At 70.0% G+C, this 57114-nt stretch carries 55 protein-coding genes and 1 riboswitch (1 of these 56 only partly in view); of the genes, 32 read left to right on the forward strand and 23 right to left on the reverse strand.

All coding sequences use genetic code 11. The features are described from left to right. Window positions 1-151 precede the first annotated feature (151 nt). Window positions 152-1516, reverse strand: a complete 1365-nt coding sequence (locus tag AB0A74_RS22730) for an L-serine ammonia-lyase (RefSeq protein ID WP_343935783.1) — start codon at window positions 1514-1516, stop codon at window positions 152-154. Window positions 1517-1522: 6 nt separating this feature from the next. Then, window positions 1523-1903, reverse strand: a complete 381-nt coding sequence (gene gcvH, locus AB0A74_RS22735; protein WP_343935785.1) for a glycine cleavage system protein GcvH — start codon at window positions 1901-1903, stop codon at window positions 1523-1525. A gap of 147 nt (window positions 1904-2050) precedes the next feature. Further along, a riboswitch (glycine riboswitch) is annotated at window positions 2051-2142 on the reverse strand. 199 nt (window positions 2143-2341) lie between these two features. Between gcvH and ald the strand changes: the two genes are divergently transcribed. The 6 genes from ald (at window position 2342) to AB0A74_RS22765 (ending at window position 10421) form a co-directional block, all read left to right on the forward strand. Then, window positions 2342-3448 (forward strand): alanine dehydrogenase, encoded by a 1107-nt coding sequence (ald, locus tag AB0A74_RS22740; protein ID WP_358252259.1) that lies wholly within the window; start codon window positions 2342-2344, stop codon window positions 3446-3448. Between the two features lie 367 nt (window positions 3449-3815). Further along, window positions 3816-3998 carry a hypothetical protein gene (locus AB0A74_RS22745; RefSeq protein WP_041315353.1) on the forward strand — a complete coding sequence of 61 codons (183 nt, stop codon included), beginning with the start codon at window positions 3816-3818 and terminating at the stop codon, window positions 3996-3998. Window positions 3999-4003: 5 nt separating this feature from the next. Then, window positions 4004-4390, forward strand: a complete 387-nt coding sequence (locus AB0A74_RS22750) for a hypothetical protein (protein ID WP_358252261.1) — start codon at window positions 4004-4006, stop codon at window positions 4388-4390. Between the two features lie 48 nt (window positions 4391-4438). Further along, entirely contained in the window at window positions 4439-5584 is a 1146-nt protein-coding gene (locus AB0A74_RS22755) for an ABC transporter ATP-binding protein (RefSeq protein ID WP_358252263.1), read from the forward strand. Then, complete coding sequence (locus AB0A74_RS22760) at window positions 5584-6459, forward strand: hypothetical protein (RefSeq protein ID WP_358252265.1); 876 nt, start codon at window positions 5584-5586, stop codon at window positions 6457-6459. The genes AB0A74_RS22755 and AB0A74_RS22760 overlap by 1 nt, the downstream gene beginning before the upstream one ends. 221 nt (window positions 6460-6680) lie before the next feature. Next, window positions 6681-10421 carry an ABC transporter ATP-binding protein gene (locus AB0A74_RS22765; RefSeq protein WP_358252267.1) on the forward strand — a complete coding sequence of 1247 codons (3741 nt, stop codon included), beginning with the start codon at window positions 6681-6683 and terminating at the stop codon, window positions 10419-10421. Window positions 10422-10476: 55 nt separating this feature from the next. Here the strand turns inward: AB0A74_RS22765 and AB0A74_RS22770 are convergent, their stop codons facing one another. Together AB0A74_RS22770 and AB0A74_RS22775 are read right to left on the reverse strand one after the other, a co-directional pair. Then, a complete protein-coding gene (locus AB0A74_RS22770; RefSeq protein WP_358252269.1) occupies window positions 10477-10968 on the reverse strand; it encodes an SRPBCC family protein in 492 nt (163 codons plus the stop codon). Beyond that, window positions 10965-11324: a metalloregulator ArsR/SmtB family transcription factor gene (locus AB0A74_RS22775; RefSeq protein ID WP_343935792.1), complete on the reverse strand. Its 360-nt coding sequence runs from the start codon at window positions 11322-11324 to the stop codon at window positions 10965-10967. Before AB0A74_RS22775 ends, AB0A74_RS22770 begins: the two co-directional genes overlap by 4 nt. A gap of 416 nt (window positions 11325-11740) precedes the next feature. On the opposite strand from AB0A74_RS22775, the gene AB0A74_RS22780 reads away from it, so the two are divergent. From AB0A74_RS22780 to AB0A74_RS22795, 4 genes are all read left to right on the forward strand, one after another. Further along, window positions 11741-15412, forward strand: a complete 3672-nt coding sequence (locus tag AB0A74_RS22780) for a multifunctional oxoglutarate decarboxylase/oxoglutarate dehydrogenase thiamine pyrophosphate-binding subunit/dihydrolipoyllysine-residue succinyltransferase subunit (protein ID WP_358252270.1) — start codon at window positions 11741-11743, stop codon at window positions 15410-15412. Between the two features lie 6 nt (window positions 15413-15418). Continuing rightward, window positions 15419-15601, forward strand: a complete 183-nt coding sequence (locus AB0A74_RS22785) for a DUF6104 family protein (protein ID WP_358252272.1) — start codon at window positions 15419-15421, stop codon at window positions 15599-15601. A gap of 255 nt (window positions 15602-15856) precedes the next feature. Beyond that, on the forward strand, window positions 15857-17125 hold the full coding sequence (locus tag AB0A74_RS22790; RefSeq protein WP_358252274.1) for an O-antigen ligase family protein: 1269 nt from the start codon (window positions 15857-15859) through the stop codon (window positions 17123-17125). Further along, the gene (locus tag AB0A74_RS22795) at window positions 17122-17547 is read left to right on the forward strand and encodes a hypothetical protein (protein WP_358252276.1); all 426 of its coding nucleotides are present in this window, start codon (window positions 17122-17124) and stop codon (window positions 17545-17547) included. The genes AB0A74_RS22790 and AB0A74_RS22795 overlap by 4 nt, the downstream gene beginning before the upstream one ends. A gap of 28 nt (window positions 17548-17575) precedes the next feature. On the opposite strand, the gene hutI is transcribed toward AB0A74_RS22795, so the two are convergent. From hutI to AB0A74_RS22830, 7 genes are all read right to left on the reverse strand, one after another. After that, complete coding sequence (hutI, locus tag AB0A74_RS22800; protein WP_358252278.1) at window positions 17576-18721, reverse strand: imidazolonepropionase; 1146 nt, start codon at window positions 18719-18721, stop codon at window positions 17576-17578. After that, entirely contained in the window at window positions 18718-19980 is a 1263-nt protein-coding gene (locus AB0A74_RS22805; protein WP_358252280.1) for a formimidoylglutamate deiminase, read from the reverse strand. The genes hutI and AB0A74_RS22805 overlap by 4 nt, the downstream gene beginning before the upstream one ends. Beyond that, on the reverse strand, window positions 19977-21152 hold the full coding sequence (locus AB0A74_RS22810; protein WP_358252282.1) for an allantoate amidohydrolase: 1176 nt from the start codon (window positions 21150-21152) through the stop codon (window positions 19977-19979). Before AB0A74_RS22810 ends, AB0A74_RS22805 begins: the two co-directional genes overlap by 4 nt. Beyond that, on the reverse strand, window positions 21145-22788 hold the full coding sequence (gene hutU / locus AB0A74_RS22815; protein WP_358252284.1) for a urocanate hydratase: 1644 nt from the start codon (window positions 22786-22788) through the stop codon (window positions 21145-21147). Before hutU ends, AB0A74_RS22810 begins: the two co-directional genes overlap by 8 nt. Continuing rightward, window positions 22788-24293: a histidine ammonia-lyase gene (gene hutH / locus AB0A74_RS22820; protein WP_358252286.1), complete on the reverse strand. Its 1506-nt coding sequence runs from the start codon at window positions 24291-24293 to the stop codon at window positions 22788-22790. The genes hutU and hutH overlap by 1 nt, the downstream gene beginning before the upstream one ends. A 78-nt stretch (window positions 24294-24371) precedes the next feature. Beyond that, window positions 24372-25337: a hypothetical protein gene (locus AB0A74_RS22825; protein WP_358252288.1), complete on the reverse strand. Its 966-nt coding sequence runs from the start codon at window positions 25335-25337 to the stop codon at window positions 24372-24374. Beyond that, the gene (locus AB0A74_RS22830; protein WP_358252290.1) at window positions 25334-25813 is read right to left on the reverse strand and encodes a SigE family RNA polymerase sigma factor; all 480 of its coding nucleotides are present in this window, start codon (window positions 25811-25813) and stop codon (window positions 25334-25336) included. The genes AB0A74_RS22825 and AB0A74_RS22830 overlap by 4 nt, the downstream gene beginning before the upstream one ends. 44 nt (window positions 25814-25857) lie before the next feature. Between AB0A74_RS22830 and AB0A74_RS22835 the strand changes: the two genes are divergently transcribed. Next, window positions 25858-26637 (forward strand): IclR family transcriptional regulator, encoded by a 780-nt coding sequence (locus tag AB0A74_RS22835; RefSeq protein ID WP_358252292.1) that lies wholly within the window; start codon window positions 25858-25860, stop codon window positions 26635-26637. Between the two features lie 813 nt (window positions 26638-27450). Here AB0A74_RS22835 and AB0A74_RS22840 read toward each other — a convergent pair. The 4 genes from AB0A74_RS22840 to AB0A74_RS22855 are packed head-to-tail and all read right to left on the reverse strand — an operon-like array spanning window position 27451 to window position 30731. Continuing rightward, window positions 27451-28332: an ABC transporter substrate-binding protein gene (locus AB0A74_RS22840; RefSeq protein WP_358252294.1), complete on the reverse strand. Its 882-nt coding sequence runs from the start codon at window positions 28330-28332 to the stop codon at window positions 27451-27453. After that, the gene (locus AB0A74_RS22845) at window positions 28329-29042 is read right to left on the reverse strand and encodes an ABC transporter permease (RefSeq protein ID WP_358252296.1); all 714 of its coding nucleotides are present in this window, start codon (window positions 29040-29042) and stop codon (window positions 28329-28331) included. The genes AB0A74_RS22840 and AB0A74_RS22845 overlap by 4 nt, the downstream gene beginning before the upstream one ends. Next, window positions 29039-29641, reverse strand: a complete 603-nt coding sequence (locus tag AB0A74_RS22850) for an ABC transporter permease subunit (RefSeq protein ID WP_358252362.1) — start codon at window positions 29639-29641, stop codon at window positions 29039-29041. Before AB0A74_RS22850 ends, AB0A74_RS22845 begins: the two co-directional genes overlap by 4 nt. Before the next feature lie 49 nt (window positions 29642-29690). Beyond that, the gene (locus tag AB0A74_RS22855) at window positions 29691-30731 is read right to left on the reverse strand and encodes an ABC transporter ATP-binding protein (protein ID WP_358252298.1); all 1041 of its coding nucleotides are present in this window, start codon (window positions 30729-30731) and stop codon (window positions 29691-29693) included. Window positions 30732-30855: 124 nt separating this feature from the next. Between AB0A74_RS22855 and AB0A74_RS22860 the strand changes: the two genes are divergently transcribed. Together AB0A74_RS22860 and AB0A74_RS22865 are read left to right on the forward strand one after the other, a co-directional pair. Beyond that, window positions 30856-32388, forward strand: coding sequence for a bis-aminopropyl spermidine synthase family protein (locus tag AB0A74_RS22860; protein ID WP_358252300.1), 1533 nt, complete (start codon window positions 30856-30858; stop codon window positions 32386-32388). A 132-nt stretch (window positions 32389-32520) separates the two neighbouring features. Next, window positions 32521-33189 (forward strand): hypothetical protein, encoded by a 669-nt coding sequence (locus AB0A74_RS22865; protein ID WP_358252302.1) that lies wholly within the window; start codon window positions 32521-32523, stop codon window positions 33187-33189. A 13-nt stretch (window positions 33190-33202) separates the two neighbouring features. On the opposite strand, the gene AB0A74_RS22870 is transcribed toward AB0A74_RS22865, so the two are convergent. Both AB0A74_RS22870 and AB0A74_RS22875 read right to left on the reverse strand, forming a co-directional pair. After that, on the reverse strand, window positions 33203-36379 hold the full coding sequence (locus tag AB0A74_RS22870; RefSeq protein WP_358252303.1) for an EAL domain-containing protein: 3177 nt from the start codon (window positions 36377-36379) through the stop codon (window positions 33203-33205). A 226-nt stretch (window positions 36380-36605) separates the two neighbouring features. Continuing rightward, a complete protein-coding gene (locus AB0A74_RS22875; RefSeq protein ID WP_358252304.1) occupies window positions 36606-37805 on the reverse strand; it encodes an NADP-dependent malic enzyme in 1200 nt (399 codons plus the stop codon). Window positions 37806-38093: 288 nt separating this feature from the next. Here AB0A74_RS22875 and AB0A74_RS22880 point away from each other — a divergent pair, with 288 nt between their 5' ends. Beyond that, on the forward strand, window positions 38094-38687 hold the full coding sequence (locus AB0A74_RS22880; RefSeq protein ID WP_358252305.1) for a dTDP-4-dehydrorhamnose 3,5-epimerase family protein: 594 nt from the start codon (window positions 38094-38096) through the stop codon (window positions 38685-38687). 30 nt (window positions 38688-38717) lie between these two features. Here the strand turns inward: AB0A74_RS22880 and AB0A74_RS22885 are convergent, their stop codons facing one another. Next, window positions 38718-39032: a S24/S26 family peptidase gene (locus AB0A74_RS22885; protein WP_343935815.1), complete on the reverse strand. Its 315-nt coding sequence runs from the start codon at window positions 39030-39032 to the stop codon at window positions 38718-38720. A gap of 84 nt (window positions 39033-39116) precedes the next feature. Here AB0A74_RS22885 and sodN point away from each other — a divergent pair, with 84 nt between their 5' ends. Continuing rightward, complete coding sequence (gene sodN / locus AB0A74_RS22890; protein WP_211351631.1) at window positions 39117-39524, forward strand: superoxide dismutase, Ni; 408 nt, start codon at window positions 39117-39119, stop codon at window positions 39522-39524. A gap of 1417 nt (window positions 39525-40941) precedes the next feature. Next, window positions 40942-41235, forward strand: coding sequence for a hypothetical protein (locus AB0A74_RS22895; RefSeq protein WP_358252306.1), 294 nt, complete (start codon window positions 40942-40944; stop codon window positions 41233-41235). 117 nt (window positions 41236-41352) lie between these two features. Here AB0A74_RS22895 and AB0A74_RS22900 read toward each other — a convergent pair whose 3' ends face one another. From AB0A74_RS22900 to AB0A74_RS22910, 3 genes are all read right to left on the reverse strand, one after another. After that, the gene (locus tag AB0A74_RS22900; RefSeq protein ID WP_358252307.1) at window positions 41353-42120 is read right to left on the reverse strand and encodes a hypothetical protein; all 768 of its coding nucleotides are present in this window, start codon (window positions 42118-42120) and stop codon (window positions 41353-41355) included. A 420-nt stretch (window positions 42121-42540) separates the two neighbouring features. Beyond that, window positions 42541-43755, reverse strand: coding sequence for a helix-turn-helix transcriptional regulator (locus tag AB0A74_RS22905; protein ID WP_358252308.1), 1215 nt, complete (start codon window positions 43753-43755; stop codon window positions 42541-42543). A gap of 18 nt (window positions 43756-43773) precedes the next feature. After that, entirely contained in the window at window positions 43774-44274 is a 501-nt protein-coding gene (locus AB0A74_RS22910; protein ID WP_358252309.1) for an NUDIX hydrolase, read from the reverse strand. Between the two features lie 514 nt (window positions 44275-44788). Between AB0A74_RS22910 and AB0A74_RS22915 the strand changes: the two genes are divergently transcribed. The 3 genes from AB0A74_RS22915 (at window position 44789) to AB0A74_RS22925 (ending at window position 46773) form a co-directional block, all read left to right on the forward strand. Beyond that, window positions 44789-45457 (forward strand): hypothetical protein, encoded by a 669-nt coding sequence (locus AB0A74_RS22915; RefSeq protein WP_358252310.1) that lies wholly within the window; start codon window positions 44789-44791, stop codon window positions 45455-45457. After that, a complete protein-coding gene (locus AB0A74_RS22920; protein ID WP_358252311.1) occupies window positions 45405-45686 on the forward strand; it encodes an AMED_5909 family protein in 282 nt (93 codons plus the stop codon). The genes AB0A74_RS22915 and AB0A74_RS22920 overlap by 53 nt, the downstream gene beginning before the upstream one ends. Window positions 45687-45867: 181 nt before the next feature. Further along, window positions 45868-46773 (forward strand): aminoglycoside phosphotransferase family protein, encoded by a 906-nt coding sequence (locus AB0A74_RS22925; RefSeq protein WP_358252312.1) that lies wholly within the window; start codon window positions 45868-45870, stop codon window positions 46771-46773. 1 nt (window position 46774) lies between these two features. Here the strand turns inward: AB0A74_RS22925 and AB0A74_RS22930 are convergent, their stop codons facing one another. Both AB0A74_RS22930 and AB0A74_RS22935 read right to left on the reverse strand, forming a co-directional pair. Beyond that, the gene (locus tag AB0A74_RS22930) at window positions 46775-48190 is read right to left on the reverse strand and encodes a hypothetical protein (protein WP_358252313.1); all 1416 of its coding nucleotides are present in this window, start codon (window positions 48188-48190) and stop codon (window positions 46775-46777) included. A 196-nt stretch (window positions 48191-48386) separates the two neighbouring features. Next, complete coding sequence (locus tag AB0A74_RS22935) at window positions 48387-48755, reverse strand: GntR family transcriptional regulator (RefSeq protein WP_358252314.1); 369 nt, start codon at window positions 48753-48755, stop codon at window positions 48387-48389. Between the two features lie 118 nt (window positions 48756-48873). Between AB0A74_RS22935 and AB0A74_RS22940 the strand changes: the two genes are divergently transcribed. The 13 genes from AB0A74_RS22940 to AB0A74_RS23000 form a co-directional block, all read left to right on the forward strand. After that, entirely contained in the window at window positions 48874-49266 is a 393-nt protein-coding gene (locus AB0A74_RS22940; protein WP_358252315.1) for a hypothetical protein, read from the forward strand. Window positions 49267-49462: 196 nt separating this feature from the next. Beyond that, on the forward strand, window positions 49463-49654 hold the full coding sequence (locus AB0A74_RS22945; RefSeq protein ID WP_358252317.1) for a hypothetical protein: 192 nt from the start codon (window positions 49463-49465) through the stop codon (window positions 49652-49654). Window positions 49655-49716: 62 nt separating this feature from the next. Further along, window positions 49717-49914 (forward strand): hypothetical protein, encoded by a 198-nt coding sequence (locus AB0A74_RS22950; RefSeq protein WP_358252319.1) that lies wholly within the window; start codon window positions 49717-49719, stop codon window positions 49912-49914. After that, window positions 49914-50132 (forward strand): hypothetical protein, encoded by a 219-nt coding sequence (locus tag AB0A74_RS22955; RefSeq protein WP_358252321.1) that lies wholly within the window; start codon window positions 49914-49916, stop codon window positions 50130-50132. The genes AB0A74_RS22950 and AB0A74_RS22955 overlap by 1 nt, the downstream gene beginning before the upstream one ends. An 84-nt stretch (window positions 50133-50216) precedes the next feature. Beyond that, window positions 50217-51599 carry an FtsK/SpoIIIE domain-containing protein gene (locus AB0A74_RS22960; RefSeq protein ID WP_358252323.1) on the forward strand — a complete coding sequence of 461 codons (1383 nt, stop codon included), beginning with the start codon at window positions 50217-50219 and terminating at the stop codon, window positions 51597-51599. A 78-nt stretch (window positions 51600-51677) separates the two neighbouring features. Next, a complete protein-coding gene (locus AB0A74_RS22965; protein ID WP_358252325.1) occupies window positions 51678-52109 on the forward strand; it encodes a hypothetical protein in 432 nt (143 codons plus the stop codon). Continuing rightward, window positions 52106-52456 (forward strand): WhiB family transcriptional regulator, encoded by a 351-nt coding sequence (locus AB0A74_RS22970; protein ID WP_358252327.1) that lies wholly within the window; start codon window positions 52106-52108, stop codon window positions 52454-52456. The genes AB0A74_RS22965 and AB0A74_RS22970 overlap by 4 nt, the downstream gene beginning before the upstream one ends. Further along, window positions 52456-52638: a hypothetical protein gene (locus tag AB0A74_RS22975; protein WP_358252329.1), complete on the forward strand. Its 183-nt coding sequence runs from the start codon at window positions 52456-52458 to the stop codon at window positions 52636-52638. The genes AB0A74_RS22970 and AB0A74_RS22975 overlap by 1 nt, the downstream gene beginning before the upstream one ends. Window positions 52639-52737: 99 nt before the next feature. Continuing rightward, window positions 52738-53556: a hypothetical protein gene (locus tag AB0A74_RS22980; RefSeq protein ID WP_358252331.1), complete on the forward strand. Its 819-nt coding sequence runs from the start codon at window positions 52738-52740 to the stop codon at window positions 53554-53556. A 99-nt stretch (window positions 53557-53655) separates the two neighbouring features. Then, complete coding sequence (locus AB0A74_RS22985) at window positions 53656-55002, forward strand: replication initiator (protein WP_358252333.1); 1347 nt, start codon at window positions 53656-53658, stop codon at window positions 55000-55002. Continuing rightward, window positions 54999-55178, forward strand: coding sequence for a helix-turn-helix domain-containing protein (locus tag AB0A74_RS22990; protein ID WP_358252335.1), 180 nt, complete (start codon window positions 54999-55001; stop codon window positions 55176-55178). Before AB0A74_RS22985 ends, AB0A74_RS22990 begins: the two co-directional genes overlap by 4 nt. Before the next feature lie 23 nt (window positions 55179-55201). Next, window positions 55202-56440, forward strand: coding sequence for a tyrosine-type recombinase/integrase (locus tag AB0A74_RS22995; protein ID WP_358252337.1), 1239 nt, complete (start codon window positions 55202-55204; stop codon window positions 56438-56440). 317 nt (window positions 56441-56757) lie between these two features. Continuing rightward, on the forward strand, window positions 56758-57114 hold the beginning of the coding sequence (locus AB0A74_RS23000; protein ID WP_358252338.1) for an ROK family protein. 834 nt of this gene lie beyond the right edge of the window; 357 of the gene's 1191 nt are visible here — the first part of the coding sequence; its start codon is at window positions 56758-56760; its stop codon lies beyond the right edge, outside the window.

The following is a 57114-nucleotide window of genomic DNA, read 5'->3' on the forward strand; positions in this document are numbered from 1 at the left end:
AAAACTTTTGCTCGTTCCTCGCAAAACTTTTTGGCCCAACCCCGGGAAAGTGTGGTAGCCCTTCGGGCAGGCCGTACGGGGAGGACGGAAAAGCCCAAAAGCAGGCGCGCTGCGCGCGCCCGACGGGCCAGCGCGCGCTGCGCGCGTCCTGTCAGCACTCGATGACGTTGACCGCGAGTCCGCCTCGCGCCGTCTCCTTGTACTTGACCTTCATGTCCTTGCCGGTTTCGCGCATCGTCTTGATCACCTTGTCCAACGACACGAAGTGCGAGCCGTCTCCGCGCAGTGCCATCCGGGCCGCCGTGATGGCCTTGATCGACGCCAGCGCGTTGCGTTCGATGCACGGGATCTGCACCAGACCGCCGATCGGGTCGCAGGTCAGGCCCAGGTTGTGCTCCATCGCGATCTCGGCCGCGTTCTCCACCTGCTCCGGCGTCCCGCCGAGCACCTCGGCCAGTCCGCCCGCCGCCATGGAGCACGCCGAGCCGACCTCGCCCTGGCAGCCGACCTCGGCGCCGCTGATCGACGCGTTCTCCTTGAACAACACGCCGACCGCACCGGCCGTCAGCAGGAACCGCACCACGCCGTCGTCGGACGCACCCGGCACGAACCGGGTGTAGTAGTGCAGCACCGCCGGCACGATGCCGGCCGCGCCGTTGGTCGGCGCGGTGACCACCCGGCCGCCGGCCGCGTTCTCCTCGTTCACCGCCAGGGCGAACAAGGTCACCCAGTCCATCACCCGCAACGGGTCGGTGGCGTAGTGCTCGGCCGCCAGGCGCTGGCGCATCTCGGCCGCGCGCCGGCGCACCTTCAAGCCGCCCGGCAGCACGCCGGTCTCCGTGCAGCCCCGTTCGACGCACTCCTGCATGACGCCCCAGATGTGGAGCAGGCCCGAGCGGACCTCCTCCTCCGTGCGCCACGACAGCTCGTTGGCCAGCATGACCTCGGAGATGGACAGGCCCGTCTCCCGCGTCCGGGCCAGCAGTTCGTCGCCGGTCTTGAACGGGTGGGCCAGTTCGGTCTCGTCGGCCTTGATGCGGTCGGTGCCGGTGGCGTGCTCGTCCACCACGAAACCGCCGCCCACGGAGTAGTACACGGCCTCGTCCAGGACCTCGTCCCCGGAGTACGCCGTGAAGCTCATCCCGTTGGGGTGCAACGGCAGCGACTTGCGCCGGTGCATCACCAGGTCGGTGTCCTCGACGAACGGGATGTCGCGCACCCCGCCCAGGAGCAGCCGGCGGGACGCGCGGATCTCGGCCACGCGCCCTTCGGCGGCCGTCGGGTCCACTTCCTCGGGCTTGTGGCCCTCCAGGCCCAGCAGCACGGCCTTGGGGCTGCCGTGCCCGTGCCCGGTGGCGCCCAGCGAGCCGAACAGCTGGACGTGCACCCGGTCCACGGACGTCAGCCGGTGCCCCAGGCGCGCCACGAACATCGTCGCGGCGCGCATCGGGCCGACCGTGTGGGAGCTGGACGGCCCGATGCCGACGGAAAACAGGTCGAAGACGCTGATCGCCACGGCGGGTCAGTCCCCGGTCAGTTCCGCGTACTTGCCGGCGGTGAGCAGGCCCGTCGCGTCCTCGACGCGCACCTTGAACAGCCAGCCCGCGCCGTACGGGTCGTTGTTGATCAGCGACGGGTCGTCGGCGGCGGCCTGGTTGACCTCCACGACCTCGCCGCTGACCGGCGCGTACAGGTCGCTCACGGACTTGGTCGACTCCAGCTCGCCGCAGACGTCGCCGGACTTCACGCGCTCGCCGACGTTCGGCAACTGGACGAACACGATGTCGCCCAGGGACTCCGCCGCGTAGGACGTGATGCCGACCGCCACGGGGTCCTGGGTACCCGGCGCCCAGTCGACCCACTCGTGCTCGGCGGTGTAGAGCAGGTTCTCCGGAAAAGTCATGTCAGCGCTCCTGAAGCCACGGTCGGTCGGATCCCCACTCTGTCCTGGGACCTGAGAGCTTCGCTGTGCGGCGTCGCGACGGTGGAACCGTCGATCGGGCACAGCTTGCACCGTGGGTGCGCGCGTGAGCACGCTTTCCAGAGTCGCCTCGCCCGAGCGGTTCTCGTTGCCTGAGAGTGTGCGGGGTACTTGCTCCTTCGGCGCCCCGGACGTGCCGGGGACTCTCCCGCTCGGGTTCCGGCGCCGGGAGGGCGCCGCGGCCGATGTTCAGTTGGGCGGTCGCGAGCACGCTAAGTCGTCGGCGTGACGGGTGTCAACGAGCGTCCAGTCTTGTTCACTCGACACAAACCCACCCCTGCCGGTTAGTGCCGCTCGCACGATGACAGTGGATTCGGAGTACCGGACCTTTGGCGTAACAACGGCTGAAGGAGCCCCACCGTGCGGATCTCAGTACCCCGCGAGATCAAGAACCACGAGTACCGCGTCGCGCTGACCCCCGCCGGCGCCCACGAGCTGACCCTGCGCGGCCACGACGTGTTCGTCGAGGCGGGCGCGGGGCTCGGGTCCGCCATCACCGACGAGGAGTACCTCGCCGCCGGCGCGAAGGTCCTGGCCACCGCCGAGGACGTGTGGGCCGAGGGCGACCTGGTGCTCAAGGTCAAGGAGCCGATCGAGCGGGAGTACCCGCTGCTGCGCAAGGGCCAGACCCTGTTCACCTACCTGCACCTGGCGGCGGACCGGCCGTTGACCGAGGCGCTGATCGCGTCCGGCACGACCGCGATCGCCTACGAGACCGTGCAGACGGCGAACGGCGCGCTGCCGCTGCTGGCCCCGATGTCCGAGGTGGCGGGTCGGCTCGCGCCGCAGGTGGGCGCGTTCTCGCTGATGAAGCCGTCCGGCGGCCGGGGCGTGCTGCCCGGTGGCGTGCCCGGCGTGCACCCGGCGCGCGTGGTCGTCATCGGCGGCGGCGTGGCGGGCCTGAACGCGGCCACGATCGCCGTGGGCATGGGCGCGGACGTGGAGATCCTCGACACCAACGTGGACCGGCTGCGCCACATCGACGCCCTCTACCGCGGGCAGCTGCGCACCGTCACGTCCAACCGCTACTCGGTCGAGCAGGCCGTGCGCGAGGCCGACCTGGTCATCGGCGCGGTGCTGGTGCCGGGCGCGAAGGCCCCGAAGCTGGTGTCCAACGAGCTGGTGGCGCAGATGAAGCCCGGCTCGGTGCTGGTGGACATCGCGATCGACCAGGGCGGCTGCTTCGCCGACTCCCGCCCGACCACCCACGCCGACCCGACCTACCAGGTGCACGAGTCGGTCTTCTACTGCGTGGCGAACATGCCGGGCGCGGTGCCGCGGACCTCGACGTACGCGCTGACCAACGTGACCCTGCCCTACGCGGTGGCCCTGGCCGACAAGGGCTGGCAGGCGGCGCTGCGCGCGGACAAGTCCCTGGCCCTGGGCCTGAACGTCCACGACGGCCTGCTGACGAACGAGCCGGTCGCGCAGGCCCACGACCTGACCTACACGGCGTTCGAAGTCTGAGAACGCCATCCACGAAGAAGGGGCGTCCACCAGCACGGTGGGCGCCCCTTCTCGCGTCTTCGCCACGTAAAACGCGACCCGCTCAACCAGCCTGGGGGTCACTGGGAGCGGGTCGCGCAGCACCAATCTTAGCGGGGTCCGGCGGGCCGTGCCCAGCCACCCCAGCCATCTGCGCGCAATTCTTGACCCAACAGGACACGTTCTGTGTCCTCCCTCAAGCAATCGAGTGAATTCGGCGGGTAACGGGTAAGTCACGACGCCCGGTCGGCCGATGCTCACAGCGGAACCCCTTCGCCGTCACGCAGCGGGGTCGTCCGCTCGCGTGGCGTCGCCGCCGCCGCCTGCCACACCTCCGATCGGAGCGCACATGGCTGAACCACAGGGCTGGATCGACTGCCACGACCCCTTCGGCCGGGACCGGTCCATGACCGTGCTGGTCGAGGACGACCGGGTCCTGCTGGTCGCGCCGCCGGGCGAGTCGGCTGTGATGTCGGTCACCCAGACCCGCAGGCTGCACCGCCTGCTGGACCAGGCCGCCGACAGGATGTGAGCGGGGTGGACGAGACGTTGCGCGCCGCGGTGCTGCGCCGGCTGGCCCAGTTGGACGAGGTCGTCGAGCGGGGCGCCGCCGAGGCCCTGGTGCCGCTGGCGCGGGCCGAGATCAACCGGCTGGCGGACTGCTGGCGGCTGCTGCTGACCGTGCACCAGCCCGATTCCGACGGCCGCTGCCGCGCCTGCCCCGGCGTGCTGCGGCACCGGAAGTGGCCGTGCCAGGTGTGGAACATGGCCCACCAGCACCTCATCGGCGAGGGCCTGCCGCACCGCGAGCGGCGCAAACCGCTGCGCAACCCGTTCCGGCACGACACCGGTCGCCAGGACAGCGAGCCGACCACCGAGATCCCGGTCGTGGTGTCGAAACCGCGACATGCCCTCCCCGACTGACCCTCCTAAGGCAGGATGGCGCGCACAGGCGCTATCCAGGAGGGACGCGTGCACGACGGCAGTGGCCGCATCGTGGTGCAGGGCTTGACCAAGCAGTTCGGTCCGGTCGCAGCGGTGCAGAATCTCAGCTTCACGGTGGAACCGGGGTCCGTGACCGGCTTCCTCGGACCGAACGGCGCGGGCAAGACGACCACGCTGCGGATGTTGCTCGGCCTGGTGACCCCGACCGCGGGCCACGGCCTGATCAACGGCCGGCCGTTCCACCAGCTCGGCAACCCGGCGCGGGTGGTGGGCGCGGTGCTGGAGGCGCAGGGCTTCCACCCCAAGCGCACGGCCCGCAACCACCTGCGGGTGTACGCGTCGGCGATCGGCGTGCCGGACCAGCGGGCCGACCAGGTCCTGGGCCTGGTCGGCCTGGGCCAGGCGGCCGACCGCAAGGCGGGCGGCTTCTCGCTGGGCATGAAGCAGCGGCTGGCGCTGGCCACCGCGTTGCTGGGCGACCCGCAGGTGCTGGTCCTCGACGAGCCCGCGAACGGCCTGGACCCGGAGGGCATCGCGTGGCTGCGGTCCTTCCTCCAGTCCTTCGCGCGCAGCGGGCGGACCGTGCTGATCTCCAGCCACCTGCTCGCCGAGGTCGAGCAGACCGTGGACCAGGTGGTGATCATCTCGCGCGGCCAGACCATGTACTACGGGCCGCTGGCCAACCTGCGCGACTCGCAGCAGAGCCGGGTGCTGGTGCAGCCGTCCGACACGGGCGCGCTGGTCGCGGCGCTGCAAGCGGACGGCGTGACGGCGCTGGAGCAGCTGCCGGACGGCCGGATCGCGGTGACCGGCGTGGAGAGCAAGCAGGTCGCCGACCTCGCGTTGAAGGCGGGCGTGTCGATCTACGGCATCCAGGAGGAGAAGGCCGACCTGGAGCAGCTGTTCTTCCGGCTCACCAACGGCCAGTACGCGGCGTCGGGCCCGAACCAGTACGCGGGGCAGCCGCAGGGCAGCGGCTACTACGCGCCGCCGGCGGGCTACCAGCAGCCGGGCTACCAGACCCCGCCGCAGGGCTACCAGCAGCAGCTCCCACCCGGTTACCAGCAACCGCCGACACCACCGCCGGGGTACCCGCAGCAACCCAACCCGTACCAGCAGCAGAACCCCTACCAGCAGGGTCAGGGCCAGGGCGGACTCGGGGGCGGTGCGTGATGCTGGGCAACCTGATCAAGTCGGAGTTCCGCAAGACGACCACCACCAACCTGTGGTGGGGGCTGATGATCCCGACCGTGCTGATCGCCCTGGGCTGGGCGCTGGTCACGGGGCTCATCGGCAAGGGCCTGATGGACACCATCAACTCCTCCGACGCCGAGGAGCTGACCACGATCATCGGCATCGACCCGTCGCAGTGGAAGGTGTCGCTGTTCGGGATGGCCCGCAGCATCAACGTGGCGACCATCTTCCCGATGATCTTCGGCGGCCTGGCGATCGCGAACGAGATCAACCGCAAGACGATCACCACGACGTTCCTGACCGCGCCCAACCGGGTGTCGGCGCTGAGCGCGAAGCTGGTGGTCTACGTCCTGTGGGGCGCGATCTACGGCATCGCGATCGTGGCGTCGGTGAGCATCGGCATCGCGATCACCTCGGACGCGAACACGCTGCCGGACGCGGCCGGGTGGCTCGCGCTGGCGGGCGTGGGCGTGCTGTCGTCGATCCTGATGACGATGTTCGGCGTGGGCGTCGGGGCGCTGCTGACCAGCGTCGTCGGCACCACCGTGGTGCTGCTGCTCTACATGCTGATCGTCGAGAACGGCATCCAGTTCGTGCTGGGCATCCAGGGTCTGCCGGAGGTCATCGGCTTCCTGCCCAACGGCGCGGTGAACGGGTTGACCGGCTCGGTGGCGTCGTCGCTGTTCCTCTCGACGGCGGGCGTGGTGCCCGAGGACCTGGTGGACGTGATCCGGGCGTTCGCGGGCGCGTTGGGCGCGTTCGACTGGTGGCTGAGCGGGTTGATCTTCCTGGCGTGGACGGCGATCTTCTTCCTGGGCGGCTGGGCGGCTACTCAGCGCAAGGACATCACCTGATCCGGTGATCTTGAACGGCTCATGGTTGTGTTGAATTGCCGCGACTCCGTCGCGGCGGGCGAGGCCGCCTGGAAGTCGGCCCATCGCGCCGCGGCCTCGCGGGGCCGACCTCGGGTTGGTGGCGTGACAGGCCGACGCGGCCTCGCGGGGCCGACCCTGGGGGGAGAAACGCGGCGCGATGGGCCGACGCGGCCTCGCGGGGCCGACCTAGGGTTGGTGGCGTGACTACTCGCCAGGGCTGGATCCGCCGCCTCGCCACCGCCTGCTGGAAGCACCGGGCGCTCGTGGTGTGGTCGGTGCTGGCCGCCGTCGTCGGGGTGGGCCTGCAGGCCGTCGGCCCGCTGCTGATCAAGCTCGCGGTGGACGACGCGATGGCGGGCCGCACCGACCGGTTGGCGGTGCTCGCCACCGTGCTCGTCGGCCTGGAGCTGCTGACGTTCGGCACGGCGTTCGTGCGGCGGTTCCTGGGCGGGCGGCTGGCCGTGGACGTGCAGCACGACCTGCGGCAGGCCGTGTTCCACGCCGTGCAGCGGCTCGACGGGCCCAAGCAGGACGCGTTGCGCACCGGGCAGGTGGTGTCGCGGTCGATCACCGACCTCCAGCTGGTCAACAGCCTGCTGTCGATGACGCCGCTGGCGTTCGGCACGGTCGTGTTCGCCCTCGCGGCGCTGGTGGCGATGTTCTGGCTGTCACCCCTGCTCACGCTGATCGCGCTGGTCGTGGTGCCCGCCGTCGCGCTGGTGGCGGGGCGCAGCCGGCTCACGCTGTTCCCGGCCACGTGGTCGGCGCAGCAACGGGCGGCGGACGTGGCGCAGCACGTCGAGGAGACCGTCACCGGCGTGCGGGTGGTCAAGGGGTTCGGGCAGGAGGAGCGCGAGGTCGCGCGGCTGGAGGAGCGGGCGCGGGTCCTGTTCGCCGAGCGGATGCGGGCCGCGCGGCTCACGTCCCGGCCCACCGCGACGCTGACGGCGCTGCCGTTCGTGGGGCAGGTCGCGGTGCTGGCGCTGGGCGGGTGGCTGGCGCTGCGCGGTGACGTGTCGCTGGGCACGTTCCTGGCGTTCGCGACCTACGTGGCGAACCTGGTCGGGCCGACGCGGCTGCTGTCGAGCCTGATGGTCACGGCGCAGTTGGCGCGGGCGGGCGTGGAGCGGGTGTACGAGCTGATCGACTCGCAGCCCGACGTGGTGGACGGGTCGGCGGAGGTGCCGGCCGGCGCGGTGTCGGTGGAGCTGGACCAGGTGACCTTCGGGTACACGCGCCGCGAGCCGGTGCTGTCGGACGTGTCGCTCAAGGTCGCGCCGGGCGAGACGCTGGCCGTGGTGGGCACGGCGGGGTCGGGCAAGTCGACGGTGTCGCTGCTGCTGCCCCGGTTCTACGACGTGCACGCGGGCGCGATCCGGGTCGGCGGGGTGGACGTGCGGGAGCTGCGGCTGGAGTCGTTGCGGCGCGCGGTGGGGGTGGTGTTCGAGGAGGCGTTCCTGTTCTCCGACACCGTGCGGGCCAACATCGCCTACGGGCTGCCGGACGCGTCCAACGAGCAGGTGGAGGCGGCGGCGCGGGCGGCCGAGGCGCACGGGTTCATCTCGGCGCTGCCCGACGGGTACGACACGGTGGTCGGCGAGCGCGGGCTCACGCTGTCGGGCGGGCAGCGGCAGCGGGTGGCGCTGGCCCGGGCGCTGCTGTCCGACCCGCGGGTGCTGGTGCTCGACGACGCGACGTCGGCGGTGGACGCGGCCACCGAGGCGGCGATCCACCACACGTTGGCGCAGGTCACGGCGACGCGGACGACGATCGTGATCGCGCACCGGCGGTCGTCGCTGGCGCTGGCCGACCGGATCGCCGTGCTGGACGCGGGCCGGGTGGTCGACGTGGGCACCCACGACGAGCTGCACGAGCGGTGCCCGCTGTACCGGGAGCTGCTGGCGGGTCCGGGCGAGGCGATCGAGCAGGTGGACCCGCGCGCGGACGTGGCGCTGGAACCGGGCCCGGACGGGGTGACCCCGGAGCTGTGGCCGTCGTCGGACGAGGACGAGCTGGCCGTGCGGGCGGCGAACCGCGCGGCGGGCGCCGCCCGGGTGCCCAAGGGCCCGCGCGGCGGCGGCGGCACGTCCGCGCTGCTCGGCGGCACACCGCCCACCCCGGAGCTGATGGAGCGGGTGCACGCGCTGCCGCCGGCACCGGAGCGGCCGGTGCTGCACGGCGAGGACCCCCGTGCGCCCGACCCTGGGTTCCGGCTGCGCACGCTGCTGCGGCCGGTGCGCTGGGCGATGGTCGGCGTGGGCGGGTTGCTGGTGGTCGACTCGGCGCTGGCGGTCCTGCTGCCGAACCTGGTGCGGCTGGGCGTGGACCGGGGCGTGCTGGGGCACGACGCCGGGTGGCTGTGGCTCGCGGCGGGGATCGGGCTGGTGCTGGTCGCGCTGGGGTGGGTGTCGTCGGCGGCGGGCACGGTGGTCACGTCGCGGGTCGGCGAGCGGCTGCTGTACCTGCTGCGGGTGCGCAGCTACGCGCACCTCCAGCGGTTGGGGCTGGACTACTACGAGCGCGAGATGGCCGGTCGGATCATGACCCGGATGACCACGGACGTGGACGCGCTGTCGAGCTTCCTGCAGACCGGGTTGACCACGTTCGTGATCAGCGTGCTGACCGTGGTGGGCATCGCCGTGGCGCTGGTGGTGACCGACCCGTCGCTGGCGCTGGTGGCGCTGGCCGTGCTGCCGGTGCTGGCGGTGGCGACGGTGATCTTCCAGCGGCTGTCGTCGCGGGCGTACGCGCAGGCGCGGGAGCGGATCAGCGCGGTGAACGCGGACCTGCAGGAGAACGTGACCGGGCTGCGGGTGTCGCAGGCGTACACGCGGGAGGCGAGGTCGGCGGAGGCGTTCGCGGAGCGCAGCGACGCCTACCGGCGGTCCCGGATCCGGGCGCAGCGGTACATCGCGACGTACTTCCCGTTCCTGGCCCTGCTGTCGGGGGTGGCGCAGGCGGCGATCCTGGTGGTCGGCGCGTACCGGGTGGCCGAGGGGACGCTGTCGCCGGGCGTGCTGCTGGCGTTCGTGCTGTACCTGGGGTTGTTCTTCGCGCCGCTGTACCAGTTGTCGGGCGTGTTCGACGGGTACCAGCAGGCGCGGGTGGGCCTGAGCCGGATCGGCGACCTCCTCCGTACCCCGACCAGCGTGCCGCCCGCGCCGGAGCCGGTCGCGGTGCCGCGGCTGCGCGGCGAGGTCGAACTCCGCGACGTGACGTTCGCCTACCCCGGCACGTCCCGCCCGGCGCTGGACCGCGTGTCGCTGCGGGTGGCCCCCGGCGAGACGGTGGCGCTGGTGGGTGAGACGGGCGCGGGCAAGTCGACGCTGGTGAAGCTGGTGGCCCGGTTCTACGACGTGACCGACGGGCAGGTGCTGGTGGACGGCGTGGACGTCCGCCGGTACGACCTGGGCGAGTTCCGGCGGCACCTGGGCGTCGTGCCGCAGGAGGCGCACCTGTTCGGCGGGGACGTGGCGGAGAACGTGGCGTACGGCCGGCCGGGGGCGTCGCGGGCGGAGGTCGAGCGGGCGGTGCGGTCGGTCGGTGCGCTGCACACGGTCGCGTCGCTGCCTTCGGCGTTCCACCAGCAGGTGGGCGAACGCGGCCAGAACCTGTCGGCCGGGCAGCGGCAGTTGATCGCCCTGGCCAGGGCCGAGCTGGTCCAGCCGTCCCTGCTCCTGCTCGACGAGGCGACCGCGGCGCTGGACCCGTCGACGGAATCGGCGGTCCTGGCGGCCGGCGACCACCTGGCGGGCTCGCGGACGACCTTCGTGGTGGCCCACCGCCTGGCGACGGCCGCGCGGGCGGACCGGATCGTGGTGCTGTCCGAGGGCCGGATCGCCGAGGTGGGGACCCACGAGGAGCTGCTGGCCGCCGGCGGCCACTACGCCCGCCTGTGGTCCCACAGCACAGCCACGCGACAACCGGCGGCGACAGCCTGAGTCCACACGCCAACGCGCCCGGCGCGCCGTGGGCGTCCGGGCGGGTTGGTCGTGGTCACTTCCGGTCGGCGGCCAGCAGCTCGTCGAGCCGCTCGTAGCCCTCGACGACGCCGGTCTCCATGCCGCTGGACACCGCCATGTCGCGGGCCTCCGTGCTCTCGAAGACGCTCACCCCGCGCAGCCGGGTGCGGCCGTCGCCGAGGTCTTCCAGGGTCAGCGTCTCCAGGCTCACCCCGTCCGGGTAGCCCTCCCAGGTGAACGTCTGCACGATCCGCTCCCCCGGCCGGATCTCGTGGAACGACCCGTAGAACCGGTACTCGCCCTGCTGGTCGCGGTGCACGTAGCGGTACTCGCCGCCGGTGCGGGCGTCCCAGGTGACGATCTCCATCTCCAGCCCCCGCGGGCCCAGCCAGCGCTGGACCAGCTCCGGCTCGACGTGCGCCCGGAACACCGCCGCGGGCGGCGCGTCGAACTCGCGCACGATCTCGATGGTGGGCAGCTCGGGGTGGGCCGCGATGGTGGTCTCGTGGTGCGTGGTGGTGCTCATGACGCGTCTTCCTTCCGGGTCCGGGTGTCCGGCTCGTCCGCCGCCAGCTCGGCGAGGACGGCGTCGAGCCGCTGGTAGCGCTGCTCGGCCTCCCGCCGGTAGCGCTCGATCCACTTGGTCATCAGGTCGAACACCTCCGCTTCCAGGTGCACGGGCCTCCGCTGGGCCTGCCGACTCCGACTGACCAGTCCGGCGTCCTCCAGCACCTTGAGGTGCTTGGACACCGCCTGCACGGTCACGGCGTAGGGCTCGGCCAGCTCGTTCACGGTCGCGTCCGCCACCGCGAGCCGGGCGACCATGTCGCGCCGAATGGGGTCCGCCAGAGCCGCGAACACCCGCGAAAGCCGGTCCTCCACTGCCGTTCTCCTTACTCAACCTCTCGGTTGAACAAACCGTACGACCACACCACACCGTTGTCAACCATCTCGTTGAACAACCAGGTCAGACCCGTCGCGCCACCCGAACAGGACGCGAGGGTCCGGTGCCGACCAGGGAGACCGTGGCGCTCACCACGTCACCGCGCGATGCGCCGGACGGGTGGTGCATCCTCAACGCCACGGCACCTCACAAGGGCACACCGAACGAGACGGACCTGGGCTGATACATCAAGAACAGCTCAAGCACCCATAACGTGACCCACCTCGGGATCGATCCTGTGATCGAGCACTCCTTGCCCGGCCCCTCCTGTGTATGAACTGCACCAGACGGGGGACTAGCCTGACCATGAGTGAGTCATTACCAAGAGCGAGATGGATAGAGGCGAGCGCCAGCCGTGTCCAGCAGCAGTCCTGCTTCACAGTTCGGCCCCAATGAGTGGCTGGTCGAGGAGATGTACGAGCAGTTCCTCGCCGACCCGTCGTCCGTAGACCCGGCCTGGCACGACTTCTTCGCCGACTACAAGTCGACGCAGCGGTCGGGCAACGGCGCGGCCACGGCGGCGGCGTCCACGACCACCACCGCGGCCACCGACAACGGCACGGCGGCCCCCACGGCCACCGCGACCAAGCCGCAGCCCGCGAAGCCCGCAGCGAAGCCGCAGCAGGCCGCTCCCGCGAAGCCGGCGCCCGCGCAGGCCGCCAAGGCCACGCCGGTGCAGCCCTCGGCGGGCGCGGAGCAGAAGCAGCTGCGCGGCGCGGCGGCGGCGATCGCGAAGAACATGGAGCTGTCGCTCACCGTCCCGACCGCGACGAGCGTGCGCGCCGTGCCCGCGAAGCTGCTGGCCGACAACCGCATCGTGATCAACAACCACCTCAAGCGGACCCGCGGTGGGAAGGTCTCCTTCACCCACCTGATCGGCTACGCGGTGGTGCGGGCGCTCCAGGCGTACCCGAACATGAACCGGCACTACGCCGAGGTCGACGGCAAGCCGTTCGTGGTCACGCCCGAGCACGTGAACTTCGGCCTCGCGATCGACCTGCCCGGCAAGGACGGCTCCCGCTCGCTCGTGGTGGCCTCCATCAAGGGCTGCGAGAACATGACGTTCACGCAGTTCTGGCAGGCCTACGAGGACCTGATCCGCAAGGCCCGGTCCGGCTCGCTGACCACCGAGGACTTCTCCGGCACCACGATCTCGCTGACCAACCCGGGCACGATCGGCACCAACCACTCGGTGCCGCGCCTGACGGCCGGCCAGGGCGCGATCATCGGCGTCGGCGCGATGGAGTACCCCGCGCACTTCCAGGGCACCAGCGAGCAGGCCCTGGTCGAGATGGGCGTCAGCAAGATCATCACGCTGACCTCGACCTACGACCACCGCATCATCCAGGGCGCGGAGTCCGGCGAGTTCCTCAAGCGCATCCACCAGCTGCTGCTCGGCGAGGACGGCTTCTACGACGACGTCTTCACGTCGCTGCGGCTGCCCTACGAGCCGATCCGCTGGGTCGCCGACATCCCCGAGGGCGCGGTCGACAAGACCGCCCGCGTGATCGAGCTGATCGACGCGTTCCGCACCCGCGGCCACCTGATGGCCGACACGGACCCGCTGAACTACCGCCAGCGCAGCCACCAGGACCTCGACGTCCTGTCGCACGGCCTGACCCTGTGGGACCTGGACCGGGAGTTCCCGGTCGGCGGGTTCGCGGGCCAGGAGCGGATGAAGCTGCGCGACATCCTGGGCGTGCTGCGCAACTCGTACTGCCGCACCGTCGGCGTCGAGTACATGCACATCCTCGACCCGGAGGAGCGCCTCTGGATCCAGGAGCGCGTCGAGGTGCCGCACGAGAAGCCGCCGGCCACCGTGCAGAAGTACATCCTGTCCAAGCTCAACGCCGCCGAGGCGTTCGAGACCTTCCTCCAGACCAAGTACGTCGGCCAGAAGCGGTTCTCGCTGGAAGGCGGCGAGACGGTCATCCCGCTGCTGGACGCCGTCCTGGACAAGGCCGCCGAGCACGAGCTGGACGAGGTCGTCATCGGCATGCCGCACCGCGGCCGGCTGAACGTCCTGGCCAACATCGTCGGCAAGCCGATCTCGCAGATCTTCCGCGAGTTCGAGGGCAACCTCGACCCGGGCCAGGCGCACGGCTCCGGCGACGTGAAGTACCACCTGGGCGCCGAGGGCAAGTACTTCCGGATGTTCGGCGACGGCGAGACCAAGGTGTCGCTGACCGCGAACCCGTCGCACCTGGAGGCCGTGGACCCGGTGCTGGAGGGCATCGTCCGGGCCAAGCAGGACATGCTGGACAAGGGCGGCGAGGGCTTCACCGTGCTGCCGGTCGCGCTGCACGGCGACGCCGCGTTCGCGGGCCAGGGCGTCGTGGCCGAGACCCTGAACCTCGCCCTGGTGCGCGGCTACCGCACCGGCGGCACAGTGCACGTCGTGGTGAACAACCAGGTCGGCTTCACCACCGCGCCCGAGCACTCGCGCTCGTCGAAGTACTCGACCGACGTGGCGAAGATGATCGGCGCGCCGGTGTTCCACGTGAACGGCGACGACCCGGAGGCGTGCTACTGGGTCGCGAAGCTGGCGGTGGACTACCGGCAGGCGTTCAACAAGGACGTCGTGATCGACATGGTCTGCTACCGCCGCCGCGGCCACAACGAGGGTGACGACCCCTCGATGACGCAGCCGGCGATGTACGACGTGATCGACACCAAGCGCTCGGTGCGCAAGATCTACACCGAGTCGCTGATCGGCCGCGGCGACATCTCCGTGGAGGAGGCCGAGAAGGCCCTCCAGGACTTCTCCTCGCAGCTGGAGCACGTCTTCAACGAGGTGCGCGAGCTGGAGAAGCACCCGATCAAGGCGTCGCCGTCGGTGGAGGCCGAGCAGCAGGTCCCGACCAAGCTGCCGACCGGCATCCCGCGCGAGACGATCGAGCAGATCGCCGACGCGCACGTGAACCTGCCCGAGGGCTTCACCCCGCACCCGCGCGTGAAGCCGGTGCTGGAGCGGCGCGCGAAGATGGCCCGCGAGGGCGGCATCGACTGGGCGTTCGCCGAGTTGCTGGCGTTCGGCTCGCTGGTGCTGGAGGGCCGCACGGTCCGCCTGGCCGGCCAGGACTCGCGGCGCGGCACGTTCGTTCAGCGGCACGCCACGCTGGTGGACCGCAAGAAGTCCGACGAGTACACCCCGTTGCAGCACCTCGCCGAGGACCAGGGCAAGTTCATGGTCTACGACTCGGTGCTGTCGGAGTTCGCGGCGCTGGGCTTCGAGTACGGCTACTCGGTGGCCAACCCGGACGCGCTGGTGCTGTGGGAGGCGCAGTTCGGCGACTTCGTCAACGGCGCGCAGCCGATCATCGACGAGTTCATCTCGTCCGGTGAGGCGAAGTGGGGCCAGCGCTCGGACGTCGTGCTGCTGCTGCCGCACGGCCACGAGGGCCAGGGCCCGGACCACACGTCCGGCCGCATCGAGCGCTTCCTCCAGCTGTGCGCGGAGGGCTCGATGACCATCGCCGTGCCGTCGACCCCGGCGAACTACTTCCACCTGCTGCGCCGCCACGCCCTCGACGGCGTGAACCGGCCGCTGGTGGTGTTCACCCCGAAGTCGATGCTGCGCCTGAAGGCCGCGACGTCCCCGGTGGAGGACTTCGTCGAGGACCGCTTCAACTCGGTCATCGACGACGCCCGCGCGGGCGACCCGTCGGCGGTCAAGCGCGTGCTGCTGTGCAGCGGCAAGGTGTACTACGAGCTGGCCGCGGAGCAGGAGAAGCTGGGCCGCGCCGACACCGCCGTGGTCCGCCTGGAGCAGCTCTACCCGGTCCCGGCGCGGAAGCTGACGGAGGCGCTGGAGCGCTACCCGAACGCGACCGAGCTGCGCTGGGTCCAGGAGGAGCCGGCGAACCAGGGCGCGTGGCCGTTCCTGGGCCTGGCCCTGCCGGAACTGCTGCCCACGCGGTTCACCCTCAAGCGCGTGTCGCGCCGCCCGATGGCCGCGCCGTCGGCCGGTTCGTCCAAGGTGCACGAGGTGGAGCAGCGCGAGCTGATCGCGAAGGCGTTCGAGTAGGCCGGCATGTACTTCACCGATCGCGGCATCGAGGAGCTGGAGAGCCGGCGGGGCGAGGAAGAAGTGACCCTCGCCTGGCTGGCCGACCGGCTGCGCGCCTTCGTGGACGCGAACCCGGAGTTCGAGACGGCGGTCGAGCGCCTGGCCACCTACCTGGCGCGCGACGACGAGGACGACTTCGAGGACTGAGCGGTACTGAACGGGAAAGGGGCATCCGCCGCGGCGGATGCCCCTTTCCCGTTGTGTCGGCCTGGTTCCCATCGGAACAACTGCGAATGCTTCGCAACAACGTCGAGCTGACCCGGCTGGTAGCAAGTTCGTACCTTTCGGGTGATTCACCGGTTAGGATCCCCGCAACCCGCTGCTCCGGTGGCGGGTCGAGGCTGGGGAGGGCCTTGTATGGGGGGTGTTCGCGCGCGCGGCGCTGTCCGGGGTGAGGTTGCCTTGGCGCCGCCCGTTCTGCTGCTCCTCGGGGCCGTTGCCGCCGCCGTCGTCGCCCAGGGTGGGTACTACCTGCCGGGCCGGGTGTTGTCCGGGGTGTTGGCCGGGGCCGCTCTGGTGCTCGCCGTGACGACCGATCGGGACTCGCCGCGCGGGCCGGTGGTGTGGGCCGGTGGGGCGTTGGCGTTGTGGGCGCTGGTCCGGGGTGGACTGGCCGGGGACCTCGGGGCCGGGCTGCCGGTGGTCGTGGCGGTCGGGTGTCTGGTGGCCGGGGTCGTCGTGGTGCGGCAAGCGCCGGAGCGGGCTCGGGAGTCGTGCGGGGACGTCCTCGTCTGGGTCGGGGTCGCGGTTGCCCTGACCGGGTGGGTGGCCGTGGTGTGGCGCATCCCCTCGTGGTCGGTGGTTGCGGACGGGCTCGCGCGGGCGGCCTCGACGTTGACCTACCCCAACGCTGCTGCCGCGTTGCTGGCGGCGTTGGCCGTGTTCGCGATCACCACCGACAGGAACGCGCTCCTCGGGTGTCTGTTGTTGGTCGGGCTGGGTGCGACGTTGAGTCGGGCGGGCGGCATAGCGCTGGTTGTGGGGCTTGGCGTGGCCTGTGTGGTTGCCGGGCCGCGTGTAGTGCTGAGGAACCTGGCTGCGCCCCTGGTGGGTGCGCTGGTCGCGCTTGCCGCTCTGGTGCCCTCGTTCCCCGTGGCACGACCGGCGCAGGTGTTGCTCGCCGTGGCCGGGCTCGTGGTCGGGGTCGCGGGCACCTACCTGCTGGAGCAGGCCCGCGGACGGGTGCGGGTGGCCGTGTTGGCGGTCGGTGTCGTGGTCGCCGGGGCGTTTGGGGCGCTCAAGTCGGAGTCGCTGCTCGTCGGGCGGTTGACGTTGGACTCGCCGGACCGCGGGGGCGCGCTGGGCGCCGCCTGGGACCTGGTGGTCGCGCACCCCCTGATCGGGGTCGGGCCGGGGCGCGGCTGGTTCGTGTGGACGCGGGCGGACGGGGACGCGCGCGTGATGCGGTACGTCCACAACGAGTACCTGCAGGTGCTCGTGGAGTTGGGCGTGATCGGACTCGGCCTGGTGGCGTGCGTGCTGGTCGCGGTGGTCCTCACCGTGCGGCGGCGGGCGGCCGGGCCGTGGGCGGGAGCGGTCGCCGCGGTGGCGGTCCTGCTGGTGCACAGCGGGTTCGACTTCCTGTGGCACCTGCCCGTCACCCTCCTGACCGCCGGGCTGCTCGTCGGCCTGGCTGCTCCACCTCATCCGCCGAAGAAGGAGACCATGTGAAGACGTTCCCGAAGATCGCCGCCGTGGTGGCCGTGGCCGGCGCGGCCGTGTTCGCGTCCGTGCTGCCCGGCAGCGCCGACGTAGCGGCCCAGTCGCCGTCGCTGGGCGCGGTCAGAGTCGAGTCGCCGGCGACCCTGGAGGCGCGCGGCGCGGTCGTCCGCGTGTCCGTCACGGTCGTGTGCACGCCGGGCCAGCCCGCGTACGTCGGCATCGACCTGGTGCAGCGCTCGGGTGGCGACATCGCCCGCGGCGGCGACTCCCACTACATCCCGTCCTGCACCGGCAACGCCCAGACCGTCGAACTGATCGCCACCGCCTACGAGGAGCCGTTCCGCAAGGGCGTCACGTGGGCCCGGGGCAGCCTGAACACCCCGAGCTACGGGACGATCTACGACGAGCGCGAGATCCAGATCGTGCGCTGACGCACTCCGGTGGGCCCGGGGACCGGGCCTACCGGACGCGTTCTCCCTTGCGCCACACGGCGTGCGTCAACGGCACGCCGGGGCGGTAGGCCAGGTGGGTCGCGCTGGGCGCGTCGAGCACGTGGACGTCCGCCCGCGCGCCCACCGCCAGGTGCCCGATGTCGGCGCGGTCCAGGGCCAGGGCGCCGGCTCGGGTGGCCGCGTAGACGGCCTCCTCCACCGACAGGTGCATCTGCAGCACGGCCGTGGTCACGCAGTACGCCATGGACGTCGTGTACGAGCTGCCCGGGTTGCAGTTGCTCGCCAGCGCCACGGTCGCGCCGGCGTCCAGCAGTTCCCGGGCCGGCGGCAGGGACTGGCGGGTGGACAGGTCGCACGCCGGCAGCAAGGTCGCGATGGTGTTCGACCCCGCCAGCGCCTCGATGTCCGAAGTGGACAGGTAGGTGCAGTGGTCGACGCTCGCCGCGCCCAGCTCCACCGCCAGCCGCACGCCCGGACCCTCGCCGAGCTGGTTGCCGTGCACGCGCAGGCCCAGCCCGCGGGCGGCGGCGGCTTTCAGGACCGTGCGCGACTGGTCCTCGTCGAAAGCGCCGCGCTCGCAGAACACGTCCGCCCACCGCACGTGCGGCGCGACCGCGTCCAGCATCCCGCCGGCGACCAGGGCCACGTAGGAGTCCGCGTCCGCACCCGGCGGCACCAGGTGCGCGCCCAGGAACGTCACCTCGTCCGCGTGCTCCCCCGCGATGCGCGCCGACCGCACCTCGTCCTCGACGGTCAGGCCGTACCCGGTCTTGGTCTCCACGTACGTGGTGCCCTGCGCCACCGCCTCGGCCACGTGCCGCGCGATCACCGCCGCCAGCTCGGCGTCCGAGGCCGCCCGGGTCGCGTTCACCGTCGTCGCGATGCCGCCCGCCGTGTAGGGCTTCCCGGCCATCCGCGCCTCGAACTCGGCGGTGCGGTCGCCCGCGAACACCAGGTGCGTGTGGCTGTCCACCCAGCCCGGCAGCACGGCGCGCCCCTCGACGTCCACGCGGGTGTCGGCGGCCGGGGCGTTCGCGGCGGGACCCACCCAGGCGACCGCGCCGTCCGCCAGGACCAGGGCGGCGCCGGTCAGCCGCCCCAGGCCCGGGTCGTTGGTGGTCAGCTCGCCGATGTTGGTGATCAGGGTGCTCACAGCGCCTCCGTCAACAGCCTGCCCACGTCGCCGAGGGTCTCGTGGACCCCGTTCCGGGCCACGACCCGGCCACCGGACACCACGACCGACACGTCGGAGGCGGTGGCGGCCAGCACGACCTGCTCGTCCGCGCACCCGGCCGTGCGGACCGAGTCCATCCGCACCGCCACCAGGTCCGCCGGCAGCCCGACCTCGATGCGGCCGGCGTCCCAGCCGAGCGCGGCGTGGTTGGTCAGCGCCGCGACCAGTTCGGCGGGGGCGAACCGGCCGCGCTGCCCGGTGCGCAGGCGTTCGCCGTGCTCCAGGCCGCGCGCCTCCAGCAGCGGGTCCACCACCGCGTGCTGGTCGCTGCCCAGGGACAGCGGGCTGCCCGCGTCCGCCAGCTCGCGGGCCGGGCCGATGCCGTCGGCCAGGTCCGCTTCCGTGGTGGGGCAGAAGCACGCGCCCACACCGTTCGACCCCAGCGCCGCGATGTCCGGGGTGGACAGGTGGGTGGCGTGGACGGCGGTCAGCCGGGGTGACAGGGCGCCCGCCTCCGCCAGCAGCTCGGTCGGGGTCAGGCCGTAGGCGTCGAGGCACGCCCGGTTCTCCGCCGGTTGCTCCGACAGGTGGACGTGCAGCGGCCGTTCGGGGAACGCGCCCGCTACCAGCGACAACGTTTCACGTGGCACGGCGCGCACCGAGTGGATCGCCGCGCCGACCCTCGTGTTGTCGTCCTCGCGCAGGTCGGCCACCCTGGCGGCCCACTTCTCGCCGGTGCCGTCGGAGAACCGCTCCTGCACGCCGCTCACCGGTTGCCCGATGCCACCGGCCAGGTAGCAGGCGTCCAACAGGGTGATCCGCAGGCCGGCGTCCAGCGCGGCCTGCCGCAGCGCCTCGCCCATCTCGTTGCCGCCGTCGTGCAGGTAGTGGAACTCCCCCACCGCCGTCACTCCGGCCACCGCCATCTCGGCGTACACGGCCCGCGCGAGCCGCAGGTACGAGTCGGGCGTCAGCGACGACGCCAGCTCGTACATGCGGTCGCGCCACGTCCAGAACGTGCCGCCGTCGCCGTGCGTCCGGCCGCGCAGGCCGCGGTGGAACGCGTGCGAGTGGGCGTTGGCGAAACCGGGGAACACCATGCCGTACAGGCGTTCGCAGCCCAGCGGGATGGTGTCCACGGTGGACACGGACACGATCCGCCCGCGGTCCGCCCGGACCAGCACGCGGGACGCGACGCCGTCCGGCAGCCACGCCCGCTCGCACCAGAAGCTCTTCATCCCGCCAGGTGCTCCAGGGTCGAGGCGAGCGCGACCACGCCGGCCGCGCAGTCGTCGGGTTCCGCGTGCTCGGCCGGCGCGTGGCTCACGCCGGTCGGGTTGCGCACGAACAGCATCGCGGTCGGGACGTGCCCGGCGAGGATGCCCGCGTCGTGGCCCGCGCCGGTCGGCAGCGCCGGGACCCCGCCCAGCACGCCGGAGATCTCGTCCCGCAGCGCGCTGTCGAAGTGCACGGTGTCGCCGTAGGACTCCTCGGTGACCCGGACCTCGCAGCCCTCCTCGACCGACGCCGCGTAGGCCGCCTTGCTGATCGCCTCCACGACCTCGCGCGTGCGGGCGTCGTCGCCGGCGCGGGCGTCCAGCCACACGTCCACCGACGACGCGATCACGTTCGTGCCGCCCGGGTTGGGCACGATCCGGCCGACGGTCGCCCGCGCGCCACCGGTCGCCGCCCGCCGCGCCGCCAGCACGAGCTGCGAGGCCGGGAGCATCGGGTCGCGCCGGTCCTCGATGAGCGTGGCCCCGGCGTGGTTGCCCTCGCCGGTGAAGGTGAACCGCCACCGCCCGTGCGCCAGGATCGACGACGCGAGCCCGACCGGCACGTCCAGCCCGCGCCCCTGCTCGACGTGCAGCTCCACGAACTGGCCGATGTCGCGCAGGGCCTGGTCGTCCCGACCCATCCGCAACGGGTCGAACCCGGCCTTGTGCGCGGCGTCGCCGAAGCTCACGCCGTCCGGGTCGGTCAGCTTGCACGCCGCCTCCGGCGAGATCGCCCCGGTCATCAGCCGCGACCCGAGGCAGGCGACGCCGAAGCGCCCGCCTTCCTCCTCCACGAACACGACCAAAGCAATTGACTTCACCGGACTGAAATTTTTAGCGCGCAGAAGGTCTATCGCCTGGAGGGCCGACACCACGCCCAACGGGCCGTCGAACGCGCCGCCGCCGGGCACGGAGTCCAGGTGGCTGCCGGTGACGACCGCGCCCGGTCCGGGCTTGCCCCACCACGCCCACAGGTTGCCGTTGCGGTCGGGCTGGACGTCCAGCCCGCGCCGCGTGGCCTCCTCGGTGAACCACTGCCGCAGCTCGATCTCCGCGCGGTCGAAGCCGTGCCGGGAGTAGCCGCCGCGCCGCGCGTCCCGGCCGACCGACGCGATGTCCGCGAGGTCAGTCATTGTGCGCCATCGGGATGTGCACGCCCTTGTCCGCCGCCACGGCCGTGGCCTCCGGGTAGCCCGCGTCCACGTGCCGGATCACGCCCATGCCGGGGTCGTTGGTCAGCACCCGCTCGATCTTCTGCGCCGCCAACGGGGTCCCGTCCGCGACGGTCACCTGGCCCGCGTGGATGGACCGGCCGATGCCGACGCCACCGCCGTGGTGGATGGACACCCAGGTCGCGCCGGAGGCGGTGTTCACCAGGGCGTTGAGCAGCGGCCAGTCGGCGATCGCGTCCGAGCCGTCGGCCATCGCCTCGGTCTCCCGGTACGGCGAGGCGACCGACCCGCAGTCGAGGTGGTCGCGGCCGATCACGATCGGCGCGGACAGCTCGCCCGAGGCCACCATCTCGTTGAACTTCAGGCCCGCGAGGTGCCGCTCGCCGTAGCCCAGCCAGCAGATCCGCGCGGGCAGGCCCTGGAACTCGACCCGCTCGCCGGCCATCTTGATCCACCGGGCGAGCTGCTCGTTGTCCGGGAACAGCTCCAGGATGGCCTGGTCGGTCTTGGCGATGTCGGCCGGGTCGCCGGACAGCGCGGCCCAGCGGAACGGTCCCTTGCCCTCGCAGAACAGCGGCCGGATGTAGGCGGGGACGAAGCCGGGGAAGTCGAACGCCCGCTCGTAGCCGCCGAGCTTGGCCTCGCCGCGGATCGAGTTGCCGTAGTCGAACACCTCCGCGCCGCGGTCCTGGAAGCCGACCATCGCCTCGACGTGGTCGGCCATGGACTCGCGGGACCGGTCGGTGAACTCGTCCGGCTTCTTCTCGGCGTAGTCGTGCCAGTCCTCGACCGCCACGCCCTTGGGCAGGTAGGCCAGCGGGTCGTGCGCGGAGGTCTGGTCGGTGACGACGTCCACCGGCACCTCGCGGCGCAGCAGTTCGGGCAGCACCTCGGCGGCGTTGCCGATCAGGCCGACGGACAGCGCGCGGCCCTCGGCCTTCGCCTTGAGGCAGCGGGCGATCGCGTCGTCGATGTCGTCGGCGATCTCGTCCAGGTAGCGGGTCTCCACGCGGCGCTCGGCACGATGCCGATCGACCTCGACGCACAGCGCGACACCCTCGTTCATGGTGACGGCCAGCGGCTGCGCGCCACCCATGCCGCCCAGGCCCGCGGTGACGGTGAGCGTGCCGCGCAGGGTGCCGCCGAACCGCTTGCGCGCCACGGCCGCGAAGGTCTCGTAGGTGCCCTGGAGGATGCCCTGGGTGCCGATGTAGATCCACGACCCGGCCGTCATCTGGCCGTACATGGTCAGGCCCTCGGCCTCCAGGCGGCGGAACTCGGGCCAGTTCGCCCAGTCCGGCACCAGGTTCGAGTTGGCGATGAGCACGCGCGGCGCCCACTCGTGGGTCCGCATGACGCCGACGGGACGGCCGGACTGCACCAGCAGCGTCTCGTCCTCCTTGAGCGACGCCAGCTCCCGGCTGATGGCGTGGAAGCTCGGCCAGTCGCGGGCGGCCTTGCCGGTGCCGCCGTAGACCACCAGGTCCTCGGGGCGCTCCGCCACGGCCGGGTCGAGGTTGTTGTGGAACATCCGCAGCGCGGCCTCGGTCTGCCAGTTGCGGGCGGTCAGCTGCGTGCCACGGTCGGCTTGCACCATCAGAGGGCTCCACTTCGGATCAGGTCTTCGGCGGCGGCGATCTCGGGGGCCAGGTGGCGGTCCGGGCCGGGACCCGGCACGAGTTCGCGGAGCTTGGCCACGGCCGCGGCGGTCGCCGGCGCCGGCTTGAGGGGTGCGCGCAGGTCCAGCGCGCGGGCGGCGGTCAGGAGTTCGACGGCCAGCACGGTCCGCAGCCCGTCCACGGCCTTGCGCAGCTTGCGCGCGGCGGACCAGCCCATGGAGACGTGGTCCTCCTGCATCGCGCTGCTCGGGATCGAGTCGACGGACGCGGGCACGGCCAGGCGCTTGAGCTCGGACACGATCGCGGCCTGCGTGTACTGGGCGATCATGTGGCCGGAGTCGACGCCCGGGTCGTCGGCCAGGAACGGCGGCAGGCCGTGCGAGCGGTTGACGTCGAGCATCCGGTCGGTGCGGCGCTCGGCGATGCTCGCCACGTCCGCGACCGGGATCGCGAGGAAGTCCAGCACGTACGCGACGGGCGCGCCGTGGAAGTTGCCGTTGGACTCGACCCGGCCGTCCGGCAGCACCACGGGGTTGTCCACGGACGAGGCCAGTTCGCGGTCGGCCACGGTCTCGGCGTAGGCGACGGTGTCCCGGGCCGCGCCGTGCACCTGCGGCGAGCAGCGCAGCGAGTAGGCGTCCTGGACGCGGGTGCAGTCCGGGCCGCGGTGGGACTCCATGATCTCGGAGCCGGCGAGCAGCTCGGCCATGCGCCGGGCGCTGCGGCCCTGGCCGGGGTGCGGGCGCAGGGCGTGCAGGTCGGCGGCGAAGACGCGGTCGGTGCCGAGCAGGGCCTCGACGCTCATGGCGGCGGTCAGGTCGGCCACGTCGAGCAGGTGGTGCAGGTCCTTGATCGCGAGCACCAGCATGCCGAGCATGCCGTCGGTGCCGTTGATCAGCGCCAGCCCTTCCTTCTCGGCCAGCTTCACCGGCGTGATGCCGGCCTGCTTGAGGGCGTCGGCGGCGGTGACCAGCTCACCGGAGGCGTCCCGCACGTGCCCCTCGCCGGTGAGGGCGAGGGCGGCGGCGGACAGCGGGGCCAGGTCGCCCGAGCAGCCCAGCGAGCCGAACTCGTGGACCACCGGCGTGATGCCCGCGTTGAGCATGGCGGCCATCGCCTCGGCGGTCTCCAGCCGGACGCCGGTGTGGCCGCTCGCGAGGGTCTTCAGGCGGAGCAGGACGAGCGCGCGGACGACCTCGCGCTCCACCTCCGGGCCGGCGCCCGCCGCGTGCGAGCGGACCAGGGACTGCTGGAGGGCCGCGCGGCGGTCCGGCGGGATGTGCCGCACCGCCAGCGCGCCGAACCCCGTCGAGACGCCGTAGGTGGGCTTTTCGGCCGTCGCCAGGCGCTCGATGTGCGCCCGGGCGGTGGTGACCGCCTCGCGGGCCGCGTCCGTGAGCGCCACGGGCGCGTCGCCGCGGGCGACGGCGTGGACGTCCTCGCGGGTCAAGGGCTTCGGACCCAGGTGCACCGGTTGCTGCATGTGCACCATCACAACGCGGCGGCCCGCTCCGCACGAGCCGGAGCGGGCCGATCGTGTCTGGTATCCCAGACGGGTGGGTCAGCGGCCGGTCCAGGACATGTCCGGGTCCTGCTCGTAACGCACCGTCTCCAGGACGGCGACCAACTCCTCGGCGGGCACGTGGGCGTCCTTGAGCGTGGAGACGCCCAGCAGCCGGTCGGGCGCCAGGGTCACGGTCAGCGAGCTGTACCGGCCGTCCTCGTACACCGCCGGGTGACCCATGACGGTGAGGTGGGTGGTCGTGGTCACCTCCCACAGCGGGGGCGTCTTCGCGGAGGCCAGGCCGACGCTGTACTTCTGCTCGCCCCGTTCGATCACACCGCCGACCGACCAGTCACCCGAGTCCCGCACGGTGTAGCCCCAGACGGTGAGGCCGTCGGCGCGAACCGGCCGTGTGAACGTCGTCGGGTCCGGCCGGACGGACTCGGCGAACCTGCGCAGCGCGGCGCGAACGTCGGGCACGCCCTTGATCTGGGCGCTCAGCAGTTTCCCGCCGAGCCGCCAGTGGATGGTGTCCTCGGTGAGCGAGGCGGGCGCCCCGTGCACCGGGTCGGTCGCGGCGCCGGGCAGCTCACCGTCGGCCTGCACGTCGAACGTGACCGACTTGCCGGTCAGCCCGGGGTCCTCGCCCCACAGCCGCTGGACGCCGTAGGGACCGAAGTTGCGCTGCCGCTCGGTCACCCCGTCCGGAACCCAGGACACGGAGTACCCGAGTGAGGCGGTGTCGCCGTTGGGTGCCGGGGACGTGGTCGTCATGACCGGCTTGTCCTCGGTCGGCACCTCGGAGGAGGCCGCGCCCGGTGCCGCTTCCTCCAGCGCGGGGCGCGGGATGGCGGTGACGGCGACGGCCACCGCCGTGGCGGTCGCGGCCGTGGCCAGCGCCAGGAACAGGGGTTTGCGGCTGCGCCGCGGGCGGTGCAGCGCGGCGAGCACACCACCGGGCGGCGGGGTGCGTTCGGCCTGGCGCAGCAGTGCGTCGCGGATCAGGCTCTCGGTGTCGGTCACAGTGCCTCCTTCACCCGGTCGATCGCGCGCAGGGTCGCCAGCGCGCGGGAGATGTGGCTGCGGACGGTGGTCTGGGAACAGCCGAGGGTGGTGGCGATCTCGCGGTCGTCGTAGCCCTCGTAGTAGCGCAGCACGACCGCCGCGCGCTGCTTGCGCGGCAGCTTGGCGATGGCGTGCAGCATCGCGTCGCGCACGTCGTAGTGGTCGGTGGGGTCGGCCGTGCCGGGATCGACGTCGGTCAGCGGCACGTGCGGTTTGAGGCGGCGGCGCCACGAGAGGTACTCGTTGGTGACCATCCGCTTCAGGTACGCCGCCGGCGCGTCGAGCCCGCCGATGCGCGCCCACCGCTGTTGCGCGCGGAGCAGGCACTCCTGCACCACGTCCTGGGCGAGGTGCGGGTCGCCGGTCAGCACGGTGGCGTAGCGCAGCAACGGGGTGACCTGGCCGGCCGCGAAGTCCTCGAAGCTGGTCGTCATACCCCTCCAATGCGCGCCGCCGCCGGTTTGTTGAGAATGGGTTCGTGGGTGCGAGCAGCGACGTGCCGGCGCTGCGCCGGGGCCTGGCCGTCCTGCGCCTGCTGGCCAGCCGACCGGGCCCGCTGTCGGCGGCGGCGGTGGCCCGCGAACTGGCCCTGCCCCGGTCCACGACCTACCACCTGCTGGCCGAGCTGGCCGAGGCCGGTTTCGCCACGCACTTCCCGGAGGAGCGACGCTACGGCCTGGGCGTGGCGGCGTTCGAGCTGGGTTCGGCCTACCTGCGCCACGACCCGTTGGAACGGCTGGCACGGCCGTTGCTGCGCCGCCTGGTGGACTCGGTGGGGCGAACCGCGCACCTGGGCGTGCTGCACGGCGCGGAGGCCCTGTACCTGCTGCGCGAACAGCCCCGGCAGCCGTCCACGATCGTCTCGGACGTGGGCGTGCGCCTGCCGTCCCACCTGACCGCGTCGGGCCGGGCGATGCTCGCCCACCTGCCGGACGCCCAGGTCCGGGCCCTGTTCCCGAGCGTCGCGTCGTTCGTGGACCGAACCGGCCGAGGCCCGCGGAACCTCCCCGCCCTCCGCCGCCTCCTGACCGCCGAACGCCGCCGGGGCTGGGCGGTGGAGGACGGCTACGTGACGGCAGGCTTCGCATCGGTAGCCGCCCCCGTCTTCGACCACGGCGAACGTCCCATCGCCGCGATCACCGTCACCTTTCGCCACGTGTGCGACGCGGAATGCGGAGAAACCTGGCCCGAACTGGCCGACGCGGTCCGCCACACAGCCGACGCCCTGACCGAACGCATCGGCGGCCACCGAACCTGACCACAGCCAACACACCTCGGGCGCGCAGCGCCTGCCTTTCAGGGCGCGCAGCGCCTGCCCTTGGGGCGCACAGCGCCCCCGCTTTTGGGCTTTTCCGTCCTCCCCGTATGGCCTGCCCGAAGGGCTACCACACTTTTGGCCGGGTGCAGCCGAAAATTTTGTGAGGGACGAGCAAAATTTTTAGCGGCACCCGGCCAAAAGTGTGGTTGGCTCCGCCAGGCCATACGGGGAGGACGGAAAAGCCCCCGCTTTTCGCTTTTCCTCCCCGGCGGCCTGCCCGCCGGCGAGGCGCTTTTCATCTTTTCTATGCAACGCTTCAGCTCTCAAGCAAACGCGCTGACGCGCTTTCAAGCGAACGCGCTGACGCGCTCTCAAGAGCCTCGCCGGCGGGCAGACCACCGATGGGGGGAGAGGCGTCGTGTCCCCCACCGCATGGCCTGGCGGAGCCAACCACAGATTTCCCCGGGTGCCGCTAAAACTTTTGCTCGTTCCTCGCAAAACTTTCGGCGTCACCCGGAGAAATCTGTGGTAGCCCTTCGGGCAGGCCATACGGTGGGGAACACGAGGCCCCTCCTATAGCTAACAGTCCACCGCGCTGCGCGCGGTGAAGACCCGCGCTGCGCGCGGCGAAAGCGCGAGGTGCGCGGGTGAAGACCCGCGTTGCGCCCGGCGAAAGCGCGAGGTGCGCGGGTGAAGACCCGCGCTGCGCGCGGCGAAAGCCGCGAGTTGCGCGGGTGGAGAGCGCGTTGCGCGCGGCGGAAAGCACGAAGGGCCGCCGGGCGGAGTGCCCGACGGCCCTGGTGCGCGCGCGTCCTAGAGCTGGACGGTCTTCAAGAACTCCGCCGCCACGTTGGCGATGGTCTGCTTGTCGATGTCCACCTTCTTGACCAGCTCGGCCAGGTTCTCCGTGGTCAGCGCCTTGGAGACCTTGTTCAGCGCCTCCTTGCCCTTGGCGTCGACCGCGTCCGAGCGCAGCAGCGGCACGATGTTCTGCGCCGGGTACATGCTCTTCGGGTCGTCCAGTTCCACGAAGTCGTTGGCCTTGATGTCGGCCGACGTCGTGTAGAGGTTCGCCACCTGGGCCGTGCCGTTCTTCAGGGCGTCCACCGTCACCGGGCCGCCGGCGTCGGTGGTCTTGATCTCCTTGAACGTCACGCCGTACAGGTCCTTGACCTTGGTCTGCCAGCGCTGCGCCCACTCGCCGGCCGCGCCCAGGACGTACTTGCCGTCGCCCAGGTCCGCGATGGACTTCACGCCCGACGCGGCGGTCTCCTTGGTGACCACCAGGACGTCCTTGTCCTCCGCCGCCGACTTCTCCAGGACCTCCAGGCCCGACGGCGCGGCCGACTTCAGGGCCGTGTAGACCTCGTCCGACGCGGTCTTCGTGTTCGCCTTGTCGAAGTAGTTGAGCAGGTTGCCGGTGTACTCCGGCACCACGCCCAGCGACTTGTCCTGCAACGCCTTCACGACCAGCTCGCGGGCGCCGATGCCGGACTTCACCGTGACCTTCGCGCCGGTGGACTTGAGCGCCCCGGCGTAGATCTCGGCCAGGATCTTGTTCTCGGTGAAGTCGGCCGAGCCGACCACGACCTCACCCGCCGCGGACGGCTGGTTCGCCCCGCTCAGGTCGTCCTTCGACCCGCACGCGGAAACGGCGAACGCCGCCGCGACGATGACGGCCAACGTGCGCTTCATGCCGTGCTTCCTCCCACTTCGACCTGCCGGGTGCGGCGCCCCGGCTGTGCGGCCAGCCGCAAACCCCTGGGTATGACCAGTCTTCCCGCGAGCGCGAGGAGCACGTCCAGCAGCACGGCGAGCAGCGCGATGAGCACCGCCCCGCCGACGAACTGCCCGTAGTCCAGGACCCGCAGACCGTCCAGCAGCGGACGGCCCAACGTCTCGATGCCCACGTACGCCGCGACCGACGCCGTGGCGACGACCTGCAACGTGGCGTTGCGCAGCCCGCCCACCAGCAACGGCAGCGCGTTGGGCAGCTCCACCCGCCACAGCCGCTGCGCGCCGGTCATGCCCATGCCGCGCGCCGCGTCCACGACGCCGCGGTCCACGTCCTGGATGCCCGCGTAGGTGCCGGCCAGGATCGGCGGCACGGCCAGCACGACCAACCCGATCAGCACGCCCACCTGTCCGCCGCCGGCGACCAGGTACAGGAACGTCACCAGGCCCAGCGTGGGCAGCGCGCGCAGCGCGTTGGAGCCGCCGACCAGCAGCAGCCCGCCGCGCCCGCTGTGCCCGACGAACAACCCGAGCGGCACGGCGATCGCGCTCGCCCCCAGGACCGCGGCCAGGCAGTACAGCAGGTGCACGCCGACCCGCACCGGGATCGACTTGGACCCGGTCCAGTTCACCGGGTCGAACAGCCACGCGAACGCTTCGACGAAGATCATGCGCGCCCCGCCCTCGCCCAGGGCGTCAACGCGTCGCGCAGCGCCACCAGCAGCAGGTCCACCACGAGCGCGAGCACCAGGGTCAGCACGATGCCGACGACGATCGGCGCGAGGTAGCGCTGGCGGAACCCGTCGGTGAACAGGGTGCCCAGGCCGCCGGTGCCGATCAGGGCGCCGACGCTGACCAGGCTGATGTTGCTGACCGACCCCACCCGCACGCCCGCCGCGAGCACCGGCACCGACAGCGGCAGCTCGACGGTCAGGAACCGCCGCCACGGCCGGAAGCCCATCGCGGTGGCGGCGGCCGTCACGTGCGCGGGCACGGCGTCCAGCGCGTCCACCACGGGCCGCACCAGCAACGCCGTCGTGTAGACGGTCAGCGCGATGACGACGTTGAGCGGGTCCAGCACCTGGGTGCCGATCACCGCCGGGATGATGGCGAACAGCGCCAGCGACGGGATCGTGTAGACCACGTTGGACAGTCCGACCAGGAACCCGTTGACCCGCCGGTACCGGTGGCACACCAGCCCGAGCACCACGGCCAGCACGACCGCGAACACCAGCGGCAGCAACGAGAGCACCACGTGGTCGAGCAGCATCGACAGCAGCGCGGCGCGGGTGCCCGCGTCGCCGAGGTAGTCGACCAGCTCACCCACGGCGGCTCTCGATCACGTCGAGGACCTGCCGGGCGGTCACCACTCCCGCGTACCGGCCGTGCTCGTCCACCGCCACGCCCAGCCCCGACGGCGAGGACAGCGCGGCGTCCAGCGCGCCCCGGATCGGCGCGCCCAGCGCGTACAGCGACCCGCCGGGCACGACGGAACCGTCCGGCGCGACCCAGCCCTGCGGGCGCCCGTCGGCGTCCACCACGAGCTGCCACTCACCGCCGGCGGCCGGTTCGGACACCGTCTTCACGGTCCCGACCTCCACGCCGGAGGCGTCCACAAAGGACAGGCTGCGGTAGCCGCGGTCCTTGCCCACGAAGGAGGCCACGAAGTCGTCGGCCGGGCGGGCGAGCAGCTCGGCGGGCGGCGCGTACTGGGCCAGGACGCCGCCCTCGCGGAACACCGCCACCTTCTCGCCGATGCGCACGGCCTCGTCGATGTCGTGCGTGACGAACACGATCGTCTTGTCCAGTTCGGCCTGCAACCGCAGCAGCTCGTCCTGCAACCCCTCGCGCACCACGGGGTCCACGGCGCTGAACGGCTCGTCCATCAGCAGCACGGGCGGGTCCGCGGCCAACGCCCGCGCCACGCCGACGCGCTGTTGCTGGCCGCCGGAGAGCTGCACGGGGTAGCGCTTGCCCAGTTCGGCGGGCAGGCCCACCAGTTCGAGCAGTTCGGCGGCGCGCGAGCGGGCCTTCGCCTTGGACCAGCCCGACAGCAACGGCACGGTGGCCACGTTGTCCAGGACGGTGCGGTGCGGGAACAGCCCGGCTTGCTGGATGACGTACCCGATGCCGCGCCGCAGCGTGGGCGGGTCCACCGACAGGACGTCCCGCCCGTCCACCAGCACGGTGCCGGACGTGGGGTCGATCATGCGGTTGACCATGCGCAGCGAGGTGGTCTTGCCGCAGCCGGACGGGCCGACGAACACCGTGATCGTGCCCGCCTCGACCACGAGGGACAGGCCGTTCACCGCGATCGTCCCGTCGTCGAACCGCTTGGTCACGTCGCGGAACTCGATCACCCCGGTGTCCTCCCCGTGGCAGCCGGTCGGCGGGCCGACCCTCGGCCGCCGGAGAACAAACCCTAGCCCGTTCGACGGACCGCGGCACGGCGTTTCACCATCCGGTCAGTAGGCTGCACCGGTTGTGGCAACCGAACTGGTCCGTGCTCTGCTCGACGCCCGTGGCGTGCATTCCCGCAAGCTGCGGCGCGTGCTGACCCTGCTGGGTGACGACTGGCACACCCTCGCCGACTTGGTTCGGGTGCCCGCAGTGCCCCGCCGGACCGTGCAGGAGCTCCTGAAGGCCCTCGACGCGGACCTGGAGACCAACGGCGACCGGTTCCGCATCACGCCGTCGCGGGTGGCGCACTACGCGGACCTGATGGCCGGCGCCGACCCGGGCGACCCGGTGGACGCCCTGGTGTCCCGCAACACCGCGCACCTGCGGTCCCTGCTCGCCGACATCGCCGACGTGCCGCCGCCGCTGTCCGCGCTGGACCACGTGCAGGCGACCGCGGAGACGGCGCTGAAGCGGGCGCTGTGGCTGGACGCGCAGTACGACCTGGCCGGCCGGTCCCTGGTGTGCCTGGGCGACCACGACCTGACCTCGCTCGCGGTGACCGCGGTCAACCCGGACGTCGAGGTGACCGTGGTGGACGTGGACGACCGGTTGCTGGAGTACGTCGAGGCGCGGTCGGGCGGTCGCGTGCGGACGTCGCACGCGGACTTCCGGTTCGGGCTGCCGCCGGCCGTGCTGGAGTCGGCGGACCTGGTGTTCAGCGACCCGCCGTACACGCCGGAGGGCATGGCGCTGTTCGCCGGGCGCGCGGTGGAGTGCCTGGCCGACCCGGGTTCCGGGCGGGTGCTGCTGGCCTACGGGTTCAGCGACCGGACGCCGGTGCTGGGGTTGAAGGTGCAACAGGAGCTGCAGAAGCTCGGGTTGGTGTTCGAGGCGATCCTGCCCGCGTTCCACCGGTTCGACGGGGCGCAGGCCATCGGCAGCGCGGCGGACCTGTACGTGTGCCGCCCGACCGCGCGGCGCTCGGTGTCGCCGGGCCGGGTCGGCATCTACACGCACGGGCCGCAGTCGGTGGAGGCGTCGGGGCCGAGCGCGGAGGCGTTGGCGGCGCTGGTGGACCTGGCCCCGCGCCCCGAGTCGTCCCCGCCGCCCCGTCCCCGGCAGCCCGGTTGGGCCGAGCCGGTCGGCAAGGGCGCGGCGTCGCTGGCCGTGGACCTGACCGGCGACCCCGGGCCGTGGCTGCTGCGGACGCTGCTGGCGTGCTCGCCCGGCCGGATGGCCGCGCTGGTGGCCAACAACCACCCCAACGTCTCGTCGGCGGCGGGGCAGGCGGAGCTGACGTCGTTGGTGGACACCAGGTTCGCGCTGCGGTTCCTGCGGTCCACTCCGGACGGCAAGCACTGCGTGGTGGTCGCGGACCAGGTCCTGGCGGGCACGCTGGACAACGGCGGGCTGGCCGTGCGGGAGGTGCTGATGCGCGCGCACGGCAAGCTGGGCAACGTGTGGCGCGAGGCGCTGACGACCGTGCTGCGGATCACCAAGCGCGAGGCGAGGGACCGCATCGCCGACCACCCGGACCTGGACAACCGCCTGATCGACCTCCCCCGCCACCGCATCGCGGCCCTGCTCCCGCTCATCCGCGCGTCCGCCGCCGACTGATCTCCGGTTCACGTGCCGGCGGTGCACGCCTGCGCGTCGGCGGTGGGCGCGCGGCGGGGCGGATCATGCGAAATCCCCTCGGTTCCGACGCCCCGCCGGTAACTTCCAGGGGGCGGAAGTGGAGGGCGGCACATGAACCCGAACCAAGGCTGGCCACAGCAGCCACACCCCGGCGCGCCCCAGCAGTACCAGGGCCAACCGCCCCTGGGTGGCGCGTACCCGCGGCAGTACCCCGGGCAGCCCGCCGCCGGCCCGTTCCCCGGCCCGTACGCGGGTCAGCCGGGCATGCCGGGCATGCCGCCGCAGTACCCCGCCGCGCCGCGCGGGCCGAGCGCCGCCGCGGCCGTCGTCGCCGGCCTGCTCTTCCTGCCGATCGTGATCTACACCTTCGTCGCGGCCGTCCTGTCGTGGGAGGGCAAACCGCCGTCGATCCACATCGGCGCGTCGGTGCTGGGCGCGGCCGTCTCCGGGCACATCACCCGCAACATGGACTTCGCGATCACCATCTCCATGATCGTCGCGTCGCTGGTGCTGGTGCTCGCGCTGGTGCAGGTGTTCCGCGTGCCGGGCGTGCGCTGGGGCCTGGTCGCCCTGGGCGCGGTGTGCACGGTCTACTACACCTACGCGACCATCCGGATCCTGGCGCACGGCGCGAGCGAGTTCGTGGTCATGCCGCTGGTCTGCGTGCTCCTGTGGCTGGTCCCGACGATCGTCGCGGCCCTCCCGGCGGTGGGCCGCGCGAGCCGCCGCACCGGCCCGCCCCGACCCGGCCTGGCCCCGCCACCGGCTCGGTGGGGCTGAGCGCCGGCAGGGGTCAGCCGGCCCGCGGGATGTGCAGCGGACCCAGTGCCAGCACGGCGCGGAACTCCTTGGGCGGCACGGGGCGGGAGAACAGCCAGCCCTGGTAGGCGTCCACGCCGACGCCGCGCAGCACGTGGAACTGGGTCGCCGTCTCCACGCCCTCGGCCACGCACTTGCGGCCCATCGCCCGCGCCATGTCCACGACCGCCCGCGCCACGGCGAAGTCCGACGAGTCGTTGCCCACGCCGGACACGAACCGCCGGTCCACCTTGATGATCTGCGCGGGCAGGTCCTTCAGGCGCGCCAACGACGAGTAGCCGGTGCCGAAGTCGTCCACCGCGAACCGGATGCCGCGCCCGACCAGCTCGTCCATCGACTGCCGCACCCGCGACGGCAGGTCCACCAGCGCGGTCTCGACCAGCTCCAGCACGACCCGGTCCCACGGGATGCCGGCCTCGGCGATCGCGTTCGCCACGATGTCCACGAACTCCGGGTCACCGGGCACCAGGCCGGCCAGGTTCACCGCCACCGACACCGGCTGGTCGCCGGGCGTCGGCCAGGTCGCGGCCTCCTTCAACGCCGTGCGCAGCACCCACCGGTCCAGCTCGCGCAGCAGGTCGCCCTGCTCGGCCACGGGCAGGAAGATGTCCGGCGGCAACAGCCCGCGGTCCGGGTGCGGCCACCGCACCAACGCCTCCGCGGTCTGCACCGACCCGTCCACGCCCACCACGGGCTGGAAGTGCAGCGCCAACCCGTCGTGCGCCAACGCGTCCCGCAGCTGGCCCTCCAGGTGCACCTGCCGGTCCGCGGAGGCGATCAACGCCGCCGACGCCAACGACACCCGACCCGCGCCGGACCGCTTCGCCTCGAACATCGCCGCGTCGGCGAACCGCAGCAGGTCGTTGCCCGTGGCGCGGGAGCCGTTCGGGACGGCCGCGCCTATGGACGCCGACACCCGCACCAGCTGCCCGTGCACCGGAACGGCCGTGCGCAACAGGCCCGCGACCTTGGTGGCCAACGCGTCCACGCCGCCGACCTTGTCGATGTTCTCGCAGATGATCACGTACTCGTCGCCGGACAGCCGGGCCGCCGTGCAGCCCTCCGGCAGGCCGCCCTCCAGCCGCCGCGCCAGCGCCACCAGCAGCTCGTCGCCCGCGTCGTGGCCCAGGGAGTCGTTGACCCGCTTGAAGTTGTCGATGTCGCAGAACAACACCGCGACCCGGGACCGGTCCTCGGAGTCGAGCAGGGTCGTCAGCATCTCCTTGACCAGCGCCCGGTTCGGCAGCCCGGTCAGCTCGTCGTGGGTGGCCTGGTGGCGCAGCGCCTCGGCGGTGCGGCGGCGCTCGGTGATGTCCTGGAAGACGGTGAGCCAGAACCGGCGGCCGTCGTCCTGCACGGACAGCGCGATGTGCAGCTCGCAGTAGACGCGCTCGCCGTCGGGGCGGACCAGGATGCGCTGCGGGATCTTGTGCACCCGGTCCGCGCCCATCGCGGTCATCCGGTTCACCGAGTGCAGGCGCGCTTCCTTGTCGTCGGGGTGGGTCAGCTGCTCGGCGGTCATGCCGCGCAGGTGCTCCAGGTCCATCCCGAGCAGGTCGCACAGGGCGTCGTTGGCGTCCACCAGCCGCTCGGCCTCGTCGAACAGGCCGATGCCGACCGGCGTGAGCTGCACCAGGTCGGCGAAGCGCTGGCTGGAGCGCTTCATGCGGGTCTCGGCGGCGCGCTGCTCGGTGATGTCCTGCGCGGTGCCCACGGCCAGCGGGCGGCCGTCGGGGCCCTTCACCACCACGCCGTGGCTGCGGAAGACGCGGACCTTGCCGTCGCGGCGCACGATCCGGTGCTCGCACTGCACCGGCACCTCGTCGGTCGCGAGCTGCTGCCACAGCTCGTCCACCCAGCCGCGGTCGTCGGGGTGCACGAGGTCGAGGTAGGTCTGGTAGCGGGTGTGCTCGTCGCGCGGCACGCCGAACAGGTCGGCCAGCATGTCCGACCACACGACGTCGCCGGTCTGCAGGTTCCACTCCCACACGCCCAGCTGGGCGGCGCGCTGCGCGTCGGCGAGGCGGCGGCGGTCGTCGCGCAGCTGCCGTTCCAGCGCGCGGGCCTCGGTGACGTCCTGGATGGTGCCGTGCACCCGCACGATCCGGCCGGACTCGAACTCCGCCCGCGCGCGGCAGATGTAGACGCGGTCGCCGAACTCGCTGCGCACCTCGGCCTCGAACGGTGTCTCGTCCTTGGCGTGCAGCAGCTCGCGGCGCAGCGACTCCAGCTCGGCCCGGTCCTCGGGGTGCACCCCGCACAGCAGGTCGTCGTCGGGCGCGATGCCCAGGTCCGCGTACATCTCCAGCAGCACCTCGCTGCGGTGCACGGCCTTGGTCGGCATCTCGTAGCTCCAGCTGCCGATGCGCGCGATGCGCTGCGCCTCCAGCAGCCGGGCGCGCTCGGTCTCCAGGGCGCGGTCGGCGCGCAGCTGGGCGGTGATGTCGCGGATGTAGCCGGTGATGAACTGGGTCCGGCCGTCGGCCCGGAGCTTGGCCTCGGCCACGCCCCTGATCCAGCGCAGGTCGCCGCCGGGCCGGACGATCCGGTAGACGATGTCGATCGGGTTGCCGTCCAGCTCGCGGTTGGCCCAGTAGCCCGCGACCATGTCGTAGTCGTCGGGGTGCACGACGTCGAGCACGGCCTGCGCGCCCGGCGTGACCTCGCCCGGCTTGAGCCCGAGCATCTCGTAGTGCGACTCGGACCAGACGGTGACGCCGGTGGTCGGGTCGTACTCCCACGACCCGATCTGGGCGACGCGCTGGACGGTGCGCAGCCGCCGCTGCTCGTCGCGCAGCTCGTCGGCGGCCTTGGCCAGGTCGGACACGTCCACCAGCAGCACGGCGTGCAGGCCGGTGCCCGGCACGGCGCTGCGCACCACGCGGACCGGCAGCAGACCGCCGTCGGCCTGGCTCAGCCGCAGGTCGGGCGCGTCGCCGACGAGCAGCTCGCCCAGCGACCGGCCGACCAGCTCGTCCGCGGAACCGGCCTTCGCCAGCAGCGCGACGGCGTCGTTGGCGCGCATGACGACGCCCTTGGGGTCGACCAGGAGCGAGGGACCCTCGGCCAGCGGGATGCCGTCGAGCGCGAGCGGCGGCGCAGGGCGCGCAGGATCGAGCACCACCGGAGCGCGTCCAACCCGCTTGGGCACGGTCCCACCTTCCCGTGACTACGGCAGGGATGAACCGGCCCGGACCGCACCCGAATACGGCGTCCCCCTCCACGGGCAATATTCACCCGAGGAGAGGGACGGTATCGCTTCGGAGCGTCATCGCCCACCCCTCTTCGGGCTAACGAAACAACTCGAAGGTGGTTTCGCTGGTCCGTTGAGCCGAACGGGCGGATGCGGCCGGAGGTCTCCCAACTCCGACTGGGGGTCAGGCTACTCCGTCCTGCCGAGCTGCCAAGGCCACGGCCGCCGCGACTTCGGGTCCGACCCGCGGGTCCAGCGCGCTGGGCACGATCCGGTCCACCGCGAGGTCGTCCGCCGCGACCGCCGCGATGGCGTCGGCGGCGGCCAGCTTCATGCCCTCGGTGATCCGCTTCGCGCCCGCGTCCAGGGCACCCCGGAAGATGCCGGGGAACGCGAGGACGTTGTTGATCTGGTTGGGGAAGTCGCTGCGCCCGGTGGCGACGACGGCCGCGTGCCGACCGGCGACGTCCGGGTGGACCTCCGGGTCGGGGTTGGACAGCGCGAACACGATCGAGTCGCCGGACATGCTCGCGATCAGCTCCTCCTCGACCTTGGAGGAGGAGACGCCGACGAACACGTCCGCGCCGCGCAGCGCCTCCGCGATGCCGCCGCGCAGGCCGGAGCCGTTGGTGACCGCGGCCAGCTCCTCCTTGACCGGGTTGAGGCCGTCGCGACCGGTGTGCACGATGCCGCGCGAGTCCACCACGGTGACCTCGCCGATGCCGGCGGCCAGCAGGATCTTGGCGCAGGCCACGCCCGCCGCGCCGGCGCCGGAGATGACGACCCGCTGGTTCTTGACGTCCTTGTCGAGCACGGCGTTGGCGCCGCGCAGGGCGGCGAGCACCACGACGGCGGTGCCGTGCTGGTCGTCGTGCATGACCGGGACGTCCAGGGCCTCGATCAGCCGCTTCTCCAGCTCGAAGCAGCGCGGGGCGGCGACGTCCTCCAGGTTGACCGCGCCGAACGACGGGCGCAGCCGGACCAGCGTCTCCACGATCTCGTCCACGTCCGTGGTGTCCAGCACCAGGGGGATCGAGTCGAGGCCGCCGAAGGTCTTGAACAGCGCCGCCTTGCCCTCCATGACCGGCAGCGACGCGCTCGCGCCGATGTCGCCCAGGCCGAGGACCGCGGTGCCGTCGCTGACCACGGCGACCAGGCGGTGCGCCCACGTGTACTTGGCGGCCAGCGAGGGGTCGTCGGCGATCGCGCGGCTGACCCGGGCGACGCCGGGCGTGTAGGCGATGGACAGGGCGCGCGGGTCGGCCAGCGAGGCGGTCGCGCCGACCTCCAGCTTGCCGCCCTCGTGGGCCCGGAAGATCTCTTCGTCGGTCAGGTGCGAAGTCAGCGTCTGCTCGTTCTGGGGTAGGTCGTTCAATGCGGTCACGGGAGTCCCTCCTGCGGTGCGCGAGTTGCTTCGGCGCACCGGGACCGGCGTTGTCACGCGGATCTTCGGGGCCTGTCTGCGGGCCGGGCCGCGCGGTCTGCACGGCCGCCCTGAACGTGCGGTGCGGGCAACTATGACAGCGCCGGCCGATCGTGTCTGCGGCGGGGATCACAGTTTTTCCGCAGGTCAGAGGGCATATAGAAGAACGTACGTCCGGTTTTCTGCACCGACCGGTCGGTTTTCCCAGGCAGGATCGGTCAAGACATCCGATCTCCTAGGGTGGGCGCCATGCAGGCACGCGAGCTCAAAATTCCAGGCGTTTTCGAGTTCACCCCATCGGTGTTCCCGGACGACCGCGGGCTGTTCGTCGCCCCGTTCCAGGAGACGGCGTTCGTGGCGGCGGTCGGCCACCCGCTGCGGGTCGCGCAGACCAACCACAGCGAGTCCAGGCGCGGGGTGGTGCGCGGCGTGCACTACGCCGACGTACCGCCCGGCCAGGCCAAGTACGTGCACTGCCCGCGCGGGCGGCTGCTGGACGTGGTCGTGGACATCCGGGTCGGGTCGCCGACGTTCGGGCAGTGGGACGCGGTCGAGCTGTCGCCGGAGCGCTTCAACTCGGTGTACCTGCCGGAGGGCCTGGGGCACGCGCTGATGGCGCTGGAGGACGGGACGATCACGTCGTACCTGTGCACCGAGGGCTACAACCCGCGCGCCGAACGCGCCCTGCACCCGTTGTCCCTGGACCTCCCGTGGCCGGCCGGGCTGGAGCCGGTCCTGTCCCCCAAGGACGCCGCCGCGCCCTCGTTGGACGAGGCCCTTTCTTCCGGCTTGCTGCCTTCCTACGACGAGTGCAGCGCTTGGTACGCGAAGCTGCGCTCCTGACGCGCTCTGCGACGCACGCATCGGCGGCTCTCAGCGCAGTCGGCGGGGGCGTGGCCAGAGCCGGAACCGGATCACCCCGAGCACCTCGGCCGCGCCCAACGTTCGCGAGTCCGTAGACGCGAACGGGTTGTCCCCCTCGACGTGCCAGCCGTCCCCGTCCGGCCGGACCGCACGCTTGACCGACAGCTGACCGGGGCGGGCCGGCCACCTGACCAGCACAAGATCGTTCGGCCGGGGCGGTCTTGATGTTTCGAGGGTCACCACGTCGCCGGTCCTGAGAGTGGGGACCATCGAGGGTCCGGTCACCCGCACCAGCGGCAACGGCCTGGGTCGCGCGCGTGCCAACGATCACCTCCACCTGCCCTGGCCGAGGCCCCGGAGTAGGGTTCGGCACGTCGGAGCATCCACTGTCAGGGAGGAACAATGCGACTGCTGTCGCGCATTCTCCGCCGCCCGCTACTGGAGGCCACCGCGCACTGCGACCTCCCGTGCGGTGTCTACGACCCGGCGCAGGCCCGGATCGAGGCGGAGTCGATCAAGGCGGTCCAGGAGAAGTACCAGGCCAACGAGGACCCCGAGTTCCGCGAGCGCGCCATCCTGATCAAGGAGCAGCGCAGCGAGCTGGTCAAGCACCACCTGTGGGTGCTGTGGACCGACTACTTCAAGCCGCCGCACTTCGAGAAGTACCCGGAGCTGCACGACCTGTTCAACCGCGCCACGAAGGCCGCGGGCGCCGCCGGCACCAAGGGCTCGATGGACCCGGCGAAGGGCCAGGAGCTGCTCGACCTGATCGCCCAGATCGACAAGATTTTCTGGGAGACGAAGGCTGCGGCCTGACAACCAGGCCAAACACGGCGCTGACCAGCGGAAACCTTCCCGTCTGGTCGGCGTCGTTTTGCATCATCGGTCACCGTTGCGCGTCCTCTCGCGGCCCCATGACGGCCCAGACCAGTCCACATCGGACACTATTTGCACCACCTGTCGTGTACCGATCGGTCAGTCGGCTAGCCAGGTCGGCGGGTGCAACCGACATGTCTCGAACGTCCTTGCGCAGGTCACCCGATCACGACGGTGCGCACCCCCGAGCGGCGGTTCCCCGCGCTGCCACCGACACCCGACAGGTGTTCCGTGGTTGCTCCTTCCACCTACCGCCAAGTGCGCATGCGACCCTCACAGCCCGCCTCAGCGCCCTGCTCCTCAAGCGCACATTCCGAAGCACGTGGAATCTGGCGCTGTGACCTGTGTCACGTGGGACAACCTGCGGAAACGTCCCGAGAAGCCAACGTTGCACACGTTGAGCGTCAACAGCACCGCTTTACAGATTGGCACCGCTGAGGTGTCATGTCCCCGACCGCCACATGTGTTGACATCACATGACGCAGGTAGAAGGCACGGGTGGACCACGAGGCCACAACCTCGTGACCCCCGAAAGGGCCAGCCGGAGGACGCGACCCTCCGACCAGCCCTCGGGTCACTAGAAGATCAAGTGACCCACCGCGTTCCACAGGTTGAATACCAGTAGAACGCAGTTCGTTGTGGTGAGCACCGGGTGCCGGACCTTGAACCTAAACTCGACGGTTCGGCACCCGCCTTCGCGAGCCTCCATCGGCGGCTTCGCGAAGTCGTCGGCCATCCCACGGCCGCCCTTCGTGGTGCGGCTCGCCTCGCGACGCCCCGCACCGTTCTCGCACTCGCACATCCTGTTCGACTTCTCCTTTCTCGAACCCCCCCGGGGTGGGATCGAGCTAGCCGCTTGAGGCGACTCGGTGAAGTTGATCAGGTTCGACGCGGTTGGGCGGCCAGCCGTGAGACTGATCGACTGGGGCCAAAGTACGTAACCCGCGCCACTTCGCCAAACTCCAGCAGGCATGACGCACGTCACTGTAACAAATCCGAGCAGCCTCCCGACCCCGGCGTTTGCGCAGCTCAGCGAGCGATAGCGGTCCCGTTAAAAAACCGAGACAGCCTGAGATCAGTGAGGTGTTGATCACTTCCGGTAGCGACCCGCCGGCCCTCCGTCAGCTCCGGCTCGGGTAAGCGCGGCTTCTCGCTTCAGGAGAGACGGCGCTACACGACTTCACGAGGCCGGACGTTGGCAAGCCTGGGGGCTGGTCAACGCCGCCAAGGCGTTGAGCTGTCCACAGGCGCGGCAGCCGAGCGCCGCGCTCAGCGCTGCCAGGCCGGACCGGGAGCGCTCGTCCCGAACCGGGACGGCTGGGTGCCGATTCGACCCGAGTGGCGCATAATCGAACATATGTTCGACAAGCTGAGGCCGGAACCTCCAGCGGGCGGGCGGCAGATCGTGGTAAAGCCTCCTCGGCCCGTGTGGGTGGACCTGGGCACGGTCTATCGCGTCGGGGCTCCTCGGCGCAGCGTGCCGAACGGAATCGACCTTCAGGCCACGGTCCCCGGTGAGCTGCGGTTGTGGGACCTTTCCACCACAGGGCATTGGGCCGGGTTCGTGACGTTCGCCGTCAGCTCCGGCCGTGGGCGGGCCAGTGTGGGCCAGTGGGTGTTGGCCGACGCGCTCCGACCGCGCACCGACTAGTCGGCGCGCGGTCATGATCGGCCTGCAACAGAAGTGAACCCTTGCGCGCAGCCCGGCCGCTGGCGGAGCGGAGCGGGAGCCGGGCGAGCCGGGATCGATGCGCGGGAAGTCCTGCTTCTACTGGCTGGGGCAGGGTTCGTAGTCGCTGATGATCCATCCCGGGCCGACCGGGTTGGTCAGGGTGAGGCGGCCGAACTTCGGGCCGACGTCGTGGCGCGCTCCGGAGAAGACATCGCCCCAGTAGACCTCGCACAAGTTGAAGGTCGCCGTCTTGCTGTTGACCTGAAGCGCGGAGGAGTCCCACGACGGGTACTCGTACTTGCGGGGATCGCGGATCTGTTCACGCATCCGACGCACCGCGTCTTCACATGAAGCCGCGCCGGGTATAGAGGCTGTGAACTGCGCGCGAGCGTCGTCGGAGAACATGAAGCACACGCCCCACTCATCCCCCACGAGGACAGCGGAATTCAGCCGCTGGGCGAACAAGCGCGGCTCGCGCAACCTGAGCATGGACACGTTGAACTCGTGCTCATCAGGTGTCAGAAGCGGCCGGTGTGCCTCTTGGTATTGCCACACCCCGTATCCGGCAGCAGAGCCGACCAACAGCAGGGCCGCCACCGCCACCGGTTGCCATCTGCGCCACCGAAGCACCACCACCACAACAGCGGCGACACCGGTCGCGACACCGACCGCGAAGACGGTCTCGGCCGTCCACACGAGGTAGCCGACAACAGCGGCCAGGACCAGCGGGCCGGAGAAGCGGCACCACCCCTCCGGAACGAACCGCTCCACCACGCGCACGACCGCGGCCGCGCCCAAAGCCACCCAGGCCACGATCAACGACCAGCCGGACAACCCCCACAGGACCGCCAGCGCGCTGGCCAACCCTAACCGGAAGGCGCGGACAGTCAGCCACTGGTGAACTCGTCCATGTGTCCCACCGCGAGCCGTGTACTGATTCAGCTCGTGCGGGCGCTCCCCCGAATGCCCCATACAGCCATCATCGCTCCGAAGCAGGCTGTTCGCGGGCATTCGGCGAAGTCAACTGCCGCATGCCGCGTGCGTGGCCGACTTTCGCGGTTCCCTGCGGGGGCCGCTGGCCGTGTCCTCCCGCCGTTGCGGGACGGCCTCCGGTGCCTCGCGTGTCGCGCCCGTGGGCCGCCAGGCCCACGTTGGCGCGACCGAGGACATCGCCGGAGGCCGTCCCGCAACGGCTCAAAGGACACGAACGGCCAGCGGCCCCCGCAGGGGGCCGCCTTGATGAAGAAAAGAAACTCTGAACACACGAGCAGGCGACGCACGCGGTCAGGACGACAAGCCGTAGTGCGCAGCGAGCTTGGCGAACTCGCTCCCGCGCCTACGAGTGGCACGGTCGAGCAGCATTTGCATGGTGGTTGTTGCGAGCGGCTGACGCCGTGCCCAGTCAGGTGCTAGCCGCTTCGCGGTCGCGAGATACGAAAGCGCCCGTTGGTCCTGTCGGATCTGGGCCGCTGCATGCGCAAGATGGAGTTGATGCCCGGACTCCCAGAAGGCTGGTACATCGCCCCGTGGCGGCGGAACTCTTCCTGCAAGTCGTAGTGCTGCCTCCGGGTCCCCAAGACGCATCTTGTGGTCAACCAACTGGAACGCGGCGACCCGTGGACCAAAGATCGCGGCTTCGTTCGCCATGTCGTGTGCGGCTCGGACAGCGGCAGACTGTGCTACTACGAGCAAATCCTCAGCTCGGCGGCGACTTCCGGAACGCAGGGCGGCACTCGCCGCGTTGAAGATGAGATTTCCGAAGATCCCCGTGCGGGCCTGGTCACGGTCGAGCATCCTCGGTTCGATCTGCTCGGCTGCTTTTGTCGCAACCATCTCGGCCTCTTCGTCCCGCTGCTGACGCACGAGAGTCCACACCATATAGCGAAGCGATATTGCAGACTCAACTTCAACAGCGTCCGACTTTCGAGCAGAATCGAGCGCCCGCTTGGCGGCCGTCCACGCCAGATCATCCATGTTCAGGCGGCCTGCCATGCCCGCACCAAGTCGGTACGCTGCGGAAAGGTGACGGTAGGCCGTCGCCTTGTGGTCACCTTCCGAGTCGTGCACCAGCCTCCGTGCATCCACCAACAGCGCCGGCAACGCTTGGATCAACTCTCGGTGATTGCCGGAGACGTAAGCCTGCCATGCACGGTGCGCAGTACGGGCGAGTTGATCGGCACCCACCACTTCCACATCATCCGCAAAGTCGGCTAGGCCTGGCACATCACTCTCGGCGGTGATTGCGCGGCGCAGAATAGTATCAGCTGCCCGTTCTTCGGCTGCTGCACTATCGCCCTGAACACCAATCAGGCGCGCGGGTGTCGTGTTCAAGGCTTTGGCAAGCCTAGCAAGCGTCTCCGGCCTTACGGTGCTGCGCTCGCCACGCTCGATGCGCCCAACGGTATCTACGCCAACCCCGGCCGCGTGCGCTAGTTGGATCTGGGACATGTCTTGAGCCTTACGCAAACGAGCGAGATTCTCCGAGATTGAGGAGAACATGACCCCTCCCTTCGCACCCTAGCAGGGCAGTTCGTCCGACACCGGTGCACCCGACTCGCAGAATAGAACTTCACCCGACCTAACGGCCGCTAAGGCAGATTTGATCCTTCGCGCTAGCAGAGGTGCCGCCAGTTCGGATACTCGATTCATATGAAAAAGGCCCACCGACCGGATCTCGGGATCATTGAGTTCGATCTCGCCAACCTCCACGTCGCTTATGAGCCCGCCGTCGAAAACGAACGCCAAGCCCTCCGGCATGGGGCCGTCGGTGGGAATATGATCAATCACCAGCAGTCGCCCTAGCTTGCGATATCCGCCGATCTCCTCCTGGACTTCGCGGATGGCAGTGCGCCAGGGGGCCTCTCCGGCGTCAACAGCCCCGCCTGGGATCTCCCACGACTTCTTGTAGGTCGTTTCGAGCAGTAGCACCCGGCCTTCCTCGTCCCGGAACAGGACGCCAGCGCTCGTTCGCTTGCGGTTGAGAGAGGCCGCGTACTCGTCGTAGGGCAGGAGGTCCACAGCCTCTGAGGCTACTCCCACACCACCCTTGACCGGATCTCTGCTTCAGAGGCAGAGATCAGCCCCCGACCAACATCAAATTGTGCACGCCAGGCTGTGTTTTCGCAGGTGGGGCGGGGCCGACACTCACAAGGTGGAGACTGTCCGGTCCGCTTCGTAGGGGGTGCGTGGTGACCCACGTACAGGTGCTGTTCACACCATCAGAAGGTGCGCGCGTCGAGGTCATTGGATGGCCAGGGTCCGAACACCAGGCCCTCCGGCTCGTGTTCTCGAACGATCACGTCGTCGTCATCGGACCGCCAGCGAGCGAGGACGGTGCGGCTGTACTCGCTCAGTTCCTCGTGGAGCTGAGCGGAACGAGCGTGCAACTGGCCGCCGCGTTGGATTCGAGCAAGGGACGACACGCGCTGAGCAAACCCCGCTTGTCGTCCTTCCTCACAGATTCCCCTACCCGTTGGCCTACGACCGACCACACTGATCACTTGGGTGAGCCCGGTGCCGCGAGGCTGCCGGAATGAGCCTCCGTGTGCGGGAGTCGGCCGCGGACGCCGCAGTGTTGTGCACCATCCGGCTGCAACCCAAAAACTGGTGGCGCGTCGGCGAGCTGGTGGAGGCGTCCGGGTTGGACATCTCCGATGTGGAGTCGGCCGTGAAGAACTTGGCCAGCGTGGGCTGGCTGCATCGGCGTCAGATCGGCCGCGACCCGCTTAGCCGTCGAGAGAACTGGGCCTATCGACTGCCTGAACGGCTGAACCCGACCTCGCGGTCGTCGGTCGTGGTGACCGACTCCCAACTGCGGCGGGCCAGAGCTGGTCGTGGACCCGCTGGCGACACCGTTTCCGCTTACTCGTTGCCGGTCTTCGCACAGGTCGTCCACGCCCTGCTGCGGATGGAGCCTTACCGGGAGGTTCTGACCGTGGCTGACTTGGTGAAACGCTCACGCGTAAGCGAATCGATGGTGCGCAGCGTCTGCCGGGATCTCATGGCGGCGGGTCACCTAGAAGCACGGCGGTCAGATGGGCGGGACGGGAAAGCCCGGCGCGGCACGCAGATGTACCGGATGACGGCGTTTGGTCGGGAGGTCTACCTGACCTCGGCACCTGGTGAGTGGGAAGCGGAGGTGATCGGCCGTGAGCGGAGCGTCAGGTCCGGAGCGCACGGGGTCAGAGACGCGCTGGGCTGAGGCGCTCGCGGCCACCTCGTTTTTCGCGGCGAGGACCGCTGTGTCCAGATTGACCCCACGCCCTGACGCTGACCCTCAAGCATGGATGCGCTACCACCGCAAGGCAGCGCAGGTGTACCGCCGAGTGTCCGAAGTTGACACGATGCACAAGTACGAGGCCGCTGGATGGGCGCAAGCCGAAGAGATCCTTGCGGAGCGGATCAAAAAGACGGGTACCAGCAAGCGCTAGCCCTTCCACCAGGACCGCAGTACGACGGAGGCTCCCAGGTTGCCGGGTGCGATGATCGACCTGGTACGTGGACTCATCGTGCCGACTGGACACGGTGGTACGTGTGGCGACGGTCGGAGCGGGTTAACCAAGTAGAACTACGACCGAACAGCGGCGACTGAGTGGAAGGGACCGGCGGGGCGTGACTCCAGCGTTTGACGAAGACAGTGCCCGGCAAGTGCTCGTAAAAGCTTGCCACGAAGTCGGCTTCACCGCCGACAACGCAAGACTGCTCCGACTCGGCCAGAACGCTATATTCCACCTTGAAAGTGAGGGCGTTGTTGCGCGAATAGCACGCGCGGGTAGCGACCCAAAGCGAGTTCGATCGGAAGTTGATGTTGCGGAATGGCTGGAGAAGGTCGATTTTCCGGTGGCAAAGGTTGCTCAACTTCCTTCAGGGGCGGGGCAGCCATGCGCCATCGATTCACATCCCGTAACGTTCTGGGAGTACTTCAAGGGTCGAAATGGAAATCCCGGCGATATCGGTTCACTTGCACAACTTCTATCACGCCTTCACTCACTCAATGCGCCTTCCACCTTCGATCTACCTCACGAGAATATGCTCGACCTGACAAAAGAACGAGTGGCTCGCGCCCCTATTCCGGACGACGACAAGAAATTCCTAACCAACCTTTGCGATGACTTGGAGCGCGAAGTTCAAGCGCTGAACTACGCCCTCCCGGCCGGACCTGTCCACGGAGACGCGCACGTTCAGAATCTTCTCGTCTCCGACGCCGGCCATGTAATTATTATTGACCTGGAGCGATTCGCATGGGGGCAGCCCGAATGGGATCTAGCTATGACTGCCACCGAATACGCGACTGCCGGATGGTGGACGCCACAGCAATACTCCACGTACGTAAAAAACTATGGCTTCGACGTCACTGACTGGTCCGGCTTCCCTGTGGCGAGGGCCGTGCATGAACTTAAAATGACGACGTGGATCATGCAGAATGTCCACACGTCAGCGAAGATCGCCAACGAGTACGGGCTGCGCATGGGCACGCTCCGGCACCGCGACAACATCGGGATGTGGACGGCCTTTTGAGTCAGGCAACCCGAGAAAGCACCACAGCAGTCCCTAGAGTTACCTGCGGATAGTGAGCAAGGATTCGCTCCGCCAGTTGGCCACTCAACCGGTGATTAGGATGCGCCAACGACAAGCTCCGATAGAAGTCGGTCAGATATCGGACGTATCTACTCGATTGCAGAGCGCCCGCCGCGTCGATGGCGTCCACGGCAAGTGCCACAGCTTCGTCAATGTCACCATTGGTTAGCGCTCCCGCCGCGCTTACCATTCCGATAAACGCCCTAGTGCGCGGTGGCGTACCATCGGGCATGGCGAGTTTCGTGAACTGCTGAACCTCAAGCGGCCTGCCTAGATCTCTGAACCCGTGGGCCGCCTCTCCTGCCAACTCGGCCGCGTCAAAGTACCCGATCCACTCTGGCTCGCTTCCGAAGCTTGCTCGGGCGAACTCCTTTTCCGCATTCGTCAGTACGCGGGCGAATTCCTGTGAATCCCCGGCGCTTGCCAGTGCTCGGGCTTCCATAGCGATAAACATGGCGTTCACGGCAGGCGTTGCGATTCCTCGCGCGGCAGACTGCGCCGCTCGGGCAAATTGCAGCGCGTCCCTGTAGCGACCAAGGAAGTTCGCCTGGTGACTCAGGTTCGACAGCAGTCGTGCCCCCGTGACTGGACTCTCGGCCTCTCTGGCCAGCCGCAAACCTTGAATGAAGTACCGCTGAGCCGCTGCGTGTCGGCCCGCGTCGTATGCACTCCACCCCAAGAGTTGAGCCACGTCGGCGGCTGCACTGAAAAGTTCCCGGCGTACCGGCGTTGGATGTTGCTGCCGAAGTAGCGGGGAGATTTCCGTCTTGAAGTAGAAGAGCAGCATCCGCCGGACGTGACCACCGCCGAACTTGAAGTCAAGATCCATAAGGTGAGCTGCGGTCGAGCGGATAGCGGCGGCAGCGGTCGCGCCGGACCTCATCGCTGGGTCACCGGCTGTGGCTACTTGGAGCCCATCACCGAACAGGTAGCCGGTGATCGTCTCGGAAGTCGCAGACGAGTTCCACTGGGCGGTGAGCAAGCTCGGCTGGTCTTCGAGATCGGCTGCCGTGAGCTTGCCAAGTTGGTCAAGCGCTGCGGTCGAGGACTCCGGATACACAGAAGCGTCCGCGGTGCTGTCAGCCCCCACGGACTGGAGACCGGAGTCGAATCCGATGTCCTCGGGTCTCACGACTCGCCCCAGCTTGGCGCCCAGTGCTAGGGCTATGTACTGCTGCGTCGCAGGCTTCGGGCTCGTTCCGTCCAACCACCGCTTCACGGACACGTGGTCGGCCGCGATCGACTCGCCGTCACGGGCCGCCAGGTCCCGGACCCGTGCGGCAAGCCCCTTGTTGCTCACCCCTGCTTCACGCATTACCGCAGCTAGAAGCCGGTTCGGCTGCTTCGTCACGCTCATGTCTTCACCCTGGCGACGCGGGTGCGCACCCCATCACGCACACCCCGTGCACCCCCCTCGTGTTCTTGTGCACCCCTATGAGCACACTGTTACACACCCCGTGACCTGGCGTTTGCTGTTCCCATGACGACAACGCCAAGTGAGCTGGAAATTATCCGCAGCCGGCTCCTCGCGATCACGGAGGAGGTGCTCATGATCAGCGAGTCACTTGATCGCCTGGAGCAGGGCCGCCGCCTTCGAGTCGTTCGACTCGCTCGCGAAGATCGGCAACGGCCGCACCGAGAGCATCAAGGGCCTGCATGATGTCGGCCGTTGTGGCCGGGGGCGTTGGTCCATCTGGATCCCGAACGAACACACCAACGTTTGGGATGCGGGTGACCCAGCCTTCCTCCGCGAGCAAGCCCAGGGACCGCTGCATGGTTGCGTTGGTCGTCCCGTATTGGTCAGCAAGCGACCGCACGGGTGGCAACCGTTCGCCTGGCCGCAGAGCGCCGCTGGTGATCTTTGCAGCGATCTTGGCTGCCACCTGCTGATACGGGTGGCTGTGGGTGCTCTCAACATCCATGTGCGCAGGTTAGACGCCTCGTACTAGCACGTGCGAGCACCACTCGAATGGAGTAGTGACGTACTAGTACGTTTGAGGTGTACTTGTACTAGTACGTATCAACGACGAAGGGAACATCATGGCTTTGCAGGATCTGCCGGTCATGCTCAACGGCTACCGGCTGATGATCACGGAGGCACCCGCCGCCAAGATGCGGGAGGCGGAGGACGGCACGGTCACGCCGGTCGTGGACCGGGTGTCCGGTGAGGTGCAGTACGTGGTGACTCTCTTCGCCAAGCCCGTGCCCGTGGAGGGGCGCAAGGCGGGCAAGGGTGAGGAGATCCGCGTGAACCTGCCCGGCGACCCCGGCGAGGGGTTCGAGGAGGGCATGTACGTGGAGTTGGTGAACGCGGTGGTGAACACGTACGAGATCCCGGACCGCGTGGACCCGCGCAAGATCGCCTCGGCGGGGCTGTGGTTCAAGGCGGCTGGGCTGAAGCCGGTGGCGCGACCGGTGCGCAACGCGGCCTGATGAGCCGCTGATCTCTGTTCCTTCTAGGCGACTTCCTAAGCCGTTCTTCTTGGGCTGCTTGTTCTTTGTCAATTCCACAGTGGGTAGAGCCATGCCTGAATCCGGCGCAGATCGTTGCTGCGCCGGGGTTTTCGGTGGACCCCAGTGCCCTTCGCGGGTTCTGGGGTTCGCCGTGGTCCCCGTATCGGAGGTGGTGATGGCTGAGCAGGTGTTCCCGGTGGCGGTGCCGCCGGGTGGGACGGATGAGCGGTTCACGTTCGGGCTGATCGTGGATGTGGCGGCGGTGTTGGAGCGGCACGGGTTCCCGGACGCTTCGGGCAGCGGTGCCGATTTCGTGGCGTTGCGCCAGTCCTTGTTCCGGTTCCTGTTCTCTCCGGAGAGGTGGTGACGGTGGCAAGCAACAAGAAAGCTGAGGAGCGGTACGCGAACTTGGTCAATTCGATCGACTTTGTGACGGAGCAGTTCGGGCCGCTGGACAGGTTGATCGCGAAGATGCGGGAGAACCCGGCTCCGCCCGGGTCCTGGCGGGTCACTCCGCCGGAGGAGCTGAAGCGGTTGCTGGCGAAGGTTCAGGAGAACCTGACCGCGTTGAAGGACCGGGCGATCCGGTACGAGACGGAGTTGAAGACCAGGGAGTGGAAGGTCTGATGTCACAGCAACTGATCACGGCCTTGGAGTGCCTGGACACGGCAATGAAGCAACTCCAGCGGGCCACGTTGGACATCCCGTATCGGCGGGAGGGCTTCAAGGCCGATCACAACACGTTCGTGCGATCGGTGGCGGTGCTGCGCACGCAGCTCTCCTACTCCCGATCGCAGCTCGAACCAGCGTCCGCGCGGCGTCGGCGGAAGGGGCCGCGCAGGTAGCGCGCCTGTAGATCACTTCACGGCAACGGCCGATCACCTCGCTTTGGTGGTCGGCCGTTGCCGTGCCTAGCCAAAGGATTCGCAATGGTTGAGCGGCCTTCGGGCACGTCCCGGCGTTCGGCCGGGTGGGAGTTCCGCGCCGTGCGGTGGCTGGTTCGCCACCCCGGCGCGATGGTCGGCCCCGGCGGTGTCGGGGCGGCGCTGGTCGAGTTCGGGCCGCACCTGACGGGCGGTGTCGTGGGCGGCCTGGCGGTGGGCACGGCGGCTTGGTACCGGGGGCACCCGGACACCTTCGACGCCTGGGCCGCACCGGTCCTGCGGGCCTGGCGGCGGCGGTGGGCCGGGGCGTACACCGGTCGGCGCTGGACCAACCTGATGGGCTCGTGCGGGCTGACCAAGACCCACCACAAAACCGGGGAAGTCCTGGTGCCCCGCGTGCTGCGGGTCCGGTCCTGGTCGCCCTCGATCGACACGGTCCGGGTGCGGCTGGTGCCCGGTCAGGCGCTGCGGGCGTTCTCCGCCGTACTGCCGGAGCTGGCCGCGACGCTCAAGGCCGAACGGGTCGCGGTCGAGCAGGGCAAGCCCGGTGAGGTCGTGCTGATCGTCCAACGTGACGAGCCGTTCGACCGGGTCATCCCCGCCCCCGAGATGCCCGAGTCCTCCGACGCGGTGAACCTGCGTTCGCTGTGCCTGGGGGAGACGGAACTGGGCGGAGAGTGGCGTGAACCGCTGATCAGCACCCACCACCTGACCGCCGGCGCGACCGGGTCGGGCAAGAACTCCGTGGTCATGGCCAAGCTGCGGGCAGTCGCCCCGATGATCCGTGACGGGCTGGTCCGGCCCTGGGTATGTGACCCGAAGCTGTTCGAGTTCGTGGCGCTCAAGCCCATCCTGGACGGCCGCTACGCGGACAACCCGGAGGACTGCTCGGAGCTGATCGACCGATTCGTGGACAACATGACCCGCAAACAGAAGCGGTTGCAGCGCAAGGGGAAGCGCTCCATGCCGGTGTCGCGGGAGAACCCGGTGGACTGGCTGATCCTCGATGAGGTCGGCTTCCTGATGGCCTACAACTCCGAGTACGCGCACGCGATCGTCAACGCCTGCTCGGTCATCGCCAGCATGGGCCGCGCCACCAACGACGTGCTGGACGTCTACGTGCAGGAACCGTCCAAGGACGTCCTACCCATCCGGGACCTGATCCCGCACCGCGTGTGCCTGCGGGTCACCTCCGAACGGCACCCGGACATGGTCCTGGGCGAGGGTGCCCGCGAGCGGGGCGCGATCGCTGACGAGATCGCCGCTGACGGCTCCACCGCCGGTATCGGCTTCCGAGTGGACCCGCGTTCCCGCACGCCGCGCCGAGTCCGCGCGGCCTACACCACCGACGCGGATGTTGACGCCCTGGTGGCGTTCGTCAAAGCCGGTCCCGCCGACTCCGGCTCGGGGCTGCGCGTCGTCGCCTAGTCCTTGTTCGTCCTTCTCCCTAAGGGGTTTGCCATGCCTTCAAACGCTTCCCGATCGTTGGACCGAATCATCCGAACTGTGCGGTCGCTGATGCGCTCGCATGGCCTGCCGCGCCCGGACCGGTTGCTGATCTCGACCTTGTCGGGGTCGGTGCACATCGAGTTCAACTCGGGCACTGCGCCCGACCGGTTGGCCGCGCTGCTGCTGTGGACCACGCGACTGGACGGTGTGATCCTCACCTGGACGCTACGGCCGGATCGCACGCTCACGGTGGCCGCGACTGGGCGCAATCGAGCCGGGTTGTCCTTCGGCTTGACCGCGTCAGCCACGGTCCGGGACCTGGATGGGTCCGCGGGCGACGCGGGCGGGCTGGTGGTGCTGGGCGGGGAGTTCCGGTTGGCCCCGCTGGTGGTCGAGCCGGTCACCTTTGAGGAGGTCGCCCGCCTGGTCCATCTCGGTCGCGCCGTCGCCCGCCGCCGCGCCGTCACTTCCGGGTCGGTGGCCGCGTGAACATCACCGATGAGGACCACTCGATCTACGGATACCGGGCGCTGATGCTCGCGCTGTTCGGCCACACCGGACGGCCTCCTGCCTGGCGGAAACAGGCGGCCTGTCGGGGCCTGGACACCGAACGGTTCTTCGCCACCGGCACCAAAGCAACGGACAGTGCGGTCGCCATCTGCGCCGCCTGCCCCGTGCGGGATCTCTGCCGGGAAGACCAGCTCGCTTGGGAGAGCACCGGCCCCCGTTCGCGTCGCTACCGCCCGGCTGGCGTAGTCGGTGGCCTGTCCGGCTCCCAACGCCGCACCCACCACTACCCCGCCCCGATGGACGGCACGGACTCGGAGGTCGCCTGATGTTGCAGCTCGTCATCCCCGTCAAGCTCCGAACCTTCGGCCGCCTGGTCCTGGCCGTGCTCGCCACCCTCGCCGCGCTTGCGGCCATGTGGTTGGTGTGTGGGCCGGTCGGCGTGCTCGTGCTCCTGGCCCTTGTGGGCGTCCTTGGCTGGCTGCTCGTGCGGGTAGTACGCGGTGACTAGTCCGTCTCCGCATTGCCACTCGTGAGGAGGTGAATTCCCTTGTCCGACACACAAGACGCCACCGCCGAGAGCACCGCTGGGTCAGGGGAGACTCGGGCCGTGCGGCGGCTGCGGGCTCGCCTCGCCGAGTCCCACCAACTGCACGGCCTGACCTCGGACCCGCTGCTGCACGCGGTCCGCCTGGAACGCTTCCGCGTCTCGGTGACCCGCTCCATGTGGTTCTTCCTCGCCCTCGGCCTGGGCTTCACCACCACGGGCGTCCACGAGTTCCTTGCCGGTCACCTCACCCCGGCGGCTGTCCTGTGGTGGGGTGCGTGGCTGGTCGAGCCGGCCTTGGCGGGCATTCTCGTGACGCTGCTGCGCTGGGAAGCGGAGATGCTGTCGCAGGGCCTGGCCGTCGATGCCGCGCCGGTCGTGTGGCTCAAGCGGCTCCTACTCGGCGCGACCCTGGTCACCAACGTGTGGTCATCGCTGCGCCCGCCGTCCGGCTCGGTGCAGTACGGCGTGGTGTTCCTGCACGTCGTGGTGCCGCTGGTCGTGTTCCTCATCGCGGAGGTCATGCCGGTGATCCAACACCGCTGCAACACGGCCAAAGAACAGGCGCTCAGTGACGCTGAGCCGCGCCCGCTGGCGGTCCCCGTGGCCTCGTCAACCCAGACGCGTCCTACCTCGTCAGCGGGCCACTCGGCGGCCTCTCCCGTCGCGCCCACCCCGCCCCGGACCCCGTTGAAGTTGCCTGCGCACCTACAACAGCAACTCGCAGAAATGGCCGACCAAGTCCGCGGGGAGGGCCGGGCCGTCACACCGGCCGATGTCCAGGCAAAGGTAAACGTTCCGGACGCCTTCGCCGCGCTCCTGGCCGCGCAACTGAATGCCTCCAAGGCCACCAACGGCCACGCGGCGGTTTCACACAACTGACGACATCGAACGTCCGCTCAACTTCGCGGGGCATGACCACGAACCACCGGTCGTGCCCTGCTTCGTCGTTCTCCACCACTACCGGAAGGGGGTGCCCACGTGGTCCTCACACTCGATGATCGAATTTCGGACAGGGTCCAGCGGGCCGACTACCGGGACTGGCGCGACAAGGTCACCGCGATCGGCGGATGCGCCCAACCCATCCGCCTGTTCGGGGCCTGGCAGCTCCACAACCTCGACAGCACGAAAGTCCTCGCCCACCTCGGCGGAGACGTCATGGTCCCCTGCGGCAACCGCCGCGCCTCGGTCTGCCCCGCCTGCTCCGACCGCTACGCCGCCGACGCCTTCCACCTCATGCGCGCAGGCCTGGCCGGCGGCACCAAAGGCGTCTCCGAGACCGTCGCGGACAAGCCCCGGGTCTTCCTGACCCTGACCGCCCCATCCTTCGGCTCGGTCCACAACCGGCCCACCACGAACAGCGGCAAGGCCCGGCCGTGCACCGGATGCGGCGCGTTCCACCACCCCGACGACCCGCGCATCGGCGGCGCGGTGAACCCGGACGGCTACGACTACGAAGGCGCGGTGCTCTGGCAAGCCCACGCCGGGAAGCTGTGGCACCGGTTCACCATCGCCCTACGGCGTGCGCTGGCCCGTGGCGCGGGCCTGACGGTGCGGGAGTTCAAGGACCACGCGCGGCTCTCGTACGCCAAGGTCGCCGAGTACCAGCGGCGCGGCCTGGTCCACTTCCACGCCGTCATCCGCCTCGACGGCCCCGAAGGCTCCCACGACCCAGCACCCGCCTGGGCCTCCGTGGACCTGGTGGAGCACGCCGTACGGGCCGCCGCCCGATCGGTCCTGGTCGAGACCCACCGCCCGGACGGCACCGTGCTCGGCCTGACCTGGGGCGAACAGGTGGACGTCCGGCCCATCCGCGCCGCTGCGGCCGGTGAGGTCGAGGACCAGGCGGGCGCGGTCAGTGACGCCCGCCTCGCCGCCTACGTCGCCAAGTACGCCACCAAGGGCACCGGGGCACGCGACACCCCCGACCGGCCCATCCGGTCCCAGCTCGACATCGACCACCTACGGGTGTCCGACCACCACCGCCGCATGATCCAGACCGCGTGGGACCTCGGTGACCTGGGCTTTTACGAAGACCTGAACCTGCGCAAGTGGGCGCACATGCTCGGGTTCCGCGGGCACTTCCTGACCAAGTCCAAGCACTACTCGACCACCTTCAAACGCATCCGCGAAGACCGCCGCGCCTTCCGCGCCGCCGAAACCCTCGAACGCCTCGGCCTGGAAGCGGACTCCGTGGTCGTGGTCAACGACTGGGCTTTCGCCGGCTCCGGCTACAGCAACGACGCCGAACGCGAGCTGGCGGCGGCACTGGCCGAACGCCTACGCGCACAACGCCAGCGCAAGTACATAGAGGAGGTAGCGGCGTGACCAAGCTGTGGGGAGTTCAGGAGCTGGCCGCCTACCTCGGCGTGCCGGTCGCGACCATCTACAAGTGGCGTACGCGGAAGTACGGTCCGCCCGGCCGGCGCATCGGCAAGCACGTCCGGTACCGCCAAGCCGATGTTGAAGCCTGGATCGCCTCCCTGCCGGCGGAGGTGGCCTGATGGGGCACGTCCAAGATCGGTGGATGAAGAAGGTCCCGGACCCGAAGCGTCCGGGCAAGACCGTCAAGGTGCCGACATCGCGGAATGGGGTCGGCAAGCGGTACCGGGCGCGGGTGATGGGGCCGGATGGTGAGATCACCGAGAGCTTCATGGATGGCGAGTACAAGGCGGCGCAGGACTGGGTTCGGGCCACCGAGACGAGCCTCTCGCTCGGCACATGGGTGGACCCGAAGGTCAAACCCCCTGAGGTAGAAGGCGTCACGGTGGAGGTCTTCGCCACCAAGTATCTGGCTGACCTCGACGTAGACGAGTCGTCGCGGGAGATCATGGAGATGCGCTTCCGCAAGCACATCTTTCCGCACGTCGGTGGTCAGGCGGTGGCAGCCGTGAAGGCTTCAGACGTGCGGTCCTGGGACAGTGCGCTGCGGAAGCTGGGGCTTTCCGACCAGTACCGGCACACGCTGTTCAAGAACCTCGCAGCCGTGTTCAACGCCGCATTGGACGATGAGCTGATCGGCAAGAACCCGTGCAACGGCAAGTCGGTCAAGATGCCGAAGCCGGTGAAGACCAAGGTCAAGCCGTGGCCGGAAGACAAGGTCTGGGCGGTTCGGCGAGCACTGCCGAAGCGGTTCCGCGTGCTCGCGGACCTCGGAGCCGGCCTGGGGCTCCGTCAGGGTGAGTGCTTCGCGCTGGCGGTCGAAGACCTCGACCGGGAAAACCTCCAGGTGAACGTGTGCCGGCAGGTCAAGACGGTGCGGAACCAACTCGTGTTCGACCTGCCGAAATACGACAAGGTGCGGGAGGTGCCGCTTCCCGAACCCGTCCTGGCGGCGGTGGACAGGCACATGGAGGAGTTCCCGCCGGTGGAGATCACGCTCCCGTGGGCGGTGCCGGGAGGTCGGCTGGTGACCGCCCGCGTGATCGTCACGTCCGTGCGGAGCCTGGCGATCCGGGCGAACGACTTTGACCGGAACTACTGGAAGCACGCGCTCAAGGCGGCCGGGATGCCGCACGGTCGGTACGAGAACGGGATGCACGACCTCCGGCACTTCTTCGCCTCGGTGCTCCTCCACCGGGGCGAGTCGATCAAAACGGTCGCCGAGTGGCTGGGGCACTCCGACCCGGCCTTCACGCTCCGGACCTACACCCACCTGATGAAGGGCAGCGAGGACAGCACCCGGAACGTGATCGGCGATCTCTACGCCCGGCAGGACGGCCCAGACGGCCCCACGACGGCCCAGATCGACTCCCAGGACCCATAACCGCTGGTAGGTGCCGGTTTGTGGACAGATCGACAAGATCTTCTGGGAGACGAAGGCCGCGGCCTGACCGCTCAGCGTGGCGAACGGCGCCGACCGGGGGTTCCGGGTCGGCGCCGTTCTCTTTGTCGCTCGACGCACCCGCCGCTTCCGCCGCGCAGCGCCGTTCGACACCTCGACAGCCGATAAAGATTTCCGCCGACCTGGAATACAACATTCTGGGCAATGGTGAACTCCGCACATCTTCAGATTGAAGACGGCGATGCTATTCTGAATCGACTGAACTTTCGAGATGACATTTTTGCGGAGAGGACGCCCCGATGCGCGAAGCGCGTGAACTGCTGGACGTCCCCACGCAAGGCCGCGAGTCGACGCGCAAGCGGCTCATCATCGAGATCATGGTGAAGTCCGACCGCCAATCGCAGCTCTCGCGCCGCATCGGCGTGTCGCAGGCACTGGTTTCCGGCGCCATCCAGGACCTCGCCAGAGAAGGAATCGTCGAACTCGACGCCCCGAGCGGCGGACGGTCCAGGGGCAGGGTCCGGTTGAAGCCGATGCGTGGTGTCGCCGTGGGCATCGACATCGGCTTCAACCACGTCTCGGTGGTCGCCCGGCCAGTCGACCAGCCGCACGACCGCGTCGCGGCCCGCAGGGAGGGCCCCGGCGCGAACGTGGGC

The organism is Saccharothrix sp. NPDC042600, assembly GCF_040647305.1.
Lineage (GTDB): Bacteria > Actinomycetota > Actinomycetes > Mycobacteriales > Pseudonocardiaceae > Actinosynnema > Actinosynnema mutabilis.

Excerpts from the sequence above, each read along its gene's own strand:
- gcvH (WP_343935785.1), bottom strand. The coding sequence starts at position 1,903 with ATGACTTTTCCGGAGAACCTGCTCTACACCGCCGAGCACGAGTGGGTC.
- AB0A74_RS22745 (WP_041315353.1), top strand. The coding sequence starts at position 3,816 with ATGGCTGAACCACAGGGCTGGATCGACTGCCACGACCCCTTCGGCCGG.
- AB0A74_RS22760 (WP_358252265.1), top strand. The coding sequence starts at position 5,584 with ATGCTGGGCAACCTGATCAAGTCGGAGTTCCGCAAGACGACCACCACC.
- AB0A74_RS22770 (WP_358252269.1), bottom strand. The coding sequence starts at position 10,968 with ATGAGCACCACCACGCACCACGAGACCACCATCGCGGCCCACCCCGAG.
- AB0A74_RS22785 (WP_358252272.1), top strand. The coding sequence starts at position 15,419 with ATGTACTTCACCGATCGCGGCATCGAGGAGCTGGAGAGCCGGCGGGGC.
- AB0A74_RS22805 (WP_358252280.1), bottom strand. The coding sequence starts at position 19,980 with ATGAAGAGCTTCTGGTGCGAGCGGGCGTGGCTGCCGGACGGCGTCGCG.
- AB0A74_RS22810 (WP_358252282.1), bottom strand. The coding sequence starts at position 21,152 with ATGACTGACCTCGCGGACATCGCGTCGGTCGGCCGGGACGCGCGGCGC.
- hutU (WP_358252284.1), bottom strand. The coding sequence starts at position 22,788 with ATGGTGCAAGCCGACCGTGGCACGCAGCTGACCGCCCGCAACTGGCAG.
- hutH (WP_358252286.1), bottom strand. The coding sequence starts at position 24,293 with ATGCAGCAACCGGTGCACCTGGGTCCGAAGCCCTTGACCCGCGAGGAC.
- AB0A74_RS22830 (WP_358252290.1), bottom strand. The coding sequence starts at position 25,813 with ATGACGACCAGCTTCGAGGACTTCGCGGCCGGCCAGGTCACCCCGTTG.
- AB0A74_RS22840 (WP_358252294.1), bottom strand. The coding sequence starts at position 28,332 with ATGAAGCGCACGTTGGCCGTCATCGTCGCGGCGGCGTTCGCCGTTTCC.
- AB0A74_RS22845 (WP_358252296.1), bottom strand. The coding sequence starts at position 29,042 with ATGATCTTCGTCGAAGCGTTCGCGTGGCTGTTCGACCCGGTGAACTGG.
- AB0A74_RS22850 (WP_358252362.1), bottom strand. The coding sequence starts at position 29,641 with ATGCTGCTCGACCACGTGGTGCTCTCGTTGCTGCCGCTGGTGTTCGCG.
- AB0A74_RS22865 (WP_358252302.1), top strand. The coding sequence starts at position 32,521 with ATGAACCCGAACCAAGGCTGGCCACAGCAGCCACACCCCGGCGCGCCC.
- AB0A74_RS22880 (WP_358252305.1), top strand. The coding sequence starts at position 38,094 with ATGCAGGCACGCGAGCTCAAAATTCCAGGCGTTTTCGAGTTCACCCCA.
- AB0A74_RS22895 (WP_358252306.1), top strand. The coding sequence starts at position 40,942 with ATGTTCGACAAGCTGAGGCCGGAACCTCCAGCGGGCGGGCGGCAGATC.
- AB0A74_RS22905 (WP_358252308.1), bottom strand. The coding sequence starts at position 43,755 with ATGTTCTCCTCAATCTCGGAGAATCTCGCTCGTTTGCGTAAGGCTCAA.
- AB0A74_RS22915 (WP_358252310.1), top strand. The coding sequence starts at position 44,789 with ATGAGCCTCCGTGTGCGGGAGTCGGCCGCGGACGCCGCAGTGTTGTGC.
- AB0A74_RS22930 (WP_358252313.1), bottom strand. The coding sequence starts at position 48,190 with ATGAGCGTGACGAAGCAGCCGAACCGGCTTCTAGCTGCGGTAATGCGT.
- AB0A74_RS22935 (WP_358252314.1), bottom strand. The coding sequence starts at position 48,755 with ATGGATGTTGAGAGCACCCACAGCCACCCGTATCAGCAGGTGGCAGCC.
- AB0A74_RS22940 (WP_358252315.1), top strand. The coding sequence starts at position 48,874 with ATGGCTTTGCAGGATCTGCCGGTCATGCTCAACGGCTACCGGCTGATG.
- AB0A74_RS22945 (WP_358252317.1), top strand. The coding sequence starts at position 49,463 with ATGGCTGAGCAGGTGTTCCCGGTGGCGGTGCCGCCGGGTGGGACGGAT.
- AB0A74_RS22955 (WP_358252321.1), top strand. The coding sequence starts at position 49,914 with ATGTCACAGCAACTGATCACGGCCTTGGAGTGCCTGGACACGGCAATG.
- AB0A74_RS22960 (WP_358252323.1), top strand. The coding sequence starts at position 50,217 with ATGGTTGAGCGGCCTTCGGGCACGTCCCGGCGTTCGGCCGGGTGGGAG.
- AB0A74_RS22975 (WP_358252329.1), top strand. The coding sequence starts at position 52,456 with ATGTTGCAGCTCGTCATCCCCGTCAAGCTCCGAACCTTCGGCCGCCTG.
- AB0A74_RS22995 (WP_358252337.1), top strand. The coding sequence starts at position 55,202 with ATGAAGAAGGTCCCGGACCCGAAGCGTCCGGGCAAGACCGTCAAGGTG.